A 40707-nucleotide genomic window follows, 5' to 3' on the forward strand; every position below is an offset into this window, starting at 1 on the left:
CGCCACGTTCGAGACGGCCGCCGGCGTCGTCCACCAGGTCGACGAAACGGACGACCTCGTGTTGCACGCCGGAAGCGACTCGCCACGGATCGCAGACGACGACGTCAGATCACTCGTCTCGAATCGCTCAGCCCCCCGGGTCGATCTCGAGCGCGTCGACCTCGAGCGAACGTTCGACGGCGTCGATGTCGACCGATTCGGTCAGACGGAGACGAGGTACAAACAGTGGGCGATCGACCGAGTCCAGCAAACGCACTCGACGACGGTCCACTATACGGGCGAGAACAATCTGGACTACGAGAAGGACTGCACGCCCAGACCGTCTGATATCTCGATCTGGTCGATCGACCCCGTCTACGCACCACACGTTCAGTCGACGCTCTCACTCGGTGACTACACGTACACGTACAGCTACTACGCCGCCGGTCCCTCTCGAGCGACGACGACGAACGAGTTTGCCAAGTGTGTCCATTGCGAGAGGGCCGACCCCGAGGAGACGTACACGTACTGTCCGAACTGTGGCAGCATCAACTGCGACGACCACATCGAGACGGAGCGACTCGAGGGTGAACCGGTCTGTACGGGCTGTGCGGTCACGGAGCGATTCGCGTTCCGAACGATGTACTTCTACAGCGAGGCGAACGCCGAGGCCTTCAGCGAGGAGTACGCCGCGATGTCGATCCAGGAAAAAGCGACGGAGAACACCCCATTGGCAGCAGGAACCGTTCTCGCGCTGGCACTCGCGGTGTTCGCCCTCGCCCTCGTGCTCTCGCTTGGCCTCCTCTGAGCAGCTAGTTACGTTCGCTCGACGACTGCACCGTTCTCGCCGACCGCTACTCCTCGAGCGTCCGCGACCGAAACCGCCAGCAGTGAATTCTCCCGGTCCGTGTCGAATTCTTCCCACTCGGCCGCCGGGTCCTCGCGCTCGTAGATCGTTCCGTCGCCGCACGCGACGACGCGCTCGCCTGCCGCCGCGAGCCCCTCTATCGTCCCGTCGGTGACGCGTTCGGGGGTCCACGTCGTCTCGTCGAAGCGGTGGACGACTCCGTCGTCCGCGCTCGCGAGACAGGTACCGTCGTCGGTCGTCGCGATGTCTGTGAGCGTCCCGTCGGCACCCTCGAGGCCGATCCGGTCGAACGAGTCGCCGCCGTCGGTCGTCTCGAACACGCCGTCGTTGGTGTCACAGCAGTAGCCGACGCCATCCTTGGAAAGGGTGATCGCGGACAGACTCGAGCCGCTGCCGGGTTTCTCCGGGCCGGTCCACGCGACCTCGCCGTCTCCGTACGTGCCGCGGAGAACGGCCCCGGAGCCGGTGATCAGGAGCACGGTCTCCTCGCCGCTCGAGCCGCCAACGGCGACGCCGAGCCAGTTGTCCGTAATGTCCTCCGGCGCGGTGTAATCGACGTGCCGACCGGTCTCTGGATCGAGGCGGCCCAGCGAGCCGCTGGCCCCGGCGACCCAGATTGCGCCGCCGTCGCTCGTCGCGTCCACGCCGTGGAGGTCGTTGCCGCCCGCTGCGGGGCCGTCCTCGAGAAGCACCGACCACTCGCCGTCTTCACCACTGCCGAGTACGACGCCGCCGTCGCCGACGGCGTAACTGCCCCTCGAGGTGGCGACGACGTCACGGAGCGAGGCGTCCGCGGGGGATTCGGCTGTCGTCCAGTCGGCGGACGATGACTCGACCTCTCGCTCGCGTCGACGCTCGTCCGACGTCTCGTCGCTGTCGTCGGTTTCACCCACATCGACATCGCTGCCGTCGGCTTCGCCCACTGCGCCATCCCTGTCAGCAATTTCGTCCACTGCGCCATCTCTGTCAGCAGTTTCGTCTCCCGTGACATCATCGTCGTCGGCGTCGGCTACCGTGCCGTCTTCGACGCTGGCCCTATGATCTGCGCCGCCTTCGACGTCCTCGTGTGCAGCCGTAGTTGGTTCTGGTGTCTCACCCGAGTCGTCCGTCGGGTGGCGCTCGTGCGTCCGCTCGTCGGGAGTCGATTCCGACGGACGACGCTCTCGAGCGGGGCCCGCGTCGGGTTCACGCTCCGGCTTCGTCCTCGGCGCGGCCTCCGTGGTCGTCTCTGGCCTCGACGTGGCTTCTGTGGCCGTCTCTGACGACGGTTCGTCCGGCGGCGCGTCGCGGTCGACGGCTCGAGTCGCGTCGCGGTCGTCCGCTCGCGTCGCCTCGCCTCGCTTGCCGTATCTGATGTAGAGGACGATCGGCGGGAGGACGTACGTCGCGAGGGCGAGTCCGGCGAACCACCGGTGGACGATGGTGAGGGTCCCGAAGGCGGTCAGCCCGGCCGTTGCGACGGTGTGGACCCAGGTCTTCGTGTAGGAGCGAAAGAAGGGGACGAATCCGTCGCCCTCGAGACGATCGTGCAACGGTGACATCGAGATGGGTACGGATAGCGCGCTCTCGCGCAAAAGACTGGTGCCGGCACGGTGGTCGTTCCTCTCAGGCGCGCCCGCGTGCGTCAGCGAATACCGACTCTCGTCTCGAGCGTGAGGGTGAGCACGCCGTTGTTGTACGCGCCGCGGTGGTCGTCCCCGAAAACGCGTCTCGAGGGGAGCGGCGCGATCGTTCGTTCGAAGACGGCGTCGCCCGAGGCGACCGCGAGCCGAACCCGATTCGTTCCGACGTGGACCGTTAGATCGTCGTTCTGGGTCGGATAGATATCGGCGACGAGTCGAAATTCGTTGGCCGGGCGATCGTGTTGAACGCGAACCGGAAACGGAAACGACCCCGTTTCGGCGGGCCGAGGCTGGAACATGCGCGGGCGGTTTCGATCGGACGGGGAAACCCTTCCGCGTGTACGAGTGTCCGCTTCAAAGCAAACGTACCGAGACGCATCTCCCGTCGCTCGCCCTCAGAGGTATCCCAGATCCGCGAGTCGTTCTTTCGTCCCGTCGCGCATCGCGACCGGCCCCGTCTCGGCACCCGCGCCGGGCACGTCGGCCTCCTCGAACGAACCGAATCGCTCCTCGAGTCGGCTTCGAAGGTCACGCACTCGTTCCGGACTTCGATCCGCGACGTTCGTTCGCTCCTGCGGGTCGATTCGCACGTCGTGGAGGCGTTCGAACCCGTCGTCGCCGCGGACGTACTTGTGCGTCGCTGTCCGAACTGCCCGAAGCCGTCGATCGTACGCTCGAACGCGATCCGGAATGTCGCCGAAGCGCGCCTCGAGGCGCTCGATCGACGGCTGGGGGGCGACGTACTCGGCGAAGACGGCCTCTCGCGACGGGTCCGTCGACTGGGGATGAAGCGACCGACTCGAGCCCTGCTCGAGGAGTTCCGGATCGTCGACGCCGACGGTCTCGAGGATGGTCGCAGGCAGGTCGAGCAGTTGGACGAGATCGTCTGGCGTGCCGCCGTCGGTGAACGGGCCGCCGTGGACGACCAGCGGGACGTTGATCAGGGTGTCGTAGAGGTTGTACTGGTGGCCGAAGAAGCCGTGTTCGCCGATGTGTTCGCCGTGGTCGCCACAGACGACGAAGAGGGTGTCCTCCCACTCGCCCGCGTCCTCGAGTGCGCTTCGGAGGGCCGCGAGCTGGTCGTCGACGTACGCGAGTTCCGCCCGATAGAGTCCGCGAAGAAGCTCGAAATCCCGTTCGGTGAGTTCGTAGTCCTCGCAATCGTAGGCGCGCGGGTCCTGTCGGATCGATCTGGCCTCCTCGTAGCTCGCGTCCTCGGGGAGGAAGCGCTCGGCGTACGCTCGCGGGGGGTCGTACTCGACGTGGGGCTCGATGAAGTTACAGAAGAGGAAGAACGGTTGCTCGTCGTCTCGATCGTCGAGCCAGTTTCGAATCCAGGCCGTCGTGCGAGCGGAGCCGTCGTCGCCGCTCGGCTGGAAGAGTTCGCTGTAGAGGACGTTCGCGGTGTTGACCAGCGGATTGCCCTCGAACAGCCGATCTCGAGTCGCCTGGAGTTTCTCTCGGAGGTCTTCGCCGCGGACGACGGTTCCCATATCGACGTCCGATTGAATGTACTGCCAGCCCTTCCTGAGGTCGTCGAAGCCGCGGTCGAACCCGAACTCCTCGGTGATCCACGTGTTGTTCGAGACGCCGATTGTCTCGTAACCGGCTTCGGCGAGCGCTTCGGGAAGCGTTCGCAGATCCTCGTCGAGAAAGGTGTGGCCGCCGTGCGTGCCGTGCGTCGAGGAGTACGTCCCGGTGAACATCGATGCGTGAGAGGGCAACGTCCACGGTGCGGTTGCGAACGCGTTTTCGAAGGACGTCCCCTCCCGCGCGAGGTCCGTGAGCGTCGGGCTGGTCTCCGGGCCGCTGGTCTTCGCTCGAGCCGTATCGAGAACGACGAGAACGATGTTCCGCGGAATTGAGTGTGACGCCGGGTCACGTCCGTTAGCCGTCGAATCCCCGGTATCGGTGGTATTCGCCATGGGTGGCACATCATCCGCTGCTTGCAGGGAAGGCCGTCTCCCCAGCGTGTGCAGGTGTTCCGCGGGCAGAAACCGTCACGTACACCTGTCTCTCATCTCGAAGGGACCCTTCCGCGCTCGTGACGGTCCGAACCATTACTCGCGCCGTCGCCGTATCACCCGTCGATGACCCGGCCACACATCGTCTTGATTCACTGCCACGACCTCGGGAAGTACGTCGGGTGTTACGGCGCGGCCGTCGACACGCCACGGATCGACGCGCTGGCTGCCGAGGGCGTCCGATTCGACCGTCACTTCGTCACGGCACCCCAGTGTTCGCCCAGTCGCTCGAGTCTCATGACCGGCCGACATCCCCATCAAAACGGCATGCTGGGACTCGCTCACGGGAACTGGGAACTCGGAGACGACGAGCACCTCCTCCCCGAGTGCCTCTCGAACGCCGGCTACCAGACCCACCTTTTCGGATTACAACACGTCACGAAGTTTCCCGACCGACTCGGCTACGACCGGATCCACACCGAGGAACCGTTGACGGCGGACGCACCGCCCTCGGTGCACGAAACGTCCCGGGCTCGAGACGTGGCGGCCGACCTCGCCGACGTCCTCGAGGCAGGCGACCACGACGACCCCTTCTTCGCCTCGGTCGGCTTCTTCGAAGCCCACCGCGTCGAGGAGAACGGCGGCTTCGGCTTCGAAGGCGAGCGATACGGTGCGCCCGACCCCGAGGAGGTGTCCCCGCTCGAGTTCCTCCCCGACGAGCCGGGTATCCGGTCGGACATCGCCGAGGTACAGGGCATGGTCGGCGCGATCGACGACGGCGTCGGCACGATCCTCGACGCCCTCGAGACGGCGGGGGTGCTCGAGGAGACGCTCGTCGTGTTCACGACCGAGCACGGATTAGCCATGCCCCGAGCGAAGGGCTGTTGTTACGATCCGGGTATCGGTGCGACCCTGCTGATGCACTGGCCCGACGGGTTCGCGCCGGGTCGGGTCGTCGACGATCTCGTGAGCAACGTCGACGTCTTCGCGACGCTGCTCGAGGTCGCCGACGCGTCGGTTCCCGAAACGGCGGACGAGGGAGACGGGGCGACGGGGTCGAACGAACGGCCGATCGCCGGCCGGAGCGTCGCGCCGTTACTCTTCGCGGGCGACGAGCGGACGCACGAGGGTTCCGATGGCGAGTACGAACCTCGAGACCGCGTCTTCGCCGGCATGACCTGGCACGATCGGTACAATCCCTCCCGCGCGATCCGGACAGATCGGTGGAAGTACATCCGGAACTTCTGGCACCTCCCCGCGGTCTACATGACGACCGACATCTACTGCAGCGACGCCGGCCGCGAACTCCGCGAGGAGTACTACGGCGAGCAACGAGCCTACGAGGAGCTCTACGACCTCGAGGACGACCCCCTCGAGCAGGACAACCTCGCGACGGGAGAGGGCTCCGACGACCCGGAAACGGTGGCCGCCCGTGACCGACTCGAGGACGAGTTACTCGAGTGGATGGACGCGACGAACGATCCGTTGCTCGAGGGTCCCGTCCTGCCGAACGACTGGGAGACGATCCACCCCCGACTGGCCGACGACCGCGAGGCCACGCGGAACTGAGTCGGCCGACGGGAACGAGTGCGACCCGACGGCACGCGAATCGAGCCCGTTCGACGCGCCTAACACGCTGGCTCCCCTCGATCCGATCGATGCGCAAGCGCGCCTTTCGGATCGCCTACGACGGCACCGGATACTACGGTTTCCAGCGCCAGCCCGACGTACCGACCGTCGAGGGCGCAATTTTCGACGCGCTCGTCACGCTCGAGGTCCTCTCGCCCGACGCCAACAAGCCGGCGGGCTACGCCGCCGCGGGCCGAACGGACGCCGGCGTCTCCGCGCTCGCACAGACGGTCGCGTTCGAGGCACCCGACTGGCTCACCCCGCGCGCCCTAAACGGCGAACTCCCCGCCGACGTTCGGGCCTGGGCGGCGAGCGACGCGCCGTCGGACTTTCACGCGACGCACGACGCCGTCCGTCGGGAGTACACGTACCACCTGTACGCCCCGCGGGACTCGAGTCTACCGTCCGACGAGGGCGAAGACGCGTTCGACGACGACCGGTTTCACGCCGCCTGCGACGCCCTCTCCGGGCACCACGACGTCCACAACCTCACGCCGGACGACCACAACACCGAGCGCGCGCCGACGCTCGAGGCCGCCCGCGACGGCCCTTACTTCGTCGTCACCGTCAGCGCGGGGGGCTTCGCTCGCGAACTCGTCCGGCGACTCGTCTCGCTCGCTCGCTCGATCGCGGTCGGCGAGGCCCCACTCGAGAAGGTCGATCGCGTGTTCGCGCCCGAGGCGTTGCCCGGCCACGAGGGCGTCGCCCCCGCGCCGCCGGAGCCGCTCGTTCTCACCGATGTCGAGTATCCGGACCTCGTGTTCGAGCGCGACGACCGGGCGGCCTCGAGCGCTCGAGAAATCTTCGAGGCGCGACGGATCGACCGACGGACGGCCGGACGCGTGGCGGGCCAACTCGCCGACGGCGTCGGCGGCTTGTAACGAGCATTTTTGTACCGGGCCCGACACCTCGGAGCATGGAACTGTCTCCGGAGGAATACGGTGCGTACTGGCGGGCATCGCTGCACGTCGCAGCGGGAGTGATCATCATCTATCTGGGGTATCAGGTCGTCTCGCCGCTGCTCGAGTACTCGAACGTCGGCGCGGTCGGCATCGGCATTTTCATCTTCGTCTCCCTCGTCGTCGCCGGGTCGTTCATCGCGATGCTCGGCGTCGCTCGAACCGTTCGGACGGCCGTCGACGCCGAGATGCGGGGATGATGGCCGACTCGATCGATACGGTCGGACTCGACTCGAGCAGTGAACACTGATATACTCGTCCAGCGACTAGGCTCGCACATGAGTGAATCCGCCCCGCAGTCGTCAGAAGACGAGGTTCGAGCGGACGTATCGATGTTCCTCCAGCGGAATTTTCCACAGATTCAGGCCCACGGCGGCGATTCCTCGATCACCGAGGTCGATCTCGAGGCGGGTCACGTGGAGATCAATCTGAGCGGTGCCTGTAGTGGCTGTGGCGTCTCTCCGATGACGACGCAGGCGATTCAACGACGGCTGCCCAACGACGTCGAGGAAATCGAGACCGTCTCGGTGAGCACGGGCTTCGACGGCCTGACCGAAGGTACCGGGCGTGAAATCTCGGACGACGTTCCGTTCTAATATTCCTCGAGATCGACAGAGTCGGCGTCGACCTCGAGTCGGTACCGACAGGTGGCGAGGCGAACGTTAGACGGCCGGTAGCGTGAACGAGAAGGCTGCTCCCTCGCCGGGTTCCGACTCGACCCAGATCTCTCCGCCGTGGCGTTCGATGATGCGCCGACAGAGTGCAAGGCCGATACCGGTTCCGTCGTACTCACTCCGACTGTGCAGTCGCGTGAACACCTCGAAGATCCGCTCTGCGTCGTCCGGGTCGATGCCGATTCCCTCGTCTTCGACGGTGACCGTCCACTCATCGTGCGTTCGAGCGGCCGAGACGGATATTTGTGGCTCTCCCTCGCTGTACTCGATCGCGTTGTCGAGGACGTTCTGGAAGACTCGCCGTAACTGACTGGCGTCTCCCTCGACCGTCGGAAGCGACTCCGCGTTCACCGTTGTACCACTTTCTTCGAGTCGAACCTCGAGGTCGGCGATTACCTCCTCGAGGACCGTATCGAGATCGACCGGCGCCAACGGACTGCCCCGCGTTTCGATGCGAGAGTACGCGAGCAGCCCCTGAATCATCTCTCGCATGCGTTCGGCACCGTCGACGGCGAACGCGAGGAAGTCGCGGCCGTCCTCGTCGAGGTCGTCTCCGTACCGATTCTCGATGAGTTGGAGGTAACTCGAGACCATCCGCAGCGGTTCCTGCAGGTCGTGACTGGCCGCGTAGGCGAACTGTTCCAGTCGTCTGGTTTCCGCACGCAACTCGTCGATGTACTCCTGGCGCTCGAAGTGAAAGGTCAACAGGGTCGCTACCGTGTCGATCAACTCTCGCTCCTCGGCGACAAACGACTCGTCGGTTTCGTGTCGGGTGACCACGTCGATTGCAATTCGCGTTCCACTGGCCGTCGCGCTGTGGGCCGTAATCGACCGTTCGAGGGGTTCGTACCCATCGGTCGTCGCCTCGTGCCTGCCGAATGTGACCCGCGCGTCAGTGAGTTCCGGTGCGTGAAAGGACTGAGGAAGCTTCGACACGAACTCGTCGAGCAGTTCGTCGACCGGCTGGTCGCCGGTCTCGAGTAAGTCCGTGGCGAGTTGGACGGCGGCGAGTTCCTTCTCTCGCTCCTTGAGTTTACGTTTCCGGCGCTCGATTAACTTCTTGAGATCCGTAATGTCCGTCGCTGTCGTGACCACCTGCTCGGGCTCTCCTCGGTCGTCGGTGATCGGCGTCGCGTTGACGGAAAGCCAGCGCTGTTGCTCGTCGGGTAGCTCGAGACGAATCTCCCTGTCGTACACCGGCTGTCCCGTCTCGAAGACGCGACTCGCAGGTCGATCGTCGACCGGAACGAGCTGTCCGTCCGCGTCGAACATCTCCCGTTGCCCCGCGGTGTAAGCCGTCATATTCGATCCCGACAATCCGAGCAAGTCGGCCATCCGTTCGTTCGCCCGGTTTGTCGTTCCATCGCGGTTGACGACGGCGATTCCGACCGGACTCGTCTCGAGGATTTGCTCCGTGAGGTCGCGTTCGCGCTGGAGTTGTCGTTCGCGCTCTCGTCGATCGGACATATCCCGCGTAACCTTCGCGAACCCCTGCAATTCGCCGTCGTTTCGAATCGCGGTAATCGTCACGTTCGCCCAGAACTCGGCTCCGTCTGCTCGGACGCGCCAGCCTTCGTTTTCGACCGAACCGCGTTCTCTCGCCCGTTTGAGGTTTCGCTCGGGAATGCCGTTTTTCCGATCCGCTTCCGTATAAAACAGCGAGATGTGCTCGCCGAGGACGTCCTCGGCCTCGTAGCCCTTGATCTGTTCGGCACCACCGTTCCAGCTCACGATGTTGCCCTCCGTGTCGAGCATGAAAATCGCGTACTCTTCGACTGCGTCTACCAGCGATTGAAATCGTTGCTCGCTCTCGAGTTGGGCCCGTTCTGACTCCTTTCGCTGCGTCACGTCGTAGTACAGTTCGATCCGCCCTCCCGCGTATCGGCCCGAATCGATCGGTTTGCTCCGATGCTCGAGCCACCGATCCTCACGGCCATCGCCGCCCGTGATTCGACACTCGAACTCCTCGACGTACGTGTTGTCCTCGTAGGTCGCGAGGACGTTCGTCGCGAACGTTTCGGGGTCGGCAAAGTTGTCCTTGATCGTCTCGTCGATGACCGTCGGCTTGTTCTGACCGACGACCTTGGCCCGGTCGATTCCGAAGTACGTCTCGATCGTCCCGTTGATCCACGCGATATCGAACGATTCGTCGAGGACGAACACGCCGATGTCGGCCTCGTCCATGACCGACGGAATCGGTTCACTCGCGCTCACCGCCGGTCGCTGGTGGCCGCCAGAATCGTCATCACCTTCGAGGTCACGAACGACGCCAACACTCCCGGCAAACTCTCCACCGATGCGAAGCCCTTCGACCGTCGCCTCACCCGATACCCGTTTCCCACCGGTCGTTTCGATTACGAACTCGAGTGACTCGTCCGTCTCGTCCGTCTCGTCCGTCTCGCCCGTCTCGCTCGTCTCGTCCTCGCCCTCGAGCGACGAGCGAATTCCGTCCTCGAGTCGCGAGCGCGTTGGCCCATCGACGACGAGTGAGACGTGTTCACCGAGCAGCGTGTCGCGGTCGTATCCGCTCGCCTCGACGAACGCGTCGTTGACCGCAAGAAAGTGGCCGTCCGAATCCAGTTGATAGACGCTCTCCGATACGTTTTCGGCGAGCGTTCGGAAGGATCGTGCATGGAGTAGTTCACTGTCGATATCGGCGTCCGACCGTGTCCCATCCCCCAGATCACTCATTATCGTCGAAAGTCGTCACCAGCAGTTAAACCCTTGTTCGAATTACGACGGGTGGGATAACCTGTGTTCTGTACCGATTCGTGGACGGTTGCGTGTCAAATGAACCGTTACGTGTCAGATGAATCGTCCCACGATCGAGGCCAGATGTCAGCGGCGCGCATTCCCGGTTCGTAGGACTGCGATTGCAACTGTTCGCGGAGGTCGCGCTCGTCACGACGCGGGAGCTGACGGCGCGTCGCGTCCCGAACCAACAACGCCGTCAGCATGGCGTGCTCTCGGAGATTCCGCGGATCGACCTTGTCGCGCGTGTCCGCCGCCGTGTGCCCCCACCCGCGCCCCCGCTCGGCCCCTTCGGGCGGCTCGCTGTGTAACTGGAGCGCCGGGACGCCCTCGCGAAGGAACGGCCAGTGATCGCTGAACGGATGTGGATCCGGCTCGTGAGAAACCGGCTGTCCGGCCGCGTCCGTGACTTCCTCGGCCATCGCTTCGATCGCCGTGGAGCCGTGTGAGTACGCCCGAAGCGTCCGAAAGCGACCCGCACCGTCGACGTTGATCACTGCCCGAATCGACTCGAGGTCGAGTTCCTCGGCCAGCGCCTCGGCACCCAGCAAGCCGATCTCCTCGCAGCCGACGCCGGCGACGCGAACCCGACACTCGAGGTCGGCTTCGAGTTCGGCGAGGATCGCACTCGCCCCCGCAACGGTCGCGATGCCACAGCCATTGTCGAGCGCCCCTTCCGACGTGTCGTGGGCGTCGTAGTGGGCGACGACGAGCACCTCCTCGTCCGTGTCCGGCCCGAGCGTGCCGTGGACGTTCTGACTCGAGCCCGGTTCGGTCGACGCGTCGACGCGGATCCGGGCTCGAGCGCCGCGGTCGGCGTACTCGCGGAGCCAGTCGTGGGTTTCAGCGCTGACGCCGACTCCCGGCATCGCGGCTTCGGCGTCGAACTTCAACGCCCCCGTCGGCGGCAACTGGCCGGGAATGTGGTTCGCGAAGACGAACGCGTCGGCACCGGCAGCGACCGCGTGACCGAACTTCTCCATCCGGTGAACGAATCGCTGCCCGGACGGCGTCGTCGTGCTCGCGACCGCAATTTTCCCCTGCAGGTCGATCTCCTCGAGTTCCGCCGGGGTTCCGTAACCGACGTCGACCAGTTCCCCTCGGACGTCCCCCGCCGGCGCGTAGGGCAGCGCGATCGCCTCGAACGAGCGTCCCGACTCGGACTCGCCGTCTCCTCCTACGGTATCCAGAACGGCGAGTTCCGTCGTCCCCCGTTCCCAGTGTTGCATCGGGAACTCCGCTTGCTGTACGTCCGCGAGGCCGGCGACGGAAAACGCCTCGCCGACGAGGTCGGCGGCTCGTCGCTCCCCGGGCGAGCCCCCCATTCGGTGGGGAAGTTCGGTGAGCTTCGTCAGCAACTCCCAGCCCCGGTCGTCACTCCACGCACGGCCGAGCGCGAGAGCGAGGTGATCGGCGTCGTCACCCAAACGTTCGTCGTCCATACGCCCCCTTCGCGCTCGAGTGAGTTATGCGTCGGGCTGCGCCTCTGCCGACATGTTTTACCACCTTCGCTCCAATAGCCGAACTATGAGTTCCGTTCCCGAACGATCTGCGGTCGACGAGGCCGATACCTGGGACCTCGAGAGTATTTACGCCTCCGACGAGGAGTGGGAGGCTGCGTACGAATCGGTCGCCGAGCGAGTCGACGACCTCGCCGCCTACGAGGGCCAGACGACCGACGACGCGAGCACCCTTCTCGAGGTCTTCGAACTCCGTGACGAGGTCATGCGCGAGGTGGCGATGGTCGCCTCCTACGCTCGCATGCGTCGCGACGAAGATACGACGAATCAACAGTACCAGGCCCTGACTGCACGCGCACAATCGCTCGCAGCCGACGCCCAGTCCGCGGCGTCGTTCATCGAACCGGAACTCCAGGAGTTGACTCGCGAGGAGTTCGAGTCGATGGCCGGTTCCGAACCCGCTCTCGAGACATACGACCACTACGTCGACGACATCCTGCGGATGAAACCGCACACGCGCTCGGCGGAGGTCGAGGCCCTGCTGGCCGACCTGAGCGAGGTCACGGGAGCGACGGGCGAAGTGTACACCATGCTCTCGAACGCGGACATGTCGTTCCCGACGGTCGAAGATCCCTCGGGCGAACCGATCGAGATTACCCAGAGCAACCTCACGAACCTGCTCAAACGACCGGAGCGGGAGTTCCGTCGGACGGTCTACGAGGCCTACTTCGACGAGTGGAGCGACGTTCGCAACACGGTCGCTTCGTCCTACAAGAACAGCGTCAAAGCCGACGTCAAGCTGGCGCAGGCTCGAAACTACGACAGCGCCCGCGAAGCAGCCCTCGACGGCCCGAACGTCCCCGTCGACGTCTACGACACGCTCGTCGACAGCGTCAACGACAACCTCGACAAACTCCACCGCCACGCCGAACTCAAGCGCCACGCACTCGAGGTGGACGACCTTCAGATGTGGGACGTCTACATGCCCGTCACCGGCGGCGAGAGCCCCGACCTCGAGTACGAACAGGCGAGTGAGTACGTCGTCGAGGCGCTCGCACCACTCGGCGAGGCGTACCAATCTCGCGTCGCCGAGGGCCTCGAGTCGCGCTGGGTCGACGTCTACGAGAACGAGGGCAAACAATCCGGCGCGTACTCCGGTGGCACCTACGACACCCAGCCGTTCATCCTGATGAACTATCAGAACGATATCTCCTCGATGTACACGCTGGCACACGAACTCGGCCACTCGATGCACTCTCAGTTGACGAAAGACGAACAGCCCTTCATCTACTCGAACTACGAAATCTTCGTCGCCGAGGTCGCCAGCACGGTCAACGAGGCCCTGCTGACGAACCACCTCCTCGAGACCGTCGACGACCCCCAGTTCCGCACGCACGTTCTCAACGAGTTCGCAGAACGCGTCCGCTCGACGCTCTACCGACAGACGCTCTTCGCCGAGTTCGAACACGAAGCACACCGACTCGAAGAGACTGGAGAGCCACTCACGGCAGACCGACTCGACGAGGTCTATCGCGGACTCAAAGAAGCGTACTACGAACCCGCCGTCATCGACGACCGCATCGCTCGCGAGTGGATGCGTATCCCCCACTTCTACCGCGCGTTCTACGTCTACCAGTACGCGACCGGCATCTCCGCCGCACTCGCCATCGTCGACGACGTGCTCCCCGACGGCCCCGGCAGCGACCCGAACCGCGACGCCGCCGAGGACTACCTCGAGTTCCTCCGACAGGGCTCTCGAGAGTACCCCCTCGAATTACTCCGGATCGCCGGCGTCGACATGAGCACGTCCGATCCGATCGATCGGGCGCTCGAGACGTACGGGAAGCGACTCGAGGAACTCGAGCAGTTAGTGGCGTAGCTGTACGTTGCGTCGGTCGGTCAGCGAACGAGCACACGCTCGAAAACTCACTCGTTCGACAGGTTTTACCAACGACGATAGCCGGCGGTTCCGCTAACCGGTGTCAAAACTGGAACGGAAAATATCTACGACATGACATTCTCGTCTGAAAGGTGCGGTGTGCCTTTCCTAGAGGAGGAATTGCGGATCCGTGGGAACGACAGTCGAGTGTCAAATCGACCGGTCACGGCACCAGACCGCGGCGGATACGAACGTGGCGGCTTCTCCAACCCGTTCTCGATGGTCGTCGAAAACGGTACAGTCGGTGACACGAAAAACTTTCGTAGCGTCCTTTGGAAATGTTTTCGACCACTCCTCGAGGAGCTACGAATGGACAAAAGCATAGGTTCGTAATACACGAATGGGTGGATAGTATCCGTACTAATCAACGTTTTAATACCTCTGCTCGATCCTTCCCCTATGGTCGGAACGGCTATCACAAAGCGACAATTCTTTCGAGAATTGCTGGATGATATAGGGGGGAGCTGCGGCATATTAATTAACAATCAACATAATTGTGTTACGGAGGTGACGGCAAATGCCACCTGTTGATCTGGTTTACTGGAGCGTTGCCGCCATCCCGCTCGCACTCCTCATGGTTACGTTGGTCGTCCTCCGGTGGAAGGCACACGAAGCGGCCTCGGTGGGGATGTTCGCTGCGATACTCATTGCGTTTAGCGTCTACGAGATGGATCTCTCCGGACTTGCGGTTGCCAGTGCAGCCGGCGTCTGGGAGGCAGTTCCCATTCTGTACATCATCATCCCGGCGCTGATATTTTACCACGTTATCGACCGAGCACGCGGCTTCGACGCGCTCCGCGAACAGGTCAAATCGTTCACCGAGAACGAATTGTTCCTCGTCCTCGTGGCGGGCTGGGTGTTCGTCTCGTTCATGCAGTCTATCACCGGCTTCGGGACGCCGATCGTAGTCGCCGCACCGATCCTGCTCGCACTCGGCGTCAAACCGGTGTACGCGGTTGCAATTCCCTTGATCGGACACGCGTGGGCGAACACGTTCGGAACACTCGGTGTCGCCTGGGTGACCTTAGAAGGCGTCGTCGAGATGCAGGACGTTCTGCTCACGGCCGTCAGCGCCGGAGTCTTGCTCTGGGTCGTGAACATCATCGCCGGTGTGACCATCGCCTACATTTACGGGAGAGGCGAGGCGGTCAGGTACGCACTCCCGATGGTCGTCGTGATCTCCCTGGTCCACGGGGGCGGACAGCTCCTCGGGATCTACTTCTGGGAACCCGCGTTCGCGAACTTCTTCGCGGCGACGCTCGCGTTGCTCGCACTCGCCCCGCTCTCGAGATTCTCGCGCTACGCCACGCCGGTCGATGGCATCGAGACGCGTCCTGCGATGATCGAGGACTTCTCTAACTTGCGTTCTGAGACCCCGACACCAGCGGTCACCGATGGTGGGGAACAGCTAGCGACGTCAGCTCCTGAAACTGGCTCGCACTCCGATGACGGTCTCATGAGCCTGAAGTTCGCCGCTATTCCCTTCGCCGTCCTCGCGGCTCTCGCTTTCATCACGGGTGCCGTTGAACCCCTCGGTGAGGCGTTGGGTGCTGTCGAACTCGTTGCCCCCCTTCCGGGTGTCGAAACCGGATTCGGGGTCGAAGTAGCGGCGTTGAGCGCAGCCGACGACGGGCTCGCGGTGTTGAACTATCCCGGCGCGTTCTTGTTGGTGAGTTCGCTTGTCGCGTACATCGCCTACCGGTACACGGGTCACTACGCGGAAGCCAGCAGACGAAGCGATCACTCGGTCGAAGGATTCACGACGGTCGTCCTCCGAACCGCGATTCCCGCATCCGTTGCGGTCGTCGGCTTCCTGGTTATGGCTCTCGTCATGGACTACAGCGGACAGGTAACCGTGCTCGCACAGGGGCTGGCCCTGGTCGCAACGTCCGATACCTACGGATTCCTCTCTCCGCTCATCGGGGCTCTGGGCTCGTTCATGACCTCGAGTAACACGGCGTCGAACATCCTCTTCGGCGGCCTCCAGTACGAGACTGCGAACTCCCTCGGAACGAACGAGTCCTGGATCCTCGCCGGGCAAACCGCTGGTGGTGCTATCGGGAACGCGATATCACCAGCGAACGTCATCCTGGGGACGACAGCCGTCGGGATCGTCGGCCGAGAGGGCGACGTCCTTCGAAAAGTGATTCCCTGGGTTGGTGCTGTTTGCGCTTTCATCGGCATCCTGATCGTTTTGGCCACCGCTATCGGACTCATGGGGGCGATCTAAATGGACGAAGTGAAAGCCTACACCGCTGCATTTCTCCTGATCGCACTCTCACTGCCACTCGTGAGTTACGGGTCGACGAACGGTGTCGAAGCCCTGTCCACGCTCGGATTCGTCGCGATTATCGCTGCCGGCTGTATCCCGCTCGTGGTGCGCTACGCCGAACGGCTGGGGGCTTCCTCCTGACGGAGCAGAGTCCCCCATGACGAGCAAACGACGGAGTCACGAACGCCATACCACGCAGTGCGTCTCACTTCGAGTAGAGACGAACTCGAGTGACGACTCGTCTCAGGGAACCGAACAGCACGTCACAGCGATCAATTACACAGTTCACCGCTATGTACGACCACTACCGAAGCGGACGACCACCGACGAGAGCGACCCGATCGATGATCACAACCCCCCACACCCTCGCGAGCACCACCGGTCTCGACGTGCTCCGCGACGGGGGTTCGGCTGTCGACGCGGCGATCGCAGCCAATGCGACGCTGTGCGTCGCGTACCCCCACATGGCCGGACTCGGCGGCGATGGCTTCTGGCTCCTCGCCGACGACGAAGTGAGCGCGATCAACGCCAGCGGTCCGGCCGCCGAGGCCGCGACCCGAGCGTACTATCGGGATCGGGAGCACGATTCGATTCCGGAGCGCGGGAGCGAGTCCGTCCTCACCGTCCCGGGTGCGGTCGACGGCTGGCGACTCGCCCACGAAAGACACGGCTCGCTCTCGTGGCATCGACTGTTTGAGGACGCCATCGCGCACGCTCGAGACGGCGTCCCGGTCACCGCTGATCTCGCACGATGGATTGCCATCGATCGGGACGTGCTCAGAGAGGACCGCCTCGCTGCGGCAACGTTCCTTCGGAACGGTCACGCCCCGGACGCCGGGACGATTCTTCGCCAACCGGCCCTGGCGAACTCGCTCGAACGGATCGCCCAACACGGCCCTCGAGACGGGTTTTACGACGGTCCACTCGCGGTGGAGTTCTGCGCGGGAATCGGGGACGGCTCGCCGCTCGCGCCGACCGACTTTCGCGAGTACAGCGCCGAGTGGGTGACCCCGCTCAGCGTGGAGTACCGCGGCTACACCGCTCACGCTCTCCCGCCGAATACGCAGGGGCTCGCCGCCCTCCAACTCCTCGGCCTGCTCGAGGGGTTCGACGTCGAGGAGTGGGGCGACGGCACCGTCGACTACTACCACCACCTCGCGGAGGCGGTCAAGGTGGCGTTCGCCGACCGGGACGCGTGGGTGACCGATCCCGACAGTATCGACCTTCCCGCGGAGACGTTGTTGTCGTCAGCGTATCTCGACGACAGGCGGGAACTGATCGACCGCGACACCACGTTGCCAGCCGACCTCGAGCCCGGAATCGCCCCCGACGGCTCGAATCCGGCCGCCCAGAACGCCGGCGGCGACACGTGTTATCTGTCGGTCGTCGATTCGGACGGAATGGCAGTGTCGCTCATCCAGTCGATCTACTACGACTTCGGAAGCGCAACGATCGCCGGCAACACTGGACTCATCCCACAAAATCGCGGCTCCTTCTTCTCGCTCGAGGACGACCACGTCAACCGTCTCGAGCCCGGAAAGCGGACGTTCCACACGCTCACCCCGGCGATGCTGACCGACGGTGGCGACCCCCGACTCGTCTACGGGACGATGGGTGGCGAGGGCCAGCCCCAGACGCAGGCGGCGCTCGTCACGCGACTCGTCGACTTCGGCTACGACGTCCAACAGGCGATCGAAGCGCCGCGGTGGCTGTTCGGCCGAACGTGGGGCGACGCGTCTCGCTCGCTGTCGCTCGAGGGTCGAATCCCCGATAACGTCGCTGTGGGACTCGAGAAACGCGGTCAACCCGTGGCGATGGCACGAAAGTACGACGATACGATGGGACACGCTGCGGCGATTTGGCTCCACGAAGACGGGTCGCTCGAAGGAGGCGCAGACCCACGCGGAGATGGCGCAGCGATCGGATACTGACGACCAGTTATCAATGATCAATACGCGCACGATCACCACGACGATGTCGTTCACTGGGCGGACGAGACAGGCGAGACGGGCGAAGCGACCGATCGAAAGTGCGGTGAGTCACTCGTGACGGTGGCACAACCGAGCGACCTCAGCGTGCGCGCCAGAGAGATTCTCGGACGCTCACGCTGGTGGCAAATCGTTGCTGCAGCCGTGATGATGGCACTCGTCAGTCCCTACCAGTACGTCTGGGCGTCGCTCGAGGGCCCGCTCGCGAGTGACTTGAACGTCTCGCTGTCGGCGCTTGGCTTCGTCTTTACCGTCTACGTCGTTGTCATGTCGCTGGTACAGTTCCCGGCGGGGTGGTGGCGAGACCGCTACGGCCCTCGCGCGGTGATTCTCGTCGCCGGAATTCTCGCTGGCACTGGCTACTACGCCCTTTCGTTCGTGAGCGAGGTTTGGCACGTCTACGTCGCATACTTCGTCGGTGCCGTTGGCGTCGGAATCGTGTACACGGTGGCCGTAAATACGGCGGTCAAGTGGTTCCCCGACAGGCGTGGATTGACGACGGGTATCGGAACGATGGCGTTCGCGGCAGGGAGTGCAGCGTTCGTTCCCTACGTCAGGGTTGCTGTCGCAGGCGACACGCTCCCGAACGCGCTCTCGAATATGGGTATCTTGATTGGCGTCGGAATCGTCGTCGGGGCGCTCGTGCTCGAAGACCCTCCAGCCGGGTTTCGGGACGACGGGCGGAACACCCACCCTGACGCGGCGTCGTCCACCGACGCTCCCCACTCTGACAGCGACGAAGACGGTGCGAAGACCGCATCCGACGGCAGTCTCCGTTCGTACACCTGGCGAGAGATGGTCCGAACGAGAGCGTTCGCGCTCATGTACTTCATGTTTTTCGCCGTTAGCGCTGCCGGGTTGATGATCACCGCTCGAGTCGTCCTCTACGCGGAACAGGCCGGACTGACTGCGACGGTAGTGACTGTGGCAGCGACGCTGCTTCCCGTTGCGTCCGCTGGCGGTCGGCTCCTCGTCGGCGCAGTCTCCGATCACTACGTTCGCGAGTCCGTCACCGCCGTCTCGTTTACCGTCTGTGGTCTCGCGACGCTCGCGATCGTCTTGTTCGCGGGATTCGAATCGGGAATCGGCTACATCGGTATGGTCGCGATCGCCGTCTTCTTCTGGAGTGCACAGTTCTCGCTGTTCCCGAGTCTCGTCGGCGATTATTACGGTGGCGCGCACTCGTCGACCAATTACTCGATTATCTACTCCGGGAAAATGTGGGGTGGTGTGTTCGGCGGCGGTGTCGTCGGCTGGCTGGTTGGTGTCGTCGGCTGGGATCTCACGTTTACCCTCGGTGGTCTCCTGGCGCTTACAGCAGGGATCGCCGGCTTTTTCCTCAAACCGCCACAGTAACCGACTCTCGGCCATAATACCAAAATGGCGTATTAGCCCCACTCAACACCGATGAGTCGTACCTGACGACTCCCAAATGTGCCTAGACGTTCGTGGAACCCGCTGCTTCAAACGTATCGAACCCGACTGTTCGGTCCCCGACGCGTTGCCGTTCCCTCCTCGATCCATCGTCGTCTGAATCCCAGTTCACACCCTCTCATCATCCGCCATTACGAAAATAACTAATATAATTTAGAATAGAATTAACTTCCTGGTGGCTGATTGTGTTAACGCCATGTTGGATACCCAACCTGATGGCGACGATGACCACTCGATAAACAGGCGGCGACTCCTTCGTGCAACAGCGACCAGTGTCACGGCGCTCGCTGGACTCGGCGTCGCTTCGTCGTCCACGTCGGCCAGTACGATCCCGTGCGCCTGTACCGAAGAACAAGAAAACCAGTGTGGGCCCAACGAAGAGTGCGTTTGTGAGGAAATTCCCGGCGGCGCTCACACGGGTCCAATTCGGCGAACGGAGTGTGTCAGCACTGAATCGGACGCCAGCATTGAGTGCGAACCTGACGATCCCGAAGACATGACCGTCGGAGAACTCGAGAGTTCGCCGACGTACACCTGTAGCTGACGTAGCCTGCCACGAACTCGAGGGCTAACCCACCCTAACGGTGTCACCTCTCGAGTCACTCCACCACCTCCCGTCGCCGTTTTCGGACGAACAATCGTTGCGCCCGTTCATTCATGGTGACACTATCTATCGTCAGAAACCACCCGCGACCCAAAGGCACATTTATCGTCGGGAACTTACCGGTGCACGTCAGGATGTCTCGAAGCCCGTCTATCCCAGACCGACCTCACCGCGATATCGATCCGGATCTCCCCGACAACGAACGGCTCGAGGCGCTCCACGGGCACTTCTCGGACCTCGTGGACGTCAACGAGCAACTCGCTTCCCAGCTCGAACAGGCCGAAGACCGCCGCGAGCAACTGCGAGAGCGCGTCGACCGCGTCGAACGCGAAAACGAGACGCTCAAAGGCTCCTCGCTGTACATCGCGACCGTCGAGGACGTACTCGACAACGACGAAGTCGTCGTCAAACAACACGGCAACAACCAGGAGGTGTTGACCGACGTCTCCCCGCGGATGCTCGAGCGACTCGAAGCCGGCGACCGCGTCGCGGTCAACGACTCGTTTGCAGTTCAGACGATCCTCGACGCCGAAACCGACGCGCGAGCGCAGTCGATGGAAATCTCCGAGCGACCACAAGTCACCTACGGAGAGATCGGCGGCATCGACGAACAGATTCGCGAAGTTCGCGAGGCCGTCGAACAACCCCTCGCCGAACCCGAACTGTTCGAGGACGTCGGCATCGAACCACCGAGTGGCGTGCTCCTCCACGGACCGCCAGGGACAGGGAAGACGATGCTCGCCAAAGCCGTCGCCAACGAGACCAACGCGACGTTCATCAAGATGGCCGGCTCGGAACTCGTTCGGAAGTTCATCGGTGAGGGCTCACGACTCGTCCGGGACCTCTTCGAGATGGCTCGCGAACGTGAACCGGCAATCATCTTCATCGACGAAATCGACGCCATCGCAACGACGCGAACGGAGTCGAAGACGTCGGGAGACGCCGAAGTTCAGCGGACGATGATGCAACTCCTCAGCGAGATGGACGGCTTCGACGCTCGAGGCGAGATTCGCATCATCGCCGCCACGAACCGCTTCGACATGCTCGATCGCGCCATCCTCCGACCCGGGCGCTTCGATCGTCTCATCGAAGTCCCCGAAGCCGACCAGGACGGTCGCGAGCAGATCCTCCAGATCCACACGCGCGGCATGAACGTCGACGACGAGGTCGATTTCGACGACCTCGCCGAGGAAACCGACGGCTACTCCGGGGCCGAAATCGAGAGTCTCACGACCGAGGCTGGCATGTTCGCTATCCGTAACGACCGCGAGGAGGTCCACCACGAGGACTTCCTCAACGCCATCGAGAAGATCGAAGACGACGACTCGAGTGACGTTATCTCGTCTGCGGGCTACTTCTACCAGTAACGAACTTTTCCTCTGCGGGTGCGCCTACGGCGCACCCTCGGGAAAATATCGAAAGAGCGTTCCGCTCTTTCGGACCTCGCGGGATCTTCGATCCCGCTTAGCTTCGATGAAAAGCACTCCTCCCTCCGTTTTCTCACTCCTTTCAGTCGTTCGTTCACATCGGTCGTCGGCCCGCTCGCTCGATCGTCGGTCTCACTCGCGGCGATTGCGACTGTGACTCCCTGCTCTCCCCCGACTCGTGAAGCCCGCAGTTCTTCGGCTTCACTCGTGGTCACGAATCGATCACCGTCGGGACTCGAGCGACGACTCTGTACCGCAAGCCCTTACGCTGTCCGGCCCCGAGAACGACCATGAGCACGATTCGAATCGTCTGGGGGGCCGCATCGGCCCCGACGGCGATGTCGTCCTACGACGCCGCACTCGCTGACGCCGGCGTCGAGAACTACAATCTCGTCTCGGTTTCCTCCGTCATTCCGGCCGACACCCACGTCGAAGCCGTCGGCACGGCACCCGACCTCGGTCCTGCCGGCGAACGACTGACCGTCGTGGAAGCACGAGCCACCGTCACCGGACCGGGCCGCGCGAGTGCGGCGCTCGCGTGGTCCCAATCGGTCGAGAACGGACCCGGGCTGTTCTACGAAACGTCGGGTGAAACCGACTCGGAGGACGTCGAACGACGCGTTCTCGAGGGATTAGCGGCCGGACAGGAGCTTCGCGACTGGGAGTTCGCGGACGCACAGGTCGCCACCGAGAGCATCCAGGCGAAATCGGGAGAACACACGACGGCGCTCGTCCTGGCCGTCTACGGCGAGAGCGAACCAATCTGGTAACTGCACGCGCACGCGTTCTCTCCAGGTCTCTCGTGATTGTCCGAAGGCGAATCCTTTTGACCTGCCGTCCCGTTGCTATCAGGTACACACTTCTCATGAACGGAAATACGCCGTACGCAGGACTGCCGGGAGAAACGGGTGCTGGTCAGCGTGCCGCGGCGGACGTTCCGGAACTCTCGAGAGATCAAAAGCGACTTCTCCACCGTGACGTCTCGCGGATCGCCGCTCGCACGCGCGAGTTCCTCCCGAGTGAATACGTCGTCGACTCGGATATTACGAGCGGGATGTCCGGCCCGCAGGTCACCGTCGCCGTCCGGCCACCGATCGGCCACGCTGTCAGCGCCGGGTTTACCCCCGACCTCGAGGACGTCGCTACCGAAGACGACCTCATCACGGCGGACGAACGAAACGAGGTCGCTCGCGGGTTGGCCGCCAGCGCCGCGTTGCAGGTCAAACAGGCCGTCAGCAACAACGTGAAGCCGACTGGAAAGTAGCGATTGGGTCTCTACCGCGGAGTACGAACTTTCGATCGTGACTTCGTTATTGCTTTTAGTGGGTTCAGGCGAATGGTGTGGCGAGTAGTTCTCGCCACGCGCTTCCAGAAATTGTGTTCGTTGGGCCGCTGTGGAGCCAATTCGAGTCACTGATTTCGGGCCAAGACGATCAGCGATCGTCTCGTGCTCACCGTTATTATTAAAATGGGGTGAAACAATAACAATTTTAAATAAGGTTGTTAGTATATTTCGTATGGGTCTAACCCGACGAAATGCACTCATCGTAGGTATCGGCGCACTGACAACGGCTGGAACGGCTAGTTACGGTGCTGCACAAACGGAATCGACGGACGAGCCGTTCGAATTACTCGCAGAGGAGAACATCGACCACGAGCACGCGTGTCTCCACGCCGAGTACGACGAGCGGACATCACTCGAAGCAGGAGAGTCCGTCGACGACGCGCCGACAGTCGACGACACACACGTTATCTGGGAGGTCACTGACGGTTCCGATCAAGGGTACGTCGTCTTCGACGCTGACGGGCACCACTACGACGGCCCCTTCGTCTTCTATACGACTAACGGAACGGTCTCTCCCGTTACTGGCACCGAGGTTGAAGACGGGACCGTCGACGACGATAGCTGTGGTCCGCTAGACGCATACGTCGTCATCGAACCCGACGGCGGCCGTATCGAACTCGAGTTGTCGACGGCGGAGTCGTCCGAATCCGATACGGAACCAGCGCCAGAGGATGATGAGTCTGAGGCTGATGACGAGGACGAATCAGCCGAGGATGATGAAAACGCGTCGGACGACGAACCAGACGAACCAGACGAGGATGATGAAGACGAAGCCGAAGCGGACGATGGCGATGACGACGAAGACGCAGACGACGAACCGGACGAGGAAGACGACGAGTCGGTAGATGACGACGAAGACGCAGACGACGAACCGGATGCGGAAGATGACGATGATGACACTGAATCGGTAAACGACGAGACTGAAGGCGACGAGCAAGACGAGGACGAGTCAGTAGACGACGACCCAACACTCGAACTCTCCGTTTCCGCTCCCGAGTCGATCACGACCGAGGATTCGGCCCGATTCACTCTCACCGTGCGAAACGAGGGTGATGTCGACGCTGATTTGACAGTCGAACTCGAGGTCGATGGAGACGTTCACTCCGTTTCGATCGGTCTGAACGCCGGCGAGTGTGACTCGAGTACGCTCTGCGTCAGTGGCTCTTCGGTCGGTCGGGGAGACCACGACTGGACCGTCACTGCGGCCGACGAGACAGCGACCGGGGCGTTGAGCGTCACCGCAGCCACCGAATAAGTGACAGGCCAAATGCGAGTGACACAAACCAGACTGGCTCGACGGTGGCCGTTCGCCCCTCGCGTTTGAGACGCAACTGCATCGGTAGAGAGTACGAAATCATCGAACGCACTCACGACGACGATTGATACATGAACCTAACACGACGGACATCACTCGAGGCGACGGAGGCCCGCGATGACGCCCCGGTGGTCGACGACACGCACGTCATCTGGGAGGCGACGTACGAAGGCGAGCACGGCCACGTCGATTTCGACGCAGCGGCCCACTCACACGACGGTCCGTTCGTCTTCTACACGGCCGACGGTGAGGCAGATCCCGTCACTGGCACCGAACTCGACAGAGACTCCGTCGAGGACGACGACTGTGAGCCACTCGACGAATACGTCGAAGTCGAACCCGACGATGGACACATCGTTCTCGAACTGACGGCGTCGTAAAAACGGAGATCGAGGTACGCGACGGCGTCCGTGCGTCGTCGTTTGGATAGTCGAATCGGACGCCAGCGGGACCGAGACACACTGCGACGAACCTGAACCACTCCCGCCCACGCTCGGATCAGTACAGCAGTTGCTCGAGTTGGTGTCGCCGTCGCTCGAGGTCGACCGTCGGCTCTAGTTCGGGATCGTGACTGAGTCGATCCCAGACCAACAACGGGTCCGTTCCTTCTCGCTCGACGGCCTCGAGTAACTCCTCGATAGCGCTTCGATTCGTTACGAGCGAGTCACAGCGATCGATCGCGAGCACGAGCGGGATCGCCGCGTCGGCGTTCGATGGAAGCGCGTCGCTGATGGCTGTGAAATTCGGATTCCTCTCTCCATCTCGTGTCGACTCGACGGTGAGACAGTGCGTACAGATCGCCACTGTCGCCGATCGTTCCGGTGCGTACTCACGATAGCTTTCTGGGACTTCGACAGCCACCGTCGGTGAGGAACACGTTGAACAGGTCATCGGACGAGAGAGAAGAGTGAATACGGAGGTCGAAATCAGTCGCCGCCCGGAACGCCACCGGCAGTCGACTGTTCCATATCCGGTTCAGCCGTGCCCGCATCTTTTGCATTCGCTTCAGCCTCCGCCTCGGCTGCAGCTTCGGCTTCTTGCTCTTCTTTTTCCTGTTGTTCTTTTTTCTCTTTGATCTTCTTCAGTCGGAACGTCTCCTCGCGCTCTTGTTCCTCGAGTTTCTGTTCGATGTACTCCTGGTTCTCGTAGAGGTCGGGCAGGAGTTTGAACTCGAGGGCATTGACGCGTCGCTTCGTCGTCTCGATTTCCCGGAGCATCTTCTTCATCGCCGTCTCGACTTCCGCGGCGAGGATGATGCTCTCGAGGAGGTCCTCGTAGGATTCGGCGGCCTCGTCGATGCGAGCGGATGTCCCCATAATCCCGTACCCGCGCTGATCGAGGCTCTTCGAGACGCGCGAGGATTCGATCTGCGGGACGACGACGCCCATAATATTTTTCGACTCGGTGGTGATTTCGGGGTGTTCCTGCAACGCGGCGGCAGCCCCACGGACCGCGACGTCGCCTTCCATCGCTCGAGCCATGTTGATCTTCTTTTGAGCTTCCTCGTAGTCGTCTGCGAGGTCGCCACGAACGTCCTGGGCCTTATCCAGGATGTCCATGAACTCCATGATCAGCCCGTCTCGTTTCTTTTCGAGTGTCCCGTGCCCACGTTCGGAGAGTTCGATCCGATCCTCGATCTCCATCAGGTTCTTACGAGTGGGCTTGACGTCCTTGGCCATCTTGTGGGGAAGTTGCGCTCCCAATCGGATAACTGTTTACAGTTGTGTTGACTACCGTGGCCTGCGATCGGTCGCTGAGTACGATTTGGGCCGGATCGGTACCAGCCTTCTTCGACGTCACCGTCGACCGTCGTCCCGCTCCGAGCGTTACGGTTACGTCTCTCCGACGGACGCACCGACGACGCCGGCGTACCACGTTTCCTCGATTCGGACGGCGAGGACGTCTATCGACTCCGACCGTTCTTCTTCCTTACCCTCGAGGTCGAGTTCGTAGGTGAGCCACTCGGCGTCCGATACCGTCGCGTTTAGTTCGTCCTTTGCCGCCTCGATAGCGTCGTGGTCGGTCGTGGATTCCGCACAGTCCGTAGCCGCGAGCGCGTAGTCGTCGACGGTGTCGGCGAACCGATCCTCGAGGTAGTCGACGAAATCGTCCCGGTCGTACTCCTCGAGGTACTGGGTGGGATAGTACTCGCCGGCCGCCTCGAACTCGCCGTCGAATGTCGACTCGAGGAACCCGATACCGGCCTCGCACGCCGTTTTGTACCGTTCGGTATCGTCGGAGTGGTCGTCGTCCGAGCGACCGTCGTCTTCGGAATCTCCTTCAGCGTCGTCCGTCGCGTCGTCGGTACCGCTCGATTCGCTCCTCAACTCGTCGAGACAGCCTGGGGCACTGACCAGCAGTGTGCTGGCCGCCGTCGTCGAGAGCACACCTCGCCGCGAAATTCGTTCGTTCATGAGACAAGTGTTCTATAGATTGGAATAATTATTGTCATTTCCATCCGTACAATCGGTAGTCTTTCAGCGTGGATTACTGGCTGTTGGCGCACTGAAACCGAGAAAATTGAAACGATAAACTCGGGTCGGTTAGTCGGCGGACACTTCGGCGGCTTCCGCCTCGTCTTCGCGGTAGTGTTCTTCGATGAGGTCCTCGTCGATCCGGTTGAGTGCCTCCTTCGGAAGCATCGAGAGGAGATCCCAACCCAACTCGAGCGTCTCCTCGATGGAGCGGTTGTTGTCGTAGCCCTGCTGGACGAACTCCGTCTCGAAGCGGTCGGCGAAGTCGAGGAACTTGTTGTCCCGTTCGCTGAGCGCTTCGCGACCGACGATGTTCACGAGGTCACGCAGGTCCTCCCCCTCCGCGTAGGCGGCGTACATCTGGTCGGAGACGTCGCCGTGGTCTTCGCGGGTCAGGCCCTCGCCGATCCCGTCGTCCATCAGTCGCGAGAGCGATGGCAAGACGTTGACCGGCGGCTCGATACCCTGGCTGTTGAGGTCTCGATCCATCATGATCTGGCCTTCCGTAATGTAGCCGGTCAGGTCCGGAATCGGGTGGGTGTCGTCGTCACCAGGCATCGTCAGGATCGGAATCTGCGTGACCGACCCTTCCTTACCCTCTATCCGGCCCGCACGCTCGTAGAGCTGTGCCAGGTCGGTGTACATGTATCCGGGGTAGCCACGGCGGCCCGGAACCTCCTCGCGTGCGGCACCGATCTCGCGCAGCGCCTCACAGTAGTTGGTGATGTCGGTCAGGATGACCAGCACGTGGTAATCCTTCTCGAAGGCGAGGTACTCGGCCGTGGTGAGCACGAGTCGCGGCGTGACCTGGCGCTCGACGGCCGGGTCGTCCGCGAGGTTCATGAAGACGACCGAGCGCTCGAGTGCGCCCGTGCGCTCGAAGTCTTCCATGAACTCGTTGGCCTCTTCCTGAGTAATCCCCATCGCACCGAAGATGACTGCGAACTCCGACCCGTCTTCGTCGTCACCTTCTTCCTCTTCAGGCACGGTCGCCTGACGGGCAATCTGGAGCGCGAGGTCGTTGTGTGGCAGTCCGGAACCGGAGAAGATCGGCAGCTTCTGGCCGCGAACCAGCGTGTTCATGCCGTCGATGGAGGACACGCCGGTCTGGATGAACTCCTCTGGGTACTCTCGAGAGTAGGGATTGATCGCTTCGCCGACGATGTCGATTCGATCGTCGGGGACGATTTCCGGGCCGCCGTCGATCGGATTCCCGGACCCGTCGAGCACCCGTCCGAGCAGGTCCTCGGTGACGGGCATCTTCATCGTCTCGCCCAGGAACCGAACGGACGCGTTGCGGTCGATACCGCCGGTCCCTTCGAAGACCTGAATCGAGACGAGTCCGTCGCTCGATTCCAGCACCTGACCGCGCAGCGTTTCGCCCTGCTCCGTCTCGATTTCGACGACCTCGTCGTAACCGACGGGTTCGTCGACCTCGGCGAACACCAGCGGACCGCTGATCTCCGTGATCGTTTGATATTCCTTCATAGTTAGTACAGGCTCCGAATCTGTTCTTGCAGGTCCGATTCGAGTTCGTCGATGAACTCGTTCCACTCCTCGGACGTGTTCATTCGGTTGAGGCGTGGGGCCGCGTCGACGTTCTGGATCTCTTCGACCGGAACGCCGGCTTCGAGCGCGTCGAACGCCTCGTCGTTGAACGTCCTGATCGCCTCGAGCATTCGGTAGGTCTTCTTCGGATCGCAGTAGGTGTCGACGTCGTGGAACGCGTTCTGCTGGAGCCAGGCTTCACGCAGGTAGCGTGCGACCTCGAGGGTCAGTTGCTGGTCTTCCGGCAGCGCGTCCTTGCCGACGAGTTGGACGATCTCCTGGAGTTCGCCCTCCTCGTCTAACACGTCGACCGCCCACTGGCGAACCTCCGGCCAGTCGTCCGCGACGTTCTCGCGGAACCACGGATCGAGTTGCTGTCGATACAGCGAGTACGACTCGTCCCAGTTGATCGACGGGAAGTGCCGACGCTCTGCGAGGTCGGCGTCGAGCGCCCAGAACGTCTTGACGATACGCAGCGTGTTCTGGGTAACCGGCTCGGAGAAGTCCCCGCCCGGTGGCGAGACCGCGCCGATAACCGAGATGGACCCCTCGTCGCCGTTCATCAGTTGGAATTTGCCGGCACGCTCGTAGAACTCCGAGAGCGCTGCGGCGAGGTACGCGGGATACCCCTCTTCGCCGGGCATCTCCTCGAGTCGACTCGAAATCTCACGCATGGCTTCGGCCCACCGGGAGGTGGAGTCGGCCATGAGCGCGACGTCGTAGCCCATGTCGCGGAAGTACTCCGCGATGGTGATGCCGGTGTAAATACAGGACTCACGGGCTGCAACTGGCATGTTAGACGTGTTCGCGATGAGCGTCGTCCGAGCCATGAGCGGCTTGCCCGTGGTCGGGTCTTCCAGTTCCGGGAAGTCCTCGATGACCTCGGTCATCTCGTTGCCACGCTCGCCACAGCCGACGTAGACGACGATGTCCGCGTCGGCCCACTTGGCGAGTTGGTGTTGGGTGACCGTCTTCCCGGATCCGAACGGACCGGGAATCGCGGCCGTTCCACCTTTCGCGATCGGGAAGAGGCCGTCGAGAATTCGCTGCCCCGAGACGAGTGGGACCGTCGGCGTCTCCTTCGTGTCCGCGGGTCGCGACTGGCGAACCGGCCACTCCTGGTGCATCGTGACTTCTTCGCCGGAGTCGAGTTCGACGACGACTTCGTCGACCGTGAACGAACCGCTTTCGACCGACGTTACTTCGCCTCCCTCGTAGTCCGGTGGCACCATCACGCGATGGGTGATGCTCTCGGTTTCGGGAACTTCACCGACGACGTCACCTGCCTCGAGCGTGTCGCCTTCCTCGACGGTCGGGGTAAACTCCCACTCCGTCTCGAAGTCGATGCCGGGGGCGTCGACCCCGCGGTCGAGAAACGCCGTCCCCATCTTCTCCTCGAGAACGTCGAGTGGGCGCTGAACACCATCGTAAATGGCGTCCAGAACGCCTGGGCCGAGGTCGACACTCAGGGGTTCGCCCGTGTTCTCGACGGGTTCTCCCGGGCCAACACCGGAGGTTTCTTCGTAGACCTGAATCGTGGTCAGGTTTCCTTCGATCTCGATGACCTCGCCCATCAGTCCTTCGTCGCCGACGTAGACGACGTCGTTCATCCGGGCGTCGAGGTCCGTGGCGGTCACGACTGGACCACTCACGCTTTCGATTAGACCGTCTTCGTCGACGGATTCGATGTCTTCTGCCTGGCTCATAGTTTAGCTTTCTTGTTCGTCCTCTTCCATGAGGTCGATACCGATCGCGCGTTTGATTTGCTCGCGCAGCCCACCACCAGCGGTGCCGGCACCGATCGTGACGACGACCGGTTCGACACTCGTCTCGACGTTCTGGCGGACGTTCCGCGAGAGATGTTCGAGGTCCTCGTCGTGCATAACGACGATACCAACACCCTCGTCGTCGAGGGCGGCCGTCACCGCGTCGTCTAACTCCGCGTCTTTCTCGTCGTCCGGCACGTTCTCGAAGCGACTGACTCCCGCGAGGCGAAAGCCAGTGGTGAACTCCGGGCTGCCGACGACTGCGATTTCCTGACTCATAGGATCACCAGTTCCTCTTCGATTTCGTTCTCGTCGAGGCCGACTTCGCGACCGCGAGCGATCGCACGGATGTTCTCGACTTCGCGTTCCTTCGCGAGGATGTACGACAACACGGCCGAGACCGACGCCGGGTAAATGCTCGAGAGCGTATCAGCGTACTCGAGCAACGCAGCGTCTAGTGCGTGCTCGAACTGGATAAGGCTGTCAGCATCCCGCAGTCGAGCCATCGCTCCGGAGAGACGGTCGCCGTAGCGCTTGTTCTCGTCGATGTGGTCGACGAGTTCGTCGAAATCGCCGACGAGGCGATTGAGATCCGATTCGTCGAATAAGACGCCGCCCTCGATGTAGTAGCTGGCCGGATCGAGGTCTGCACCGCTGCGAGCGAGTCGGAGTGCGTTTCGTGCGTTTCGGAAGTCGATTTCTGCTTGCAGGAATTCGATGTACTTCGCTTCCGGTCCTTCCTGGAGTTGCTCTCCTCTTGGGGATCGACTGACGTCCTCGAGTAGGTGCTCGTAGAACTCTCGGTCGAGTGCGTTCTCGAGGGGAACGAGTGCGCCGGTTTCCTCGAACTCCTCGTAGGCGTCCGAGAGCGGCTCGTAGTAAATCGTCCGGTTGAGTACTTCGATGGCGTCCTCGATGGAGTCGACCTCGAGCAATCGGTCGATCGTCTGGTCCTCGAGTTCGCCGGCACGGATCAGGTCGGTCTGGATCTCTTCGGCGTCGGTATCGGTGTAGATGCCACGAATAATCGTCTTCAGATTCCAGACGTCGAACTTCCGAAGGTATCGGGCAACGAGGTCGTAGAGTCGTCCCTCCGACCAGTCGAGTAAGTCGTGAAAGTGCTTCGCGAGATTCCGATTCAACGCGTACTCGATCAGATCGACGCCGGAGAACCTGGCGCCGAGATCGTTGATCTCGCGCTCGTACTCCGATTCTTCCATGAACCGTGCGATCCCGCTCGGCCCCATCCGGATCAGCTTCCGATAATCTTCGTCCGCGAACAGCGAGGCTCGGCGTGACCGAACGCGAGCGTTCACGTATTCCGGATTCGAGGCGCCTATACTCATTGCTCGAAGAGTTGGGTGCTGATCTCCCGGAGGTTGTCTTCCCAGACGTCCTCGAGTAGCGAGTCGAACGTGTTGTTGACTCGGACTCGAGACTGGTCGCTTTCGACGACGACACCGCCGAGACAGTCGTACTCGCCGGCGTACTCGTAGCCGTCGTAGTCCTCGAGGATCGACTCGATGAGCTCTTGGTCTTCCGCACGACCGTAGACGCTCACGTCGTCACCCTCTTCGAATTCGTCGCTCGCACCGTCGAGGACGGCTCGCGTCAGTTCCTCGCGGGTCTCTCCCTCGAGGGAGGCGAGTTCGTCTTCGACTTGCTCACGAACGTCACCGAGTACGTCACGACGGGCCTCCAGGCGTTTTTGTTTCGCCTCCAGTTTCGCACTGGAGAGACGCTGTTCGCGAAGCTGCTCGATCTCGCGCTCGACGGACTGCTCTGCGTCAGCGAGGATCTCCTCGGCGTCTTCCTCGGCGGCCGATTCGATCTCGTCGGCGCGCGCTTCGCCCTCGGCGCGGATGTCCTCCGCACGCGCGTGGGCCTCTTCTCGAATGTCTTCTACGACTGTGTCCAAACTCATTGGTAAGAGAAGGCGGCGGTGGTTATCCGACAACGAAGACGACGACCAGCGCCAGGATCACGAGCGTCTCTGGAAGGACGGTCATGATCAGACCTGGAACGAACATATCGTCGTCCTCGGCGATTGCGCCGACGGCAGCGGCACCGATACCGCGCTCGGCGTATCCCGCTGCGAGTGCCGCGAGACCGACGGCGAGTGCCGCCATCCCTTCGTCGGAAACGTTCTCGAGGGTCGCTCCTTCAGCTTGCAGTGCAACATCCGCCAGTTCTGGTCCAAGTTCAAGTACCATTGTTAGTTAGTCCTCACTGTGATTTCGATCGTGTCCGAACGGTTCGTAGTTCTTTCCACCGCCTTCATAAAACTTCCCAAAGAACTCGACGTACTCGAGCCTGATACCCTGTAATCCGGCACTTGTGATACCAAGTAGCAAGACTACAATGTGCCCGACGATTAACACGAGTACACCGAGGATGAAGAAGCCAATCGCGACGGCTCCGTCGCCCATGTAGAACAGCCCGTCGAACATCACCTGTCCGTCTTCGGGTCCGTAGCCGGTCCACGGAGCCATGAATGGGCGTTCTCCTGCGTCGGTCTCGACGCCGCCGAACACCAGCAGGTTGACGACGAACGCCATCCCACCCTTCGCGAGCAGGACTGCGGCGATTCGGGCGTAGGAGACGCCGTGTGCGAACGGGATCGCGAACTCCGCGAGTTCGACGGGATCACCGATCGCGAGCAACACGAGTCCAGCGATAACGAGTAAGAACGGGATCGTTACTTCGAACCCGCCGACGTAGGCGATATCGCTGGGAACGGTGAAGATGTCCATCAGCGGGAAGCCGCTGAATCCGAGGTCGAACGCGCCGCCGTCGAAGGTCGTAAACAGGAATTCGGGTTTGACGTCCGATGCCTGTGGCGTGAAGACCCAGATCCAGAGTCCGTTGAGCATCAGGATCCACGAGCCGCTGTGGGTGATCGCTCCCCAGAGGCCGTGGCCGTGTTGGATATTCTCGACGAAGTCGAGGATGTATCCGATGTTCAGGTGAATGATACCGAACAACAGGCTGATGATGAGCCAGGCGAACGCGAAGTCGATCGTGGCTGGCGCCAGCCCTTTGTCTCCCATCGGCGCTCCTCCGTCGCCGAAGAGCATGTATCCGAGTTCGTGGAGTCCGAAGAACTCGCCGAACAGGATTCCGAAGAAGATGGTGAACGCACCACACCACATGGCGACGCCACCGAGGCTCGTGATTCCCGGACTATCGAAGCTCTGGTACATGTAGAAGCCGGTCAGCACGTACAACAGGCCGTAGCCGACGTCGCTGATCATGAACCCGAAGAACAGCGGAAACGTCAGGAACATGAAGATAGTCGGGTCGAGCTCGTTGTATTTCGGCCGGTTGACCGCTTGTACCAGCGATTCGAACGGCTTGGCAGCCGACGGATTCTTCTGAATCGTCGGCGGCTGGTCGCTCATCGTCACGGCCGAGCCACCGTCCGTCATCGCCTTCTGGGGCTGCTCGTTATCCGCGGCAGCCGCGTTTTCGTCGTCGCTCTCTTCGTCGTCTTTCGCCGTCTGTGTCCCTTCCTGAAGCTCTTCAGTGTGGGTCTTGCCGTGACGGTCGTAGCTCGCTCGCTCGAGCTCTTCGATTTCGACGCTTTCGCCGACGGCGTCGCGCAACGATGCGGCGAGGCGTTCGTACTCGTCGGAGGGAATCCACCCTTCCGCGATGAACGCCCGATCCGTCGTCGCGAACTGCAGCGGTGCTTCTGCCTGCTGTACTTCGATGCTCAACTCCTCTTCGACGCGGAGGAGAAAGCTCGCCTCGTTCGCTTTGATCTGTTCGAGTTCCGCGTCGATGTCGTCGATTTCGTACTCGAGTTCGCGTTTACGCTCCTCGAGTTCGTCGACGTAGGAACTCGGCGTCTGGTCCGTTTCTGGGACCTCGTGTCGCGTGAACTCGACGCCGACGAGGGCGTCGTCGATCGGGCTCGAGCCGGCGTCGTCGGTGGACGCAGCGACGACCGCCACGATGTCTCCACCGGTAAACGTCTCGAACGCCCGGATCTCGTCGGATGCAGCGACTACCTCTTCGATCTGGGCGTGTGGACCCTCACCGACGACGACGTCGACTGAATCGTACCCCGACAGGAGGTCGAGATCGATTCCGAGCTCCGCGAAGGGTGCGACGCGGTCGATTCGCTCTTCGACCTGTCGAAGCGATTCGCGGATATCACTCCGTTCGTCGTCGAGTTCGTTGACTCGCGTCCGAATCTCTTCGACGCGGGTTTCCCAATTTTCCTCGAGCGTCCCCGGTTCGGCCTCGTCGGCCGAAAGATCGAGGGTATTCTCGAGGGCGCGAACGGTCACCAGTTTCTCGGAGACGTCGTCGGCTCCTTCGATGGGAGTTCCGTTGTCGAATCCCTCCCAGGAGCCGTCGTAGTCCGACAGGTGAACCAGGTTCAGTTCGTGAACCGTCTCGATGACCGGGGACATGACGCCCCGTGAACCGGTCACCGAGATCTTGCTCATCCGTTCAGGTCTGAGCATGGACGTCCTCCTGGAACAGGGAAACGACGTGATCGACCACGTCGTCGACCCGCTCCTGGGCGCGCTCGGCTAATGCTTCGCGCTGCTGTTCGCCCTCTTCGAGGACCGCCTCGCACTCCTCGTCGATCTCTTCGCGCGCCGCTTCTAGTTGGCGCTCTTTGAGATCACGCGCGTCTTGTTCCGCTTCCGTGCGAATCTCCTCGGCACGTTCCCGGGCCTCGGCTATTCGCTCGTCGCGGTCGTTCTGTGCCAATGCGACGATCTCGTCGGCTTCCTCCTCCGCCGACTGTATTCGTTCGAGAACCTCTGGCCTCGGCATACTCTAAGCGGGTGAACGTTTGCGAAGGCGCGTATATGGTAGTTGCGAAAGACGGCCAGCGATACCCGGCACGAGCAGGCCGGTTCGAGTCGATCGTTCGGCTCGCCTGACCACGTGGAACAGCAGACATATCCCGGTTCGCTCGAAACGCTGTGCCAATGGGAATCCTCGAGAACAAAGCCCGGGCTCGATTGTTCTACAAGTACCTCTCGAAGGTCTACGACCAGGTCAACCCCTTCATCTGGAACGAGGAGATGCGAGCAGACGCCCTCGAGTTACTCGAACTCGACGACGACACGACCGTCCTCGACGTCGGCTGTGGCACCGGCTTCGCCACCGAAGGGCTCCTCGAGCACGTGGAGGAAGTGTACGCCCTCGACCAGAGCGAACACCAACTCGAGCAAGCCTACGCGAAAGTCGGCAAACGCGCCCCGCCGGTTCACTTTCACCGAGGGGACGCCGAGCGCCTCCCGTTTGCGACGGACACGTTCGACGTGGTCTGGTCCTCCGGTTCGATCGAATACTGGCCGAACCCGATTCTCGCCCTTCGCGAGTTCCGCCGGGTGCTGAAACCCGGCGGACAGGTACTCGTCGTCGGCCCGAACTATCCCGACAGCCTCCTCGCCCAGAAACTCGCCGACTCGATCATGCTCTTTTACGACGAGTACGAGGCCGATGCGATGTTCAAACGCGCCGGCTTCGAGGACGTCAAGCACATGTTCCAGGGCCCGTCCTACGACCCGGACGTTGCGATCACGACGATTGGTCGAGCACCCGAGTAACGTCCTCTACAACGAACACCCAACACGAACGAACGCCACGACACGTTCGATCACGTCGCCTCGTCCTTGAGCGTCGCGAGCCGATATCCGTCGACGGAGAGCGTCACTGCAACTGTCTCTCCTGACTCGAGTGCGGGATCGTTCGTCTCGGCAATCGTGAACGCCGCACGTTCGCCCGGCTCCCATTCGGTGTCGCCTTCGGCGTTGAACGGTCCGTCCGGAGTCCCGTCGAACCCGTCCGCGCCGACGAACGGAACCGGCGGCTGGGCGGCAAGTTCGTCGCCATCGATGTCGACGATTAGTTCCGCTTCGCTCACATCGATCGTCTCGCCACCGTCGTGGTCGATCGTTATCGTCGAACTCTCGCCGTCTGCCGTCATCGAAAACGCCGCTGTCGGTGGACTCGAGTCGAGCGACCACGTACTAGCTCCGACGGCGACCATCGTCGCGAGCGCGACCGTCACCCCGAGCAATGCAACGATACCTACCAGTCGACTGATCGCTCGAGCGTCGGTGTGAAAACCGGATCTTGCTGATTTGCCACTGTTATAGCCACTCTCCGTACTAACTTCCTGGCCAGAACGCGTCGAATCACTCGAGTGAGGGCGATCGATCACGCACCAACGTGGCCGCTCGTTCCGATATAAACGTTCGGCCGAGAAGAACGACGGATCAGTCGGGAGAGACGGTCTCTGTGATCTCTCTCGAGTCAGTCTCTGCGGTCAACTCGTACTCGTCACCCGGTGGCAAGAACCACACCGTCCCGTCGTCGTCGGTTTCGCCGACTTCGGTGCCATCGACTTCGATCGTCGCCGAAACTGGGTCACCACTGACCGAATCGGTGACGGTCAGCTCCGAGGGTCCGTTCACGGGCGTTTCCGTCTGCATTACTTCGAGGTCGTCGTTCTCCCACGACTCGTTGTTCTCCTCCGGCAGCGACTCGAGTGTGTGTTCCTGTGACTCTCGAGTTATCTCGTTCGTTGCGCCATCGAGGTATACCTGCAGCCGATTCTGGTCGTACTCGATGGTCGTCACGTAGAGGTTCTGATTCCCGGCTTCGTTGAAGCTCAGTCCGGATTGATCGGCTGCCCACGGGTACAACTCCGTCGTCCGGTCGATCATGTCGGAGTGTGAGGCGTCTCCGAACTGATTCTCTCCGTCGGCGTCGCGATTGTCGAAGCGCGTCGTTTCGGTGACGTACGTATCGCCGTCGATGGCCGAGACGCTGTAGCCGTCTTCGGCGGTTTGAATCTGCACGTCGAGTGCGCCGTCTGTGTCGGTCGACTGACTCGCCTGATCGAGGAGCGATCGAAGCGACGTCTGCTGGAGCTCGAGTACCGTTTCGTCCGCTCGAACCTGCTGACGGGAGAGGGCGTATCCCGGAATCGCGTCCGTTCGCTCACCATCCAGTTCGTTTAACGCGTCGTAGAGCACCTGCGATTCGTGGTAGTTTCGCAACAGGGTGTGGATCAATTCGGTGTCTGAAACCTCGCCATCAGCGTGTTCGCGGACGGCGTCGCGCTCGCGCTCTTCGATCACGTCGGTTTGGTCTTCGATCTTATCGACGGCGGCACTGACCATCTGCTCTCGGTCGTCGTTGCTGGCCGAATCGAACTCGCTGTCGACGAGGGTGTACTGCTCTTGATCGATTCGCAACTCGTCGTCGACCGATGCGAGAGCGACACCGAGATCGGGGCCGTACGTGGTATACTCGGTTCTGACCTCGTCACGGGTGTCGCCTGTCGGCTGAAGTCGATTCGTCGTATTCTCCGCTTCGACTGGTTCCGTCGACGCGTGCTGGAGGGTCGATGGCTGGAACTCTGGTTGTGGGGCGTCGTGTGTCGCGGCGTTCGCTTCCGGACCCGCTATGACGGGCATCGCGAGAAGCGACGTCACGAGCAACACCGCGAGGAAAGCCGGTGTCGCGCTATTCATCGAGCCACCGTTTAGGCTCCTGATACAAAAACGAGTCGCACCGTCGTTCGTCTCGACCGGTAACTAATTTTGACTGTCACGCTATTTTCCATCGATCGGGAGACGTTATTTTCCGATGGAAAGTGTTTTTTCCCCGGGGAAACCACCGGTTGGTACGCATGCGGGTATCCACTGCCGTTACGATTGGCCTCACCGTCCTTCTCTTTACGTCGACCATCGGTGTGGTTGCCGGGATGCCATCAGCGTCCGCAACTGCTGATGAACCGGTGGATGCCTCTCAGAATCTCGGCGGTACTCACGTCGCACTCGAGTCCGAAGATTCGTCCGCGACGCCTTCATCTCCGATCGCCGAACGCTCAGAATCACTGACGACTATCGACCCGCCAGATGATTCCGATGCGAGACAGGTACTGCGGGTCAACATGGACGCAGGCGGGAATGCCCACTGGACGATCGAGAGTCGGTTCATCCTGACAGACGAGGAAGATATCGAGGACTTCGAGGAGTGGGCCGACGAGGTCACGAGCTCTCATCAGAACACTATCGTCGACCCCGGGTTGTTCGAAGACCGTGCAGCGGGTGCGTCGGAAGAGACCGACCGTTCCATGGAAATTCAGGACCCCGGTTGGGAGGACCAGACGGTCGAACCCGCTGAAGATGTCGGCGATATCGACGAAGACGAACTCGACCTCGAGGACGACGTGGACGCTGAAGACGTACACGTCGGCGTCATTTCCTACTCGTTCGTCTGGAGTAATTTCGCAGCAGTCGACGACGACGATCAGATTCACGTCGGTGACGCGTTCCAGACCGAAGACGGCACCTGGCTCTCGCTGACCGAGAACCAACGACTCGTCCTCGAACCGCCGGAAGACTACGCACTCGGCACCGACACGTCTACCCAACTCGAGTGGGAGGGACCACACGAGTTCTCCGAACAGGACATCGACGTCGTCTTCGTCCACAGCGGCGGAATCGTGCCGCCCGCACTCGGGACGATACTCTGGGCGCTCGCGGGAATCGGTGTCGTGGTCGCGGTCGGTACCATCGGCTACCTCTACGTGCAACGAAATACGACTATCGAGCTTCCATCACCGCTCGAGCGCGCCCCAGCGTCCATGGCCGCGCTCGGCTTCCCGGGTATGGCCGCCAAAGTTCGATCGCTGGTTGACAGTGACGAATCCGGACACCCAGAGGATGAACCGACGCATTCGGCCGATTCCCCTCGAGAGGAATCGGCTGGCTCACATCCCGCCGCAACTGACGGCCCACGTGACATGGGGACTCACCTCGAGTTCGAAGAGGAAGCCGCTGGGGTCGATCCGGAGTTGTTGAGTGACGAAGAGCGCGTCTTGCAAATGATCTCTCAGAACGGCGGCCGAATGAAGCAAGCGACGATCGTCAACGAGACCGGCTGGTCGAACGCCAAGGTTTCACAACTCCTCTCCAAGATGGACGACGAGGACGACATCGAAAAGCTCCGAATCGGTCGGGAGAACCTTATCACGCTCCCCGAAGTCGATCCCACCGAACTCGAGTGACGCCTGCAGCCGAATACACACGTTTTCAAATCTCGTCGTTTTCCGGTGGATTCGCTCGCGTCACTCGCTCACCGCTCTTCTGCTCGCGCGCAGAGCGCCCGTTCGCATGGTCAGCGGGGCCGACGGTCCCACTCGACTCGAAAAACTTCCTCCAAAAACCTCGACCAAAAAAGTCCGCTCGTTCACGCTGTTCGCTCGCGGTCCGTTACACTAGCGGCGTCCGCTCGACGACTTGACACACGGACCTTTTTCTCGTCAGGTTCGCTCGCTCACCCTCCTCGAAAAATCTCCTCCAAAAACGCTCGCTTCGCACTCCGTGGCTTCGCTCGCGCAGATTACACTAGCGGCGTCCGCTCGACGACTTGCCCATCGTACGTCGGATACCGCGTCGCGACCTTTTTCTCGTCGGGTTCGTTCCCTTCGGTCACTCACCCTCCTCCAAAAACCTCGAGCAAAAAAGCCCGCTCGTTCACGCTGTTCGCTCGCGGTCCGTTACACGAGCGGCGTCCGCTCGACGACTTGCCCGTCGTACGTCGGATACTGTTCGACGATTTCGCCGTCCTCGAGGTCGCCTTCTTCGATCATCTCCTCTAAGAGCCACCAGGCGACTTCGACGTGGTTCGTTTTGGTCGTGTAGAACTCCTCTGGGACCCCAAGCGCTTCGAATCGCTCCGGTTCGGTCTGTGTTTTGCCGTAGACGAGCGTTCCGTCGTCGGTCACGTCGTCGAACTCGCGGCGAATGTTTCTGGCCATTCGTTTGAGCCGACGGCGGTGTTGTGCGGCGTCTTTGAACACCGACGTACAGAAGTAGACGCGCTCGTGGTCGCCCATCGTCTCGAGGATCTCGTCTCGAGTGCCGTCGACGGCGCTCATGTGGTCTTCTTTGAGCTCGAAGCCCTCCTCCTGCATCCGACGGTAGTTCCCGTCGCTCATCTCGAACTCGTTGACGTTACAAAAGTCCGCTGCGCCCTCGTCGAGAAACTCGAGAAACTCCGGTTCCGGCCGGATACCGGGGATTTCGAACGCCGGTGTGAGTCCTTCCTCGCGAGCGATGTAGAGAATCTCTTCCCACTCGGTGCCGTGCATCTCGCCCCATAGCTCGAGTGGCGGGTGAAAGCGGATTTCGTCGAGGCCGGCTTCGGACAGCCGGCGCATGTTTTCGCGGCCGCCCGGAATCCCCGTATAGAGGTGGGTGTGGTGGTCCTCGCCGAATTCATCTTTGAGGAGTTCGAGGTAGTGACAGGTCCGCTCGAGGGCTTCCTGTGGTTCACCGCCGGTGATCGACGTACCCAGTGCGTCCATTCGGTGGGCTTCCGTCAGGACGTCTTCGTCGTCCTCGACGAGTCGTTCGTTGGCGTAGACGTCGGTCACGTTCTTTCGGTTCTCACCGAGCGGGCAGTAAAAGCAGTCACGCTGGTCGCAGTAACCGTAGACGAACAATACCATCTTGCCGCCTTTCGCGCACTGCTCACAGCCCTTCGAGATCATTCGAGGGAACCTACCGGCCCGACCCACAAAAGCCGTGCGAAACGAAGACGGCTGCACGAGGTGTGAGGGCGCTGCACACGGACTTGGTGCTCGAATATCCACGTCTCAATCGCTATCGAGCGTGTTTGCTCCGGGAGAAACGAGATGAC

General features: G+C 61.9%; 37 protein-coding genes (1 of these 37 only partly in view). 18 read left to right on the forward strand and 19 right to left on the reverse strand.

All coding sequences use genetic code 11. The annotated features are described in order from the left end of the window. Positions 1 to 787 carry the 3' portion of a restriction endonuclease gene (locus BB347_RS16275; RefSeq protein ID WP_076579803.1) on the forward strand. 581 nt of this gene lie to the left of the window's left edge, so the window shows 787 of its 1368 coding nt (coding positions 582–1368); its start codon lies off the left edge, out of view; its stop codon occupies positions 785 to 787. A gap of 8 nt (positions 788 to 795) precedes the next feature. Here the strand turns inward: BB347_RS16275 and BB347_RS16280 are convergent, their stop codons facing one another. The 3 genes from BB347_RS16280 to BB347_RS16290 form a co-directional block, all read right to left on the reverse strand. Next, complete coding sequence (locus tag BB347_RS16280; RefSeq protein ID WP_076579800.1) at positions 796 to 2388, reverse strand: hypothetical protein; 1593 nt, start codon at positions 2386 to 2388, stop codon at positions 796 to 798. An 83-nt stretch (positions 2389 to 2471) separates the two neighbouring features. After that, positions 2472 to 2768 (reverse strand): hypothetical protein, encoded by a 297-nt coding sequence (locus BB347_RS16285; RefSeq protein WP_076579798.1) that lies wholly within the window; start codon positions 2766 to 2768, stop codon positions 2472 to 2474. Positions 2769 to 2864: 96 nt separating this feature from the next. Next, complete coding sequence (locus BB347_RS16290) at positions 2865 to 4394, reverse strand: sulfatase (protein WP_083687700.1); 1530 nt, start codon at positions 4392 to 4394, stop codon at positions 2865 to 2867. Between the two features lie 165 nt (positions 4395 to 4559). Between BB347_RS16290 and BB347_RS16295 the strand changes: the two genes are divergently transcribed. From BB347_RS16295 to BB347_RS16310, 4 genes are all read left to right on the forward strand, one after another. Beyond that, entirely contained in the window at positions 4560 to 6002 is a 1443-nt protein-coding gene (locus BB347_RS16295) for a sulfatase family protein (protein ID WP_076579796.1), read from the forward strand. A gap of 89 nt (positions 6003 to 6091) precedes the next feature. Then, positions 6092 to 6943, forward strand: coding sequence for a tRNA pseudouridine(38-40) synthase TruA (gene truA, locus BB347_RS16300; RefSeq protein WP_076579794.1), 852 nt, complete (start codon positions 6092 to 6094; stop codon positions 6941 to 6943). 35 nt (positions 6944 to 6978) lie between these two features. Continuing rightward, positions 6979 to 7221, forward strand: coding sequence for a hypothetical protein (locus tag BB347_RS16305; protein WP_076579792.1), 243 nt, complete (start codon positions 6979 to 6981; stop codon positions 7219 to 7221). 78 nt (positions 7222 to 7299) lie between these two features. After that, a complete protein-coding gene (locus BB347_RS16310; RefSeq protein WP_076579790.1) occupies positions 7300 to 7617 on the forward strand; it encodes a NifU family protein in 318 nt (105 codons plus the stop codon). 66 nt (positions 7618 to 7683) lie between these two features. Here the strand turns inward: BB347_RS16310 and BB347_RS16315 are convergent, their stop codons facing one another. Further along, on the reverse strand, positions 7684 to 10386 hold the full coding sequence (locus BB347_RS16315; RefSeq protein ID WP_076579788.1) for a PAS domain S-box protein: 2703 nt from the start codon (positions 10384 to 10386) through the stop codon (positions 7684 to 7686). Between the two features lie 107 nt (positions 10387 to 10493). Then, positions 10494 to 11888 carry a M28 family metallopeptidase gene (locus tag BB347_RS16320; protein ID WP_076579786.1) on the reverse strand — a complete coding sequence of 465 codons (1395 nt, stop codon included), beginning with the start codon at positions 11886 to 11888 and terminating at the stop codon, positions 10494 to 10496. A gap of 85 nt (positions 11889 to 11973) precedes the next feature. On the opposite strand from BB347_RS16320, the gene pepF reads away from it, so the two are divergent. The 11 genes from pepF to BB347_RS16380 all read left to right on the forward strand — a co-directional run bounded on the left by pepF (position 11974) and on the right by BB347_RS16380 (position 24610). After that, a complete protein-coding gene (pepF, locus tag BB347_RS16325; RefSeq protein WP_076579784.1) occupies positions 11974 to 13785 on the forward strand; it encodes an oligoendopeptidase F in 1812 nt (603 codons plus the stop codon). 577 nt (positions 13786 to 14362) lie between these two features. After that, a complete protein-coding gene (locus tag BB347_RS16335; protein WP_076579776.1) occupies positions 14363 to 16075 on the forward strand; it encodes an L-lactate permease in 1713 nt (570 codons plus the stop codon). Then, entirely contained in the window at positions 16076 to 16258 is a 183-nt protein-coding gene (locus BB347_RS16340; RefSeq protein WP_076579773.1) for a hypothetical protein, read from the forward strand. Positions 16259 to 16461: 203 nt separating this feature from the next. After that, a complete protein-coding gene (ggt, locus tag BB347_RS16345) occupies positions 16462 to 18048 on the forward strand; it encodes a gamma-glutamyltransferase (RefSeq protein WP_083687719.1) in 1587 nt (528 codons plus the stop codon). Between the two features lie 120 nt (positions 18049 to 18168). After that, positions 18169 to 19461: an OFA family MFS transporter gene (locus BB347_RS16350; RefSeq protein WP_076580226.1), complete on the forward strand. Its 1293-nt coding sequence runs from the start codon at positions 18169 to 18171 to the stop codon at positions 19459 to 19461. 274 nt (positions 19462 to 19735) lie between these two features. Beyond that, a complete protein-coding gene (locus BB347_RS16355) occupies positions 19736 to 20083 on the forward strand; it encodes a hypothetical protein (protein ID WP_076579769.1) in 348 nt (115 codons plus the stop codon). Positions 20084 to 20277: 194 nt separating this feature from the next. After that, positions 20278 to 21510 carry a proteasome-activating nucleotidase Pan2 gene (gene pan2 / locus BB347_RS16360; RefSeq protein WP_076579766.1) on the forward strand — a complete coding sequence of 411 codons (1233 nt, stop codon included), beginning with the start codon at positions 20278 to 20280 and terminating at the stop codon, positions 21508 to 21510. Between the two features lie 350 nt (positions 21511 to 21860). Then, positions 21861 to 22340 (forward strand): pyruvoyl-dependent arginine decarboxylase, encoded by a 480-nt coding sequence (locus BB347_RS16365; RefSeq protein WP_076579764.1) that lies wholly within the window; start codon positions 21861 to 21863, stop codon positions 22338 to 22340. Positions 22341 to 22435: 95 nt separating this feature from the next. Continuing rightward, positions 22436 to 22834, forward strand: a complete 399-nt coding sequence (locus BB347_RS16370; RefSeq protein WP_076579762.1) for a DUF5811 family protein — start codon at positions 22436 to 22438, stop codon at positions 22832 to 22834. 253 nt (positions 22835 to 23087) lie between these two features. Next, complete coding sequence (locus BB347_RS16375; protein ID WP_076579760.1) at positions 23088 to 24170, forward strand: hypothetical protein; 1083 nt, start codon at positions 23088 to 23090, stop codon at positions 24168 to 24170. Positions 24171 to 24301: 131 nt separating this feature from the next. Further along, positions 24302 to 24610 (forward strand): hypothetical protein, encoded by a 309-nt coding sequence (locus BB347_RS16380; RefSeq protein ID WP_076579758.1) that lies wholly within the window; start codon positions 24302 to 24304, stop codon positions 24608 to 24610. Between the two features lie 118 nt (positions 24611 to 24728). On the opposite strand, the gene BB347_RS16385 is transcribed toward BB347_RS16380, so the two are convergent. The 11 genes from BB347_RS16385 to ahaH all read right to left on the reverse strand — a co-directional run bounded on the left by BB347_RS16385 (position 24729) and on the right by ahaH (position 34812). After that, positions 24729 to 25121, reverse strand: a complete 393-nt coding sequence (locus BB347_RS16385; protein ID WP_076579756.1) for a DUF6276 family protein — start codon at positions 25119 to 25121, stop codon at positions 24729 to 24731. Positions 25122 to 25156: 35 nt separating this feature from the next. Further along, positions 25157 to 25909, reverse strand: coding sequence for a V-type ATP synthase subunit D (locus BB347_RS16390; protein WP_076579754.1), 753 nt, complete (start codon positions 25907 to 25909; stop codon positions 25157 to 25159). 153 nt (positions 25910 to 26062) lie between these two features. Next, positions 26063 to 26644 carry a hypothetical protein gene (locus BB347_RS16395; RefSeq protein ID WP_076579752.1) on the reverse strand — a complete coding sequence of 194 codons (582 nt, stop codon included), beginning with the start codon at positions 26642 to 26644 and terminating at the stop codon, positions 26063 to 26065. A gap of 129 nt (positions 26645 to 26773) precedes the next feature. Further along, a complete protein-coding gene (locus BB347_RS16400) occupies positions 26774 to 28192 on the reverse strand; it encodes an ATP synthase subunit B (protein ID WP_076579750.1) in 1419 nt (472 codons plus the stop codon). Between the two features lie 2 nt (positions 28193 to 28194). Continuing rightward, positions 28195 to 29958 carry an ATP synthase subunit A gene (locus BB347_RS16405; protein WP_076579748.1) on the reverse strand — a complete coding sequence of 588 codons (1764 nt, stop codon included), beginning with the start codon at positions 29956 to 29958 and terminating at the stop codon, positions 28195 to 28197. Between the two features lie 3 nt (positions 29959 to 29961). Continuing rightward, positions 29962 to 30297, reverse strand: coding sequence for a V-type ATP synthase subunit F (locus tag BB347_RS16410; protein ID WP_076579746.1), 336 nt, complete (start codon positions 30295 to 30297; stop codon positions 29962 to 29964). Then, positions 30294 to 31364: a V-type ATP synthase subunit C gene (locus BB347_RS16415; RefSeq protein ID WP_076579744.1), complete on the reverse strand. Its 1071-nt coding sequence runs from the start codon at positions 31362 to 31364 to the stop codon at positions 30294 to 30296. Before BB347_RS16415 ends, BB347_RS16410 begins: the two co-directional genes overlap by 4 nt. Beyond that, a complete protein-coding gene (locus BB347_RS16420) occupies positions 31361 to 31942 on the reverse strand; it encodes a V-type ATP synthase subunit E (protein WP_076579742.1) in 582 nt (193 codons plus the stop codon). The genes BB347_RS16415 and BB347_RS16420 overlap by 4 nt, the downstream gene beginning before the upstream one ends. Before the next feature lie 22 nt (positions 31943 to 31964). After that, complete coding sequence (locus BB347_RS16425; protein ID WP_076579740.1) at positions 31965 to 32231, reverse strand: hypothetical protein; 267 nt, start codon at positions 32229 to 32231, stop codon at positions 31965 to 31967. Between the two features lie 6 nt (positions 32232 to 32237). Continuing rightward, positions 32238 to 34493 (reverse strand): V-type ATP synthase subunit I, encoded by a 2256-nt coding sequence (locus BB347_RS16430; protein ID WP_076579738.1) that lies wholly within the window; start codon positions 34491 to 34493, stop codon positions 32238 to 32240. Beyond that, complete coding sequence (ahaH, locus tag BB347_RS16435) at positions 34480 to 34812, reverse strand: ATP synthase archaeal subunit H (RefSeq protein ID WP_076579736.1); 333 nt, start codon at positions 34810 to 34812, stop codon at positions 34480 to 34482. Before ahaH ends, BB347_RS16430 begins: the two co-directional genes overlap by 14 nt. Before the next feature lie 158 nt (positions 34813 to 34970). Here ahaH and BB347_RS16440 point away from each other — a divergent pair, with 158 nt between their 5' ends. Further along, entirely contained in the window at positions 34971 to 35594 is a 624-nt protein-coding gene (locus tag BB347_RS16440) for a methyltransferase domain-containing protein (protein WP_076579734.1), read from the forward strand. 50 nt (positions 35595 to 35644) lie between these two features. On the opposite strand, the gene BB347_RS16445 is transcribed toward BB347_RS16440, so the two are convergent. Further along, positions 35645 to 36211, reverse strand: coding sequence for a type IV pilin N-terminal domain-containing protein (locus BB347_RS16445; protein ID WP_394329256.1), 567 nt, complete (start codon positions 36209 to 36211; stop codon positions 35645 to 35647). 55 nt (positions 36212 to 36266) lie between these two features. Beyond that, on the reverse strand, positions 36267 to 37529 hold the full coding sequence (locus tag BB347_RS16450) for a DUF7096 domain-containing protein (RefSeq protein ID WP_076579732.1): 1263 nt from the start codon (positions 37527 to 37529) through the stop codon (positions 36267 to 36269). Between the two features lie 158 nt (positions 37530 to 37687). Between BB347_RS16450 and BB347_RS16455 the strand changes: the two genes are divergently transcribed. Further along, positions 37688 to 39070 carry a helix-turn-helix transcriptional regulator gene (locus BB347_RS16455; RefSeq protein ID WP_236995966.1) on the forward strand — a complete coding sequence of 461 codons (1383 nt, stop codon included), beginning with the start codon at positions 37688 to 37690 and terminating at the stop codon, positions 39068 to 39070. A gap of 492 nt (positions 39071 to 39562) precedes the next feature. Here the strand turns inward: BB347_RS16455 and BB347_RS16460 are convergent, their stop codons facing one another. Then, entirely contained in the window at positions 39563 to 40558 is a 996-nt protein-coding gene (locus BB347_RS16460) for a radical SAM protein (RefSeq protein ID WP_076579730.1), read from the reverse strand. Between the last annotated feature and the right edge of the window lie 149 nt (positions 40559 to 40707).

It is taken from the genome of Natronorubrum daqingense (assembly GCF_001971705.1).
Classification (GTDB): domain Archaea; phylum Halobacteriota; class Halobacteria; order Halobacteriales; family Natrialbaceae; genus Natronorubrum; species Natronorubrum daqingense.

Bases quoted from the DNA above. Each gene is read 5' to 3' on its own strand.
- BB347_RS16405 (WP_076579748.1), bottom strand. From the start codon at position 29,958: ATGAGCCAGGCAGAAGACATCGAATCCGTCGACGAAGACGGTCTAATC.
- BB347_RS16425 (WP_076579740.1), bottom strand. From the start codon at position 32,231: ATGGTACTTGAACTTGGACCAGAACTGGCGGATGTTGCACTGCAAGCT.
- pan2 (WP_076579766.1), top strand. From the start codon at position 20,278: ATGTCTCGAAGCCCGTCTATCCCAGACCGACCTCACCGCGATATCGAT.
- BB347_RS16295 (WP_076579796.1), top strand. From the start codon at position 4,560: ATGACCCGGCCACACATCGTCTTGATTCACTGCCACGACCTCGGGAAG.
- BB347_RS16280 (WP_076579800.1), bottom strand. From the start codon at position 2,388: ATGTCACCGTTGCACGATCGTCTCGAGGGCGACGGATTCGTCCCCTTC.
- BB347_RS16340 (WP_076579773.1), top strand. From the start codon at position 16,076: ATGGACGAAGTGAAAGCCTACACCGCTGCATTTCTCCTGATCGCACTC.
- BB347_RS16395 (WP_076579752.1), bottom strand. From the start codon at position 26,644: ATGAACGAACGAATTTCGCGGCGAGGTGTGCTCTCGACGACGGCGGCC.
- ahaH (WP_076579736.1), bottom strand. From the start codon at position 34,812: ATGCCGAGGCCAGAGGTTCTCGAACGAATACAGTCGGCGGAGGAGGAA.
- BB347_RS16305 (WP_076579792.1), top strand. From the start codon at position 6,979: ATGGAACTGTCTCCGGAGGAATACGGTGCGTACTGGCGGGCATCGCTG.
- BB347_RS16320 (WP_076579786.1), bottom strand. From the start codon at position 11,888: ATGGACGACGAACGTTTGGGTGACGACGCCGATCACCTCGCTCTCGCG.
- pepF (WP_076579784.1), top strand. From the start codon at position 11,974: ATGAGTTCCGTTCCCGAACGATCTGCGGTCGACGAGGCCGATACCTGG.
- ggt (WP_083687719.1), top strand. From the start codon at position 16,462: ATGATCACAACCCCCCACACCCTCGCGAGCACCACCGGTCTCGACGTG.
- BB347_RS16420 (WP_076579742.1), bottom strand. From the start codon at position 31,942: ATGAGTTTGGACACAGTCGTAGAAGACATTCGAGAAGAGGCCCACGCG.
- BB347_RS16400 (WP_076579750.1), bottom strand. From the start codon at position 28,192: ATGAAGGAATATCAAACGATCACGGAGATCAGCGGTCCGCTGGTGTTC.
- BB347_RS16335 (WP_076579776.1), top strand. From the start codon at position 14,363: ATGCCACCTGTTGATCTGGTTTACTGGAGCGTTGCCGCCATCCCGCTC.
- BB347_RS16415 (WP_076579744.1), bottom strand. From the start codon at position 31,364: ATGAGTATAGGCGCCTCGAATCCGGAATACGTGAACGCTCGCGTTCGG.
- BB347_RS16440 (WP_076579734.1), top strand. From the start codon at position 34,971: ATGGGAATCCTCGAGAACAAAGCCCGGGCTCGATTGTTCTACAAGTAC.
- BB347_RS16315 (WP_076579788.1), bottom strand. From the start codon at position 10,386: ATGAGTGATCTGGGGGATGGGACACGGTCGGACGCCGATATCGACAGT.
- BB347_RS16290 (WP_083687700.1), bottom strand. From the start codon at position 4,394: ATGGCGAATACCACCGATACCGGGGATTCGACGGCTAACGGACGTGAC.
- BB347_RS16380 (WP_076579758.1), top strand. From the start codon at position 24,302: ATGAACCTAACACGACGGACATCACTCGAGGCGACGGAGGCCCGCGAT.
- BB347_RS16430 (WP_076579738.1), bottom strand. From the start codon at position 34,493: ATGCTCAGACCTGAACGGATGAGCAAGATCTCGGTGACCGGTTCACGG.
- BB347_RS16370 (WP_076579762.1), top strand. From the start codon at position 22,436: ATGAACGGAAATACGCCGTACGCAGGACTGCCGGGAGAAACGGGTGCT.
- BB347_RS16450 (WP_076579732.1), bottom strand. From the start codon at position 37,529: ATGAATAGCGCGACACCGGCTTTCCTCGCGGTGTTGCTCGTGACGTCG.
- BB347_RS16460 (WP_076579730.1), bottom strand. From the start codon at position 40,558: ATGATCTCGAAGGGCTGTGAGCAGTGCGCGAAAGGCGGCAAGATGGTA.
- BB347_RS16410 (WP_076579746.1), bottom strand. From the start codon at position 30,297: ATGAGTCAGGAAATCGCAGTCGTCGGCAGCCCGGAGTTCACCACTGGC.
- BB347_RS16310 (WP_076579790.1), top strand. From the start codon at position 7,300: ATGAGTGAATCCGCCCCGCAGTCGTCAGAAGACGAGGTTCGAGCGGAC.
- BB347_RS16375 (WP_076579760.1), top strand. From the start codon at position 23,088: ATGGGTCTAACCCGACGAAATGCACTCATCGTAGGTATCGGCGCACTG.
- truA (WP_076579794.1), top strand. From the start codon at position 6,092: ATGCGCAAGCGCGCCTTTCGGATCGCCTACGACGGCACCGGATACTAC.
- BB347_RS16385 (WP_076579756.1), bottom strand. From the start codon at position 25,121: ATGACCTGTTCAACGTGTTCCTCACCGACGGTGGCTGTCGAAGTCCCA.
- BB347_RS16285 (WP_076579798.1), bottom strand. From the start codon at position 2,768: ATGTTCCAGCCTCGGCCCGCCGAAACGGGGTCGTTTCCGTTTCCGGTT.
- BB347_RS16390 (WP_076579754.1), bottom strand. From the start codon at position 25,909: ATGGCCAAGGACGTCAAGCCCACTCGTAAGAACCTGATGGAGATCGAG.
- BB347_RS16455 (WP_236995966.1), top strand. From the start codon at position 37,688: ATGCGGGTATCCACTGCCGTTACGATTGGCCTCACCGTCCTTCTCTTT.
- BB347_RS16355 (WP_076579769.1), top strand. From the start codon at position 19,736: ATGTTGGATACCCAACCTGATGGCGACGATGACCACTCGATAAACAGG.
- BB347_RS16365 (WP_076579764.1), top strand. From the start codon at position 21,861: ATGAGCACGATTCGAATCGTCTGGGGGGCCGCATCGGCCCCGACGGCG.